At 41.4% G+C, this 57,671-nt stretch carries 61 protein-coding genes (2 of these 61 cut by a window edge); 57 read left to right on the forward strand and 4 right to left on the reverse strand.

Going from position 1 to position 57,671, the window contains the following annotated elements:
- The 6 genes from cyoE to ctaG form a co-directional block, all read left to right on the forward strand.
- Positions 1-656, forward strand: partial view of a heme o synthase gene (cyoE, locus tag AAZR19_RS02745; RefSeq protein ID WP_034281660.1) — the 3' portion only. 262 nt of this gene lie to the left of the window's left edge; 656 of the gene's 918 nt are visible here — the last part of the coding sequence; its start codon lies beyond the left edge, outside the window; the stop codon is at positions 654-656.
- A gap of 279 nt (positions 657-935) precedes the next feature.
- A complete protein-coding gene (gene coxB / locus AAZR19_RS02750; protein ID WP_041108876.1) occupies positions 936-2,003 on the forward strand; it encodes a cytochrome c oxidase subunit II in 1,068 nt (355 codons plus the stop codon).
- A gap of 175 nt (positions 2,004-2,178) precedes the next feature.
- Positions 2,179-4,050, forward strand: a complete 1,872-nt coding sequence (gene ctaD / locus AAZR19_RS02755; RefSeq protein ID WP_076839511.1) for a cytochrome c oxidase subunit I — start codon at positions 2,179-2,181, stop codon at positions 4,048-4,050.
- Positions 4,050-4,670: a cytochrome c oxidase subunit III gene (ctaE, locus tag AAZR19_RS02760; RefSeq protein WP_024424780.1), complete on the forward strand. Its 621-nt coding sequence runs from the start codon at positions 4,050-4,052 to the stop codon at positions 4,668-4,670. The genes ctaD and ctaE overlap by 1 nt, the downstream gene beginning before the upstream one ends.
- Before the next feature lie 2 nt (positions 4,671-4,672).
- Positions 4,673-5,002 (forward strand): cytochrome c oxidase subunit IVB, encoded by a 330-nt coding sequence (gene ctaF / locus AAZR19_RS02765; protein WP_024426910.1) that lies wholly within the window; start codon positions 4,673-4,675, stop codon positions 5,000-5,002.
- Positions 5,003-5,032: 30 nt separating this feature from the next.
- Positions 5,033-5,911 (forward strand): cytochrome c oxidase assembly factor CtaG, encoded by an 879-nt coding sequence (gene ctaG, locus AAZR19_RS02770; RefSeq protein WP_034281665.1) that lies wholly within the window; start codon positions 5,033-5,035, stop codon positions 5,909-5,911.
- A 73-nt stretch (positions 5,912-5,984) separates the two neighbouring features.
- Here the strand turns inward: ctaG and AAZR19_RS02775 are convergent, their stop codons facing one another.
- Entirely contained in the window at positions 5,985-6,350 is a 366-nt protein-coding gene (locus AAZR19_RS02775) for a YugN family protein (RefSeq protein WP_041108878.1), read from the reverse strand.
- 134 nt (positions 6,351-6,484) lie between these two features.
- Here AAZR19_RS02775 and AAZR19_RS02780 point away from each other — a divergent pair, with 134 nt between their 5' ends.
- The 9 genes from AAZR19_RS02780 to coaD all read left to right on the forward strand — a co-directional run bounded on the left by AAZR19_RS02780 (position 6,485) and on the right by coaD (position 11,570).
- On the forward strand, positions 6,485-6,934 hold the full coding sequence (locus AAZR19_RS02780) for a CBS domain-containing protein (RefSeq protein ID WP_024426912.1): 450 nt from the start codon (positions 6,485-6,487) through the stop codon (positions 6,932-6,934).
- Positions 6,935-7,056: 122 nt separating this feature from the next.
- The gene (locus tag AAZR19_RS02785) at positions 7,057-8,100 is read left to right on the forward strand and encodes a CAP domain-containing protein (protein ID WP_024424280.1); all 1,044 of its coding nucleotides are present in this window, start codon (positions 7,057-7,059) and stop codon (positions 8,098-8,100) included.
- Positions 8,101-8,210: 110 nt separating this feature from the next.
- A complete protein-coding gene (locus tag AAZR19_RS02790; RefSeq protein WP_041108880.1) occupies positions 8,211-8,624 on the forward strand; it encodes a YlbD family protein in 414 nt (137 codons plus the stop codon).
- Between the two features lie 19 nt (positions 8,625-8,643).
- Complete coding sequence (locus AAZR19_RS02795; RefSeq protein ID WP_024424278.1) at positions 8,644-8,892, forward strand: YlbE-like family protein; 249 nt, start codon at positions 8,644-8,646, stop codon at positions 8,890-8,892.
- Positions 8,893-8,965: 73 nt separating this feature from the next.
- Positions 8,966-9,373 (forward strand): hypothetical protein, encoded by a 408-nt coding sequence (locus AAZR19_RS02800; protein WP_041108882.1) that lies wholly within the window; start codon positions 8,966-8,968, stop codon positions 9,371-9,373.
- A 57-nt stretch (positions 9,374-9,430) separates the two neighbouring features.
- Positions 9,431-9,880, forward strand: a complete 450-nt coding sequence (locus AAZR19_RS02805) for a YlbF family regulator (RefSeq protein WP_007499807.1) — start codon at positions 9,431-9,433, stop codon at positions 9,878-9,880.
- 65 nt (positions 9,881-9,945) lie between these two features.
- Positions 9,946-10,218, forward strand: coding sequence for a YlbG family protein (locus AAZR19_RS02810; RefSeq protein ID WP_024424276.1), 273 nt, complete (start codon positions 9,946-9,948; stop codon positions 10,216-10,218).
- A gap of 310 nt (positions 10,219-10,528) precedes the next feature.
- The gene (gene rsmD / locus AAZR19_RS02815) at positions 10,529-11,086 is read left to right on the forward strand and encodes a 16S rRNA (guanine(966)-N(2))-methyltransferase RsmD (RefSeq protein ID WP_041108883.1); all 558 of its coding nucleotides are present in this window, start codon (positions 10,529-10,531) and stop codon (positions 11,084-11,086) included.
- 1 nt (position 11,087) lies between these two features.
- A complete protein-coding gene (gene coaD, locus AAZR19_RS02820) occupies positions 11,088-11,570 on the forward strand; it encodes a pantetheine-phosphate adenylyltransferase (protein ID WP_024426917.1) in 483 nt (160 codons plus the stop codon).
- Positions 11,571-11,583: 13 nt separating this feature from the next.
- Here coaD and ylbJ read toward each other — a convergent pair whose 3' ends face one another.
- Positions 11,584-12,792, reverse strand: coding sequence for a sporulation integral membrane protein YlbJ (ylbJ, locus tag AAZR19_RS02825; protein WP_041108885.1), 1,209 nt, complete (start codon positions 12,790-12,792; stop codon positions 11,584-11,586).
- 156 nt (positions 12,793-12,948) lie between these two features.
- Here ylbJ and AAZR19_RS02830 point away from each other — a divergent pair, with 156 nt between their 5' ends.
- Both AAZR19_RS02830 and AAZR19_RS02835 read left to right on the forward strand, forming a co-directional pair.
- The gene (locus tag AAZR19_RS02830; protein ID WP_041108887.1) at positions 12,949-13,728 is read left to right on the forward strand and encodes a patatin-like phospholipase family protein; all 780 of its coding nucleotides are present in this window, start codon (positions 12,949-12,951) and stop codon (positions 13,726-13,728) included.
- Positions 13,729-13,732: 4 nt separating this feature from the next.
- Positions 13,733-14,761: a SepM family pheromone-processing serine protease gene (locus AAZR19_RS02835; RefSeq protein ID WP_041108889.1), complete on the forward strand. Its 1,029-nt coding sequence runs from the start codon at positions 13,733-13,735 to the stop codon at positions 14,759-14,761.
- Positions 14,762-14,994: 233 nt separating this feature from the next.
- Here the strand turns inward: AAZR19_RS02835 and AAZR19_RS02840 are convergent, their stop codons facing one another.
- On the reverse strand, positions 14,995-16,242 hold the full coding sequence (locus AAZR19_RS02840; RefSeq protein WP_041109743.1) for a nucleotidyltransferase: 1,248 nt from the start codon (positions 16,240-16,242) through the stop codon (positions 14,995-14,997).
- Between the two features lie 206 nt (positions 16,243-16,448).
- Here AAZR19_RS02840 and AAZR19_RS02845 point away from each other — a divergent pair, with 206 nt between their 5' ends.
- The 3 genes from AAZR19_RS02845 to gerR all read left to right on the forward strand — a co-directional run bounded on the left by AAZR19_RS02845 (position 16,449) and on the right by gerR (position 17,840).
- On the forward strand, positions 16,449-16,967 hold the full coding sequence (locus AAZR19_RS02845; RefSeq protein ID WP_019743276.1) for a YceD family protein: 519 nt from the start codon (positions 16,449-16,451) through the stop codon (positions 16,965-16,967).
- 21 nt (positions 16,968-16,988) lie between these two features.
- Positions 16,989-17,162, forward strand: a complete 174-nt coding sequence (gene rpmF / locus AAZR19_RS02850; RefSeq protein ID WP_008354700.1) for a 50S ribosomal protein L32 — start codon at positions 16,989-16,991, stop codon at positions 17,160-17,162.
- 138 nt (positions 17,163-17,300) lie between these two features.
- Positions 17,301-17,840 (forward strand): sporulation-specific transcriptional regulator GerR, encoded by a 540-nt coding sequence (gene gerR / locus AAZR19_RS02855; protein ID WP_024424269.1) that lies wholly within the window; start codon positions 17,301-17,303, stop codon positions 17,838-17,840.
- A 45-nt stretch (positions 17,841-17,885) separates the two neighbouring features.
- Here the strand turns inward: gerR and AAZR19_RS02860 are convergent, their stop codons facing one another.
- Positions 17,886-18,365: an N-acetyltransferase gene (locus AAZR19_RS02860; RefSeq protein ID WP_041108891.1), complete on the reverse strand. Its 480-nt coding sequence runs from the start codon at positions 18,363-18,365 to the stop codon at positions 17,886-17,888.
- 210 nt (positions 18,366-18,575) lie between these two features.
- On the opposite strand from AAZR19_RS02860, the gene AAZR19_RS02865 reads away from it, so the two are divergent.
- The 37 genes from AAZR19_RS02865 to AAZR19_RS03045 all read left to right on the forward strand — a co-directional run.
- Positions 18,576-19,475, forward strand: a complete 900-nt coding sequence (locus tag AAZR19_RS02865) for a 2-dehydropantoate 2-reductase (protein ID WP_041108893.1) — start codon at positions 18,576-18,578, stop codon at positions 19,473-19,475.
- Between the two features lie 65 nt (positions 19,476-19,540).
- A complete protein-coding gene (gene bshC, locus AAZR19_RS02870; protein WP_087975480.1) occupies positions 19,541-21,160 on the forward strand; it encodes a bacillithiol biosynthesis cysteine-adding enzyme BshC in 1,620 nt (539 codons plus the stop codon).
- Between the two features lie 128 nt (positions 21,161-21,288).
- Entirely contained in the window at positions 21,289-21,720 is a 432-nt protein-coding gene (gene mraZ / locus AAZR19_RS02875; protein WP_003211163.1) for a division/cell wall cluster transcriptional repressor MraZ, read from the forward strand.
- A 66-nt stretch (positions 21,721-21,786) separates the two neighbouring features.
- Complete coding sequence (rsmH, locus tag AAZR19_RS02880) at positions 21,787-22,719, forward strand: 16S rRNA (cytosine(1402)-N(4))-methyltransferase RsmH (protein WP_024426925.1); 933 nt, start codon at positions 21,787-21,789, stop codon at positions 22,717-22,719.
- 37 nt (positions 22,720-22,756) lie between these two features.
- A complete protein-coding gene (ftsL, locus tag AAZR19_RS02885) occupies positions 22,757-23,104 on the forward strand; it encodes a cell division protein FtsL (protein ID WP_024424265.1) in 348 nt (115 codons plus the stop codon).
- Positions 23,105-23,111: 7 nt separating this feature from the next.
- On the forward strand, positions 23,112-25,262 hold the full coding sequence (locus AAZR19_RS02890) for a penicillin-binding protein (RefSeq protein WP_218677188.1): 2,151 nt from the start codon (positions 23,112-23,114) through the stop codon (positions 25,260-25,262).
- A 128-nt stretch (positions 25,263-25,390) separates the two neighbouring features.
- Complete coding sequence (locus tag AAZR19_RS02895) at positions 25,391-27,310, forward strand: stage V sporulation protein D (RefSeq protein WP_024424263.1); 1,920 nt, start codon at positions 25,391-25,393, stop codon at positions 27,308-27,310.
- Positions 27,311-27,521: 211 nt separating this feature from the next.
- Positions 27,522-28,997, forward strand: coding sequence for a UDP-N-acetylmuramoyl-L-alanyl-D-glutamate--2,6-diaminopimelate ligase (locus tag AAZR19_RS02900; RefSeq protein WP_024424262.1), 1,476 nt, complete (start codon positions 27,522-27,524; stop codon positions 28,995-28,997).
- 135 nt (positions 28,998-29,132) lie between these two features.
- The gene (gene mraY / locus AAZR19_RS02905) at positions 29,133-30,107 is read left to right on the forward strand and encodes a phospho-N-acetylmuramoyl-pentapeptide-transferase (protein ID WP_003211854.1); all 975 of its coding nucleotides are present in this window, start codon (positions 29,133-29,135) and stop codon (positions 30,105-30,107) included.
- Positions 30,108-30,116: 9 nt separating this feature from the next.
- The gene (murD, locus tag AAZR19_RS02910) at positions 30,117-31,463 is read left to right on the forward strand and encodes a UDP-N-acetylmuramoyl-L-alanine--D-glutamate ligase (RefSeq protein WP_076839835.1); all 1,347 of its coding nucleotides are present in this window, start codon (positions 30,117-30,119) and stop codon (positions 31,461-31,463) included.
- Between the two features lie 59 nt (positions 31,464-31,522).
- Positions 31,523-32,623 (forward strand): stage V sporulation protein E, encoded by a 1,101-nt coding sequence (spoVE, locus tag AAZR19_RS02915; RefSeq protein WP_003212197.1) that lies wholly within the window; start codon positions 31,523-31,525, stop codon positions 32,621-32,623.
- Between the two features lie 198 nt (positions 32,624-32,821).
- On the forward strand, positions 32,822-33,916 hold the full coding sequence (gene murG, locus AAZR19_RS02920) for an undecaprenyldiphospho-muramoylpentapeptide beta-N-acetylglucosaminyltransferase (protein WP_075622993.1): 1,095 nt from the start codon (positions 32,822-32,824) through the stop codon (positions 33,914-33,916).
- 31 nt (positions 33,917-33,947) lie between these two features.
- Positions 33,948-34,859: a UDP-N-acetylmuramate dehydrogenase gene (gene murB, locus AAZR19_RS02925; RefSeq protein ID WP_076839522.1), complete on the forward strand. Its 912-nt coding sequence runs from the start codon at positions 33,948-33,950 to the stop codon at positions 34,857-34,859.
- A gap of 125 nt (positions 34,860-34,984) precedes the next feature.
- Positions 34,985-35,764, forward strand: a complete 780-nt coding sequence (locus AAZR19_RS02930; RefSeq protein ID WP_076839523.1) for a cell division protein FtsQ/DivIB — start codon at positions 34,985-34,987, stop codon at positions 35,762-35,764.
- The gene (locus AAZR19_RS02935) at positions 35,761-36,450 is read left to right on the forward strand and encodes a DUF881 domain-containing protein (protein ID WP_076839525.1); all 690 of its coding nucleotides are present in this window, start codon (positions 35,761-35,763) and stop codon (positions 36,448-36,450) included. The genes AAZR19_RS02930 and AAZR19_RS02935 overlap by 4 nt, the downstream gene beginning before the upstream one ends.
- Positions 36,451-36,470: 20 nt before the next feature.
- Positions 36,471-37,196 carry a DUF881 domain-containing protein gene (locus AAZR19_RS02940; protein WP_076839526.1) on the forward strand — a complete coding sequence of 242 codons (726 nt, stop codon included), beginning with the start codon at positions 36,471-36,473 and terminating at the stop codon, positions 37,194-37,196.
- Positions 37,196-37,564, forward strand: coding sequence for a small basic family protein (locus AAZR19_RS02945; protein WP_003210988.1), 369 nt, complete (start codon positions 37,196-37,198; stop codon positions 37,562-37,564). The genes AAZR19_RS02940 and AAZR19_RS02945 overlap by 1 nt, the downstream gene beginning before the upstream one ends.
- 159 nt (positions 37,565-37,723) lie before the next feature.
- Positions 37,724-39,046 carry a cell division protein FtsA gene (ftsA, locus tag AAZR19_RS02950; RefSeq protein WP_041108908.1) on the forward strand — a complete coding sequence of 441 codons (1,323 nt, stop codon included), beginning with the start codon at positions 37,724-37,726 and terminating at the stop codon, positions 39,044-39,046.
- A 33-nt stretch (positions 39,047-39,079) separates the two neighbouring features.
- Positions 39,080-40,225 carry a cell division protein FtsZ gene (gene ftsZ / locus AAZR19_RS02955; RefSeq protein ID WP_024426931.1) on the forward strand — a complete coding sequence of 382 codons (1,146 nt, stop codon included), beginning with the start codon at positions 39,080-39,082 and terminating at the stop codon, positions 40,223-40,225.
- Between the two features lie 301 nt (positions 40,226-40,526).
- Positions 40,527-44,843: a S8 family serine peptidase gene (locus AAZR19_RS02960; RefSeq protein ID WP_434702261.1), complete on the forward strand. Its 4,317-nt coding sequence runs from the start codon at positions 40,527-40,529 to the stop codon at positions 44,841-44,843.
- 250 nt (positions 44,844-45,093) lie between these two features.
- Entirely contained in the window at positions 45,094-46,023 is a 930-nt protein-coding gene (gene spoIIGA / locus AAZR19_RS02965; RefSeq protein WP_262089392.1) for a sigma-E processing peptidase SpoIIGA, read from the forward strand.
- A gap of 58 nt (positions 46,024-46,081) precedes the next feature.
- Complete coding sequence (gene sigE, locus AAZR19_RS02970; RefSeq protein WP_007499746.1) at positions 46,082-46,801, forward strand: RNA polymerase sporulation sigma factor SigE; 720 nt, start codon at positions 46,082-46,084, stop codon at positions 46,799-46,801.
- 143 nt (positions 46,802-46,944) lie between these two features.
- A complete protein-coding gene (sigG, locus tag AAZR19_RS02975; protein ID WP_024424250.1) occupies positions 46,945-47,724 on the forward strand; it encodes an RNA polymerase sporulation sigma factor SigG in 780 nt (259 codons plus the stop codon).
- A gap of 150 nt (positions 47,725-47,874) precedes the next feature.
- A complete protein-coding gene (locus tag AAZR19_RS02980) occupies positions 47,875-48,813 on the forward strand; it encodes a sugar-binding transcriptional regulator (RefSeq protein ID WP_061109809.1) in 939 nt (312 codons plus the stop codon).
- A gap of 245 nt (positions 48,814-49,058) precedes the next feature.
- Entirely contained in the window at positions 49,059-50,303 is a 1,245-nt protein-coding gene (locus AAZR19_RS02985) for an NAD(P)H-dependent oxidoreductase (RefSeq protein ID WP_076839530.1), read from the forward strand.
- 12 nt (positions 50,304-50,315) lie between these two features.
- The gene (locus AAZR19_RS02990) at positions 50,316-50,747 is read left to right on the forward strand and encodes a transcriptional regulator GutM (protein WP_024424247.1); all 432 of its coding nucleotides are present in this window, start codon (positions 50,316-50,318) and stop codon (positions 50,745-50,747) included.
- Between the two features lie 18 nt (positions 50,748-50,765).
- Positions 50,766-51,296, forward strand: a complete 531-nt coding sequence (srlA, locus tag AAZR19_RS02995) for a PTS glucitol/sorbitol transporter subunit IIC (protein ID WP_024424246.1) — start codon at positions 50,766-50,768, stop codon at positions 51,294-51,296.
- A gap of 13 nt (positions 51,297-51,309) precedes the next feature.
- Positions 51,310-52,320 (forward strand): PTS glucitol/sorbitol transporter subunit IIB, encoded by a 1,011-nt coding sequence (gene srlE / locus AAZR19_RS03000; protein ID WP_041108918.1) that lies wholly within the window; start codon positions 51,310-51,312, stop codon positions 52,318-52,320.
- A 26-nt stretch (positions 52,321-52,346) separates the two neighbouring features.
- Complete coding sequence (locus AAZR19_RS03005; protein ID WP_007499733.1) at positions 52,347-52,703, forward strand: PTS glucitol/sorbitol transporter subunit IIA; 357 nt, start codon at positions 52,347-52,349, stop codon at positions 52,701-52,703.
- Positions 52,704-52,832: 129 nt separating this feature from the next.
- Positions 52,833-53,609: an ABC transporter ATP-binding protein gene (locus AAZR19_RS03010; protein ID WP_326148670.1), complete on the forward strand. Its 777-nt coding sequence runs from the start codon at positions 52,833-52,835 to the stop codon at positions 53,607-53,609.
- 79 nt (positions 53,610-53,688) lie between these two features.
- On the forward strand, positions 53,689-53,925 hold the full coding sequence (locus tag AAZR19_RS03015; protein WP_008344958.1) for a YlmC/YmxH family sporulation protein: 237 nt from the start codon (positions 53,689-53,691) through the stop codon (positions 53,923-53,925).
- Between the two features lie 235 nt (positions 53,926-54,160).
- A complete protein-coding gene (gene pgeF, locus AAZR19_RS03020) occupies positions 54,161-55,000 on the forward strand; it encodes a peptidoglycan editing factor PgeF (RefSeq protein ID WP_170871268.1) in 840 nt (279 codons plus the stop codon).
- 6 nt (positions 55,001-55,006) lie between these two features.
- Positions 55,007-55,696, forward strand: coding sequence for a YggS family pyridoxal phosphate-dependent enzyme (locus AAZR19_RS03025; protein ID WP_434702294.1), 690 nt, complete (start codon positions 55,007-55,009; stop codon positions 55,694-55,696).
- 1 nt (position 55,697) lies between these two features.
- Positions 55,698-56,156 carry a cell division protein SepF gene (gene sepF / locus AAZR19_RS03030; RefSeq protein WP_024424241.1) on the forward strand — a complete coding sequence of 153 codons (459 nt, stop codon included), beginning with the start codon at positions 55,698-55,700 and terminating at the stop codon, positions 56,154-56,156.
- A 6-nt stretch (positions 56,157-56,162) separates the two neighbouring features.
- Positions 56,163-56,444 (forward strand): YggT family protein, encoded by a 282-nt coding sequence (locus AAZR19_RS03035; RefSeq protein ID WP_024424240.1) that lies wholly within the window; start codon positions 56,163-56,165, stop codon positions 56,442-56,444.
- Between the two features lie 53 nt (positions 56,445-56,497).
- A complete protein-coding gene (locus tag AAZR19_RS03040; protein WP_434702267.1) occupies positions 56,498-57,274 on the forward strand; it encodes an RNA-binding protein in 777 nt (258 codons plus the stop codon).
- Positions 57,275-57,300: 26 nt separating this feature from the next.
- On the forward strand, positions 57,301-57,671 hold the 5' portion of the coding sequence (locus AAZR19_RS03045; protein WP_008344947.1) for a DivIVA domain-containing protein. It continues 124 nt past the right edge of the window; only the first 371 of its 495 coding nucleotides appear in the window; it begins with the start codon at positions 57,301-57,303; its stop codon lies off the right edge, out of view.

A 57,671-nucleotide genomic window follows, 5' to 3' on the forward strand; every position in this document is an offset into this window, starting at 1 on the left:
TTGATATATTAATGGAAAGAACAAAAACAAGACCGACGGTTACAGGTAAAATTCAGCCGGGGCAAGCGTATGCATTTGGCATTCTGCTTGTTGTATTAGGACTCATTATGCTTCTGATGACAACCATTACATCAGCAGTGATTGGATTTATTGGAGTCTTTACTTATGCGGTTCTTTACACCATGTGGTCTAAACGCCATTACACCATCAATACAGTTATCGGAAGTGTATCTGGCGCGGTTCCGCCATTAATCGGCTGGACAGCTGTCACAGGTACAATCGACACAACGGCTTGGGTTTTGTTTATGATTATGTTCATTTGGCAAATCCCGCACTTCCTGTCACTTGCGATTAAGAAAACGGAAGATTACCGTAAGGCGGGCATTCCAATGCTGCCAGTTGTTTATGGCTTTGAAGTCACAAAACGCCAGATCATCATTTGGACAGCATGTCTTCTTCCGCTTCCATTTTTCTTAGGTGGATTAGGATGGCCGATTGTCGCACTTGGTACATTGCTTAATATTGGATGGCTTGTTATTGGCCTTATGGGCTTTAAAATGAAAGACATCATGAAGTGGTCAACGCTCATGTTCGTTTATTCATTAAACTACTTAACCATCTTTTTCGTAGCGATGATTATTATTACACTATTCTAGAGTGAAATACACTTTGATCACATCAAAACAATGGCTATATCTTATAACACAACATTTTCTAACAACTATGAAAGCCGCCTGATATTCAGTTCTATTTAGGCGGCTTTCTGTTTATACATAGATGGTATTTTGAGTAAAAACATCATTTTTTTATGAAAAGAGGAAATGTAAGTGCTTTTATAAGAGGCGGGGGTTATGGATGAGTGAGAAGTGATTTTATAAATAAGAGGTAAAAAGCGAAAGGCAAAGGAGATCAAGCAAAAGGGGTTGGGACAAATTATGATAAGAAAATGGCGTGTTTATTCACTGTTTCTCTTACTGACGCTCGTTTTGGCGGGCTGTGGTGAACCATACTTATCAACACTCAAGCCTGTTGGGGAAGTAGCAGATAAACAGTTTTTCCTAACGGTACTGAGTACACTCATTATGGTTCTTGTCGTCATTGTTGTATCGATCATTTTCTTTTACGTCATCATTAAATTCAAACGTTCTAAAGTGGGAGAAGATACGATTCCAAAGCAGGTGGAAGGGAACCGCAACCTGGAAATCACATGGACAGCGATTCCGATTCTTCTACTCATTATTCTCGTTGTACCTGTTGTGGCATATACGCTTGAACTAGGGGATACAAGCGCTATGGATAAGAAAAAACGAGATCCTGAAAAGACACTTGTTGTCAATGTAAGAGCCAGCTTATATTGGTGGGAATTTGAATACCCTGATTATGGGATTGTCACAAGTCAGGAATTGATCGTGCCAACAGATCAAAAGGTATACTTTAAGCTGAAAGCGTCCGATGTCAAACACTCATTCTGGGTTCCATCGGCTGGCGGTAAAATTGATACAAACACAGATAATGACAACAAATTTTATTTAACCTTTGACTCGAAACGAACGAAAGATGCAGGGGAATATTTCTACGGGAAATGTGCGGAGCTGTGCGGGCCGTCACATGCTTTAATGGACTTTAAAGTTAAAACGCTTTCTCAAGATGAGTTTTTAGGATGGACGAAAAAAATGGCTGATTACAAGAAGCCTGAATCCACAAAGGATCTCGCTTTAGAGGGCGAAAAGCTATTTAAAGAGAAAAACTGCTTAAGCTGTCACGCAGTAGAGCCTGGTGACAAGCGGCCGGAAGCAGCAAGGACTGCACCAAACCTTGCGACCTTCGGAGAGCGGACGAAAGTAGCTGGAATTAAAGACATGAACAAAGAAAATGTGAAAGCATGGCTGAAAGATCCAGAAAGCTTTAAACCAGGTAATAAGATGACAGGAACGTACCCTAAATTAAATGACTCAGAAGCGGATGCACTTTACGAGTATTTAAAAGGTCTTAAAATCGAGTAACAACTAGAGCAGATATTCAAGAGGGTATGTGATCGATGTGAAGTTTTTGTTAAGAGCTCCCGAATATGTCTCTACAACCGAGAAGTCGTCATCTGTCAGACATAGTCTGCTTAAAGGATCGTGAAGAAAGACATCTATATGAAAAGGGGCAAATGGGAGATAAGAGGGGGATTTCATGGTGAGTACAATAGCTAAAAAGCGGGGGTTTGGCGCTGTCTTATGGGATTACTTGACAACGGTTGACCACAAAAAAATTGCCATATTATATTTAGTGGCAGGGGGATTTTTCTTTTTGGTTGGCGGGATAGAAGCGATGTTTATCCGTATTCAGCTAGCCATCCCTGAAAATGATTTTGTCAGTGCAGGGGTTTACAATGAAATCATGACGATGCATGGAACGACAATGATTTTCCTTGCAGCTATGCCGCTGTTATTTGCATTAATGAATGCGGTAGTACCAATTCAAATTGGTGCACGTGACGTAGCATTTCCGTTTGTGAATTCACTTGGTTTTTGGTTATTCTTTTTCGGAGGAATTTTCTTAAACCTTGGATGGTTTATGGGCGGAGCACCTGATGCAGGCTGGACTGCATACGCTTCGCTCACGCTGAATTCAGAAGGTCATGGAATGGATTTCTACATTTTAGGTTTACAGATCGCGGGTATTGGTACGCTGATTGCAGGAATTAACTTTCTTGCAACGATTATTAATATGAGAGCGCCTGGTATGACGTATATGAGAATGCCGCTCTTTACTTGGACGACATTTGTCGCCTCCGCACTTATTTTATTCGCATTCCCTCCGCTGACAGCAGGGCTTGCGATGCTGATGCTTGATAGAATGTTTGACACGAGCTTTTTCAATCCAGAGCTTGGAGGAAATACAATCATCTGGGAGCATTTGTTCTGGATTTTCGGACACCCGGAAGTATATATCTTGATCCTGCCGGCATTCGGAATCTTTTCTGAGATCATTCCGGTGTTTGCAAGAAAAAGATTGTTTGGTTACTCGTCCATGGTGTTCGCTACTGTATTGATTGGTTTCCTTGGATTCATGGTGTGGGCGCATCACATGTTCACTACGGGGCTTGGACCTATCGCCAATGCGATCTTTGCTGTAGCGACCATGGCAATTGCGGTGCCAACAGGAATTAAAGTATTCAACTGGCTGCTCACGATATGGGGCGGTAATGTGAAGTTTACAACGCCGATGCTTTATTCTGTTGCCTTTATTCCGTCGTTCTTACTTGGCGGGGTAACTGGGGTCATGCTTGCGGCAGCTGCAGCGGATTATCAGTTCCATGATACGTATTTTGTTGTGGCGCATTTCCATTACGTCATTATCGGCGGAGTTGTATTCGGTATTCTAGCAGGTGTGCATTACTGGTGGCCGAAGATGTTTGGAAAAATACTGAATGAGAAGCTTGGGAAAATTGGCTTTGTGCTGTTTTTCATCGGTTTCCATTTAACTTTCTTTATCCAGCATTTTCTCGGTCTATGGGGCATGCCGCGCCGGGTCTTTACATTCCTGCCAGGTCAGGGTCTCGAGCTTGGGAACTTAGTCAGTACGATTGGGGCACTGTTTATGTTTGTAGCTGTTGTGATCATGCTGATTAACATCATCTGGACAACAGCCAAAGGGGAGCGTGTATCGAGCGATCCTTGGGGAGATGGAAGAACACTTGAATGGGCAGTGTCTTCGCCTCCGCCAGAATACAACTTTAAACAGCTTCCGCTTGTCAGAGGACTAGATCCATTATGGATTGAAAAAATGGATGGTAAAAAAGGAATGACAGCATCTGAACCGCTCGATGATATTCACATGCCGAATAACTCCATCTTGCCTGTCATTATCTCATTCGGTCTATTTGTGTCAGCGTTTGGTTTCATGTATCGTCAAGAGCACAGCTGGGGGCTTCCGGTGATCTTCATTGGTCTTGGTATTACGTTTGCGACCATGCTCGTTAGGTCTCTGAAAGATGATCATGGATACCATATTCACAAAGAAGATTTGACCGACGACGATGATAAAGGGGTGAAAGCATAATGGAACCACAAAAAATGACGGCGGAAACCTTTCCAGCTTCTCCTGAGAAGGCCACGTTAGAAGGGAAGAATAAGTTTGTCGGGTTCTGGCTGTTTCTTGGAGGAGAAACCGTTCTGTTTGCATCGCTTTTCGCCACTTATTTGGCGCTGAAAAACTCAAATGCAGGCGGAGCAAAAACAACTGATATGTTTGACCTCACACTTGTCTTTATTGCCACAATGCTTCTATTAACGAGCAGTTTAACGAGTGTGTATGCCATGTATCATATGAAAAACTTTGCCTTTAAAAAGATGCAGCTTTGGCTTGGTATCACGGTCCTTTTAGGTGCTGGATTTTTAGGGGTTGAGATTTATGAGTTTTATCACTATGTGCATGCGTATGAATTTACGATTACCAGCTCTGCTCTTGGTTCTTCCTTCTATACACTTGTAGGAACTCACGGAGCTCACGTTGCCTTCGGACTTTGCTGGATTACCGCTCTTATGATTCGAAATATGAGACGCGGACTTGATTTATACAATGCGCCGAAATATTATGTGGCAAGTCTCTATTGGCACTTCATTGATGTTGTGTGGGTCTTCATCTTTACCGTTGTATATTTAATGGGAATGGTGGGATAAGAATGGGAAATAAAAACACAAATCAGTCCAAAGTCGATCTTGTATATCGTAAAAAGAAAAATGCCGAGGAAATGAAGCATCAGCTCATTTCCTTCGGCTTGATGATTGGATTAACATTTGTTGCGTTTTTAACGATCGCCTCAGAAGACGTTGGAAATTGGTTCGCAGTACCATTTATTTTACTGCTTGCAGGCATTCAGGTAGCTTTTCAGCTTTATTATTTTATGCACATGAACCAAAAAGGGCATGAAACACCCGCCTTGTTTCTATACTCAGGTGTGTTTGTTGCGTTTATTACCGTATTAGCCTTTTTGACCATTATATGGTGGTAAACCCGCTTTGCCCTTGAAGGAGGCGCAGCAATGGAGAACTTAGAAATATTCGGATTTCGGGCATTATGGAGCCCTTATTATTTGACTTGTATTGTGATAGCAGCTGCTCTTTATCTGCTTCTTGTGACAAAGGGAAAGCACCGTGCGACGGTGAAAGAGAAGACGTTATTTCTGACGGGGCTTGTTCTGTTATATGCTGTGAAAGGGAGCCCAATTGATTTAATGGGGCATATTATGTTTAGTGCACATATGGCGCAAATGGCGGTGCTATACTTAGTCATCCCGCCTCTCCTTATTACAGGATTGCCTCCAGCCATATGGGAGCGGATCATTCAAACACCAGGTATTCAAGCTGTTTTCCGTTTGTTTTCCAAACCTTTAATTGCACTGCTTGGATTTAACGGATTGTTTTCGCTGTATCACATTCCGCTTGTGTTTGATTTTGTGAAAACAGATCCGTTTTACCACGCATTGATGACGGTGGTTATTTTTATCGCTGCCTTTTTCATGTGGTGGCCGCTTGTCCATAAAGTCCAAAGTCAGCCGCAGATCACAGGCATTTTGAAGCTTGGATATATCATGGCAGACGGGATATTGATGACTCCGGCCTGTGCACTCATCATGTTTAGTGAAGCACCGATCTATGCAACCTATTCTGATGCCGGCGCATGGATACAAGCACTGCATTTATGTGTGCCAAGTGATATGCTTGCAGGCCTTGCTCTCACTGGCCCTGATATGTTCCACACCTTGCCGCTGCTAGAGGATCAGCAGCTAGGTGCGATTTTGATGAAAATTATTCAGGAGATTGTGTACGGCTCTATTCTTGCTGTTGTCTTCTTTGACTGGGCAAGAAAAGAAAGAGCGAAAGATGCCGTACCAGATGCGCTTATTCCGAAATATGAATAAAAAAAGCACAGCCAGATGGCTGTGCTTTCATCGTATGAGGAAAAGGGCTAAAAAATCATTTTAGCCCTTTGTTTTATGCTTCAGCCGTCATGGCTTCTAGTTTTTCCTTCAGCTGTGCAAGTGTTTTTTTGCTTGATTGAATGAGAGACTTAGGGAATTCTTCGCCTTCGCCGTATTCAACGCCATGTGGATAATAGTGTTTTCCAAGTAACGGTGTTAGAAGCTGAATGTGTGCCTTTTTGGAACCGACATCTCCTTCAGTAGCGTAGCCGGAAATCCGTAAATAAAAGGTTCCCTCTACCATGCTGTACTTTCTGTCGTATGTCACACGCTCATAATCCCATTGATCGGCTCGTACAAATCCTTCACTTTCCATAATGAAATCTAATTTATTTAAGTCAGCTGATACCTTTTCAATCCCCGTATCTTCAAACTTCACCCAAAACCCCTCCTTATAAAATTTCCCTTTACTGACAATCATAGTATGAAAGCGTTAAACTTTCAACTGTGAAAGGTATGTTCTTTTATAAGCTGGTTACAGTAATAAAGAAAATAACGGATGGAGGAATCAACATGAAAACGAAAAAAATCAAAGATATTATGACAAAAAAAGTAGTGACATGTCAGCAAGATGACAATACGTATGAAGCAGCAGTCAAAATGAGAGATGCTGATATCGGTGCCATTCCAGTGGTTGACGGAGATCAGCTCGTTGGGATAGTAACAGACCGTGACCTTGTGCTTAGAGGCATTGCAGAAAAAAAGCCAAACTCACAGGAAGTGGGCTCGCTGATGACAAAGGAAGTACTAACAGCTGAAGAAGATGCAACACTTGAAGAAATTGTCCGGCTCATGTCAGAGCATCAGCTCCGCCGCATTCCTGTTGTAAAAAACGGCGCATTAACAGGGATTGTCGCTCTAGGAGATTTATCAGTCGAAGATTTATCAAATGATCGCGCGGGAGAGGCACTGACAGAAATCTCTCAACAGGATCAAGATCATGGACAAGGATTTCTTCATTAAGAGGGGCATATTTTAAATTCGTGTTAAATAGGCTGTATTGTCGTTGATAAATGGAGCAAGTTTTGTTTAAATGACAGTAGAAGGTACTTTTTGTACCTTGCCAATTTAACGGAGGTGTTTATTTGAAAACTGTGCTCAAAACACTCCTCATCCTCCTGATTATATCTGGAACGTACGTTCTGTTTATTCAATATGGATCTTCACCAGAAAAAGAAAACAGCAATGAACCGAAGGTGTCTAATGAAGAAACATCTAGCGATAAGCCGATCAACATCCCCAAAAAGGGGCTCATGTCCTTTATGGGGAAATCTTCAAACGAAGTGCTTAAACAGCTGGGAGAACCAGATCGCATTGATCCTTCCGCATATGATTATGACTGGTGGATTTACAACCAATCGAAGAAGCACTATATTCAAGTAGGGGTAAAGGATAGTAAAGTGGTGACCTTGTTTGCAACAGGAGACGGTCTGAATGTAGAACCGTTTAAAATCGGTCAAGCCACGAGTGAAGTATTTAAGAAAACACAAATTGCACCTTACATTCATGTGGAGGATGAACAAAATTCATACCGCTTTGAATTCTCAGAAGATGATATGAATACAAGACCCACTGTGAAAGTGGGAGATGATGTGTATGTTCAGCTTTACATGGATAAGTTTGAAAGCACCCTTTCAAGTATCAGGGCCTTCAACGCAGATACATTTGTGAAACAAAAGCCGTATGAGGTGGTCTACCGAGGTCAATTGGTAGAACCTGAGGCGATATCAGGCGAAAAGTGGAAAGATATCGAAGCTTCCAGTCAAAAACAAATTTTTGATATGACCAATATTATCCGCCATAAGTACAACCTGCCGATCTTAAAGTGGGATGATGAAACCTCTGAAGTGGCCTTCATGCATAGTGAGGACATGAAAGAGAATCATTATTTCTCCCATGAATCTAAAAAATACGGTACGCTGAAAGACCGGTTAGAAAGAGGCGAGGTGGGCTTTCAGCTCGCAGGTGAAAATATTGCCTATAACTATGTCGATGGACCTGCAGCGGTAGAGGGCTGGCTCAATAGTGAAGGTCACAGGAAGGCGTTATTAAATAAAGATTACACGCATCTTGGCGTAGGGGTGAAAGAAAAATATTACACCCAAAATTTCATCAAGAAAACTTCTTAAACGAAAGCAGCTGCATGGTCGCAGCTGTTTTTTTGATGGTGAAAAAGAGGCTCACCAAAACAGATGCTGGTGTATATAGTATAGTAGGCATTTGTATGGGGGGTGAGGATATGACAAACAAGCAAAAACAAACATCCATTGATGAATTTAAACAATTCGTCAGACGCCATCCGAAGTTAATTCAAGAAGTGCAAACGCAAGAAAAAAGCTGGCAAAGTGTATACGAGAATTGGGTCATGTTTGGTGAGGAAGATGAGATGTGGTCACCTTACCGGCAATCGAAATCTGAAGATGCGAAAGAAGAAAGAGACTCTAAGCCAAGTGAAGCAGGAAAAGCAGATTTTATGTCTAAAATGGTTTCTGCTGTGAAAAAAATGGACGCTGATCAAATGAATGAACAAATTAACAAAATGAGCCAGTCTATTTCCTCTTTACAAAGCTTACTCGGCCAATTTTCATCCAACGGTTCAAAGAAAGGTTCATCTGGAGGCAGTCAGCACCCATTCTCCTTCAGGAAAGATTAAGTGAAAGGGGATGCTTCTGGTGCGAAAAGAAGTACAGGAATTTGTCATGGCCGAAGAGGAGCGAATCAAATTCATAAGGCAGCGTCCTATCTGGTACAGACAGCTGACGCGACATCCTGAAAATCTAACGTCCTTTGAATTAGATAAAATGAACTTTTACGAAAAAACCATTCCTCATCGTGTGAGTCAGTTGAGCAATAGCGTCCAAATGGCTGAAATGATGATTCAAATGTTCCAAGCAATGCGCAATCAAAATGGAGCCGGCTGAGGCTTTTTTTGAGTTGATTAAGATGTCTATTTCCTGAGCATCCTATAAACGTAGATGAAAGGAGAATCAGATGATGAAATGGATGCTGTCAATAGGCGCATTGCTTTTTCTTGTCACCGGGTGTCAAAGTCAACATGGAGAAGAGCAAGTGATTAAGCAAGACCCAGCAGTACCAGTCATGCAGCAAGCCCAAAGCGAAATGAAGCAGCAAGGCTTTTTGAAATACAAAGTGCAAGGGTCGTCTGTCTATATAGAAAGTACACTTCAAGATTTTCATCTTCAGCCAGAGCGTCTGAAAAAGAACGAGAAGGCGGGATATTTTACAGTGTATGTAGACGGGAAACGTGCAGGGAATGAGTATACCGCGGCATTTGTGGTCAAGCATCTTTCAAAAGGAAAGCATAAAATGACTGTTATGCTGAATTCCCGTCATCCAGAATATAAACAGAAAAGAGAAACATGGGATGTATTTGTCACGTAAAAGCATTTTCTGATCCATAGGTTTCGTGGTAAACTATGAATTGGAGGTGCAACATTTATGTATGCGACAATCGAATCTGTGGAGCTCCAAGAGGAAGCAAATCAATTGGCTGCCATGATTCTTCAGTCGGAGGAGGCTGAACATTACCGCAACTGCTTTAAGCGTCTCCAGCAAGACGAAGAAGCCCAACAAATTATTGCCCATTTTACAAAAGTAAAAGAGCAGTATGAGGATGTGCAGCGGTTTGGCAAATATCATCCGGACTATAGAACGATCTCAAAGGAAATGCGTGAGGTCAAAAGAAAGCTAGATCTTCACGATACAGTGGTTGATTTCAAAAAAGCAGAAACAGCGATTCAATCCATCTTAGATGAGATTAGTATTGAAATCGGTCAAGCTGTATCAGCATATATTAAAGTTCCAACAGGGAACCCATATTTTGATGGTCTATCATCATGCGGCGGTGGCTGTGGATCAGGTGGCAGCTGCGGCTGTAAAGTATCTTGACGAGACTTGAATGTCTCGTCTTTTACATAATGAATGAAAAGAATTGAAAAGCGGCAGGTGAAAAGATGGAAACCAAACGTCAAGGGATGGTCGTCTGGCTGCATTCGTTAAAGCAGTCAAAAGCGCTAAGAAAATTCGGAAATGTTCACTATATTTCAAGGAAAATGAAATATGCTGTGATTTATTGTGATATGGATGATCTTGAGCGCCATATGGCTAAACTCAGCTCGTTACCATTTGTGAAACGTGTTGAGCCTTCATATAAACCTTTTATTAAATTAGAGTACGAATCCAAATTGGACAAAGCAAAAGAGTATGATTATAAGGTGGGCTTTTAAAGACACAAAAAAATCCCCGCGGCATCACCCGCGGGGTCCTTCTATTCTTAATGATTCATTAAGGAGAAGGCAAAGGGAGAGGAGAAACCGGAGGAAGAACTTATGGGGAAACGTAAGTCTTCTCCGCGGTTGGCAACAGCACCACATCAGATGCTGTTATAAGTAGTATGACCCCGGATTTCTTGATCTATACATAGAAAATGAATGAATATCCGCGCATTGTTCCTTGAGGAGTGATGTGGTAAGATAATGTTGAATTTTTTGTCATAAACAATGACGAATAGAAGCAAGCAGAAAAAGTGGTGGAAAAATGAGAGTCATCTCTGGAACGAGAAAAGGCCGCACACTTAAAGCGGTTCCAGGTCAATCAACAAGACCGACGACAGATAAAGTAAAAGAATCAATATTTAATATGATCGGCCCGTATTTTGATGGTGGATGGGCTCTTGATTTATTTGCAGGAAGCGGTGGTTTAGGGATTGAAGCGCTTTCTAGAGGATTCGATCATTGCATATTTGTTGATCGAGATATAAAGGCGATTCAGACGATTAAAGGAAACCTGAATCAATTGTCGCTAATGGATCAAAGTGAAGTGTTTCGAAATGAAGCAAAGCGTGCACTCGCAGCTGTTGTGAAACGAGAGGAATCCTTTCAAGCCATTTTCCTTGATCCGCCCTATAAAGATCAACAGCTAAAAGCACTTCTTGAAATGATTGACGAGCACGCCTTGTTAACAGATGACGGCGTGATCGTGTGTGAGCATGATAAAGATGTGAAGCTGCCAGAAGAAGCAGGACAGCTTCAAATCACAAGACAGGAACTGTACGGATTGACTGGTATTACGATCTATAGAAAGCGGGGAAATTAGCATGGGGAACATAGCCGTTTGTCCGGGCAGCTTCGATCCAGTCACATTGGGGCATTTGGATATCATCAAAAGAGGTGCAAAGATTTTTGATGAAGTGTATGTATGTGTACTAAATAATTCATCTAAAAAACCGTTATTTACTGTTGAAGAACGGTGTGAGCTTATTCGCCAAGCAACGAAGGAGCTGCCAAATATCAAAGTTGAATCGTTTCACGGCCTGCTTGTTGATTACGCGAAGCAAAAAGAAGCCAAAGTCATTTTACGCGGACTAAGAGCTGTGACGGACTTTGAGTATGAGATGCAAGGCACCTCAATGAACAAAGTGTTAGACGATGAAATTGAAACGTTTTTTATGATGACCAACAATCAATATTCCTTCTTAAGCTCCAGTATTGTCAAAGAAGTAGCGAAATATCATGGGGCAGTCAAAGATCTTGTACCAAAAGAGGTAGAAGCAGCGCTGAAGGAAAAATTTAATGGATGAGTGCACCCAGCACTCATCCATTTTTTAATTTCCGATAGTATAGCGCGATATACACAATCAAGCTGCAAAGTGTGATCAAAGGACCAGCTGTCACAAGCTGATTCCAAAGCACGCTGCTGAACATGACGACCTGCTGGCCTGCATCAAAGGCACCCGCTGGGAGAGCCATGTCTGATCGAGAGACATAAAGAGGCTTGAATAATAAAAAGGCAAAAACAGCTGCATAAATCCCGTGAAGCAAGCGGGCAAAGAAAAACGGTTTAAAGCGGATATCGGTTGCCGCTAAAATGCCGGCGACTTGGGCTTGAACAGAGAACCCGCTGAATCCTAAAATAAAGCTGACGACAATGGTTTTAGCGAGAAGGGTGACTTCCTGTGACCCCGTCATCTGGCTTCCTAATGTGATTTCAAATAAACCGGCAATCATGGCAAGGTCTAATTCTGGCGGAAGATGCAGCGTTTGCAGCATATATCCGAGCCCTATAGATAAAAGGTCTGTCACATGGACAACTGACAGCATTTTGCTAAACACAGAAAATAAGATGATAAAGCCGCCAATCATAAAGAGTGTTTGGACTGATGACATGACTGCATCACTTAACATTTGGCCGAGCGGTCTTTTCTCTGCGAGTCTTGCTGTATGAAGAGCATTGAATGCCTCTTTAAACGGGGGGAATAAAAACTTCTTACGGCTTCTTAGGTGTGCATCATGGCGCGCTTTATATCCCCGCATCGTCACACCAACAGCGAGATTCCCTAAATAATGAGCGCTGGCCAATACAATGCCTAAAGCTGGATGATGAAAAAAACCAACAGCCACCGCACCGAAAATAAACAATGGATTCGATGAATTTGTAAAGGAAACGAGACGCTCTGCTTCGATCCGCGTCAGCTGCCTTTCCTGCCTCAGTCTTGTCGTTAATTTCGCACCAGAAGGAAACCCTGAAGCCATTCCCATAGCCAGTACAAATCCGCCTACACCCGGCACCCGGAAGATGGGGCGCATAAATGGCTCTAATAATACCCCGACAAATCTGACAATCCCGAAACTAATTAATAGCTCGGACAAAATAAAAAAAGGAAGCAATGATGGAAATACAACCTCCCACCACATTGCAAGTCCATTTTTCGATGCTTGCAAAGAGGCTTGTGGGTGTGTAATCACAGTGGCTGTTAAGAAAATAAAAAAAGCAGCGATGAACAGAGTGTTCCATTTTTTCATGGAGATTTCGCCCCTTGCCGTTATGATCTATTGGCGAGCTCGTGATTATAGAAAAAGAAACTAGCCGAGCCTGTCTTCTATTACTATACGAGCAGTAGGGGCATGTTTAGACCTATAGATTCGTATATATGCATAGAAAGAGGAGGGTGGATTTTCATGAAGCGACCGATCATCGGGCTTGCACTAGGCTCCGGGGGTGCGAGGGGAATGGCGCATATCGGGGTTTTGTCTAGTCTTGAGAAGCAAGGGATACAGGTAGATATGATCGCTGGAAGCAGTATTGGCGCACTTGTTGGGAGCTTTTATGCGGCAGGACAAGACGTAGAAAAAATGAAAAAACTTGCACTTGTCTTCAGAAGAAAGTATTATGCTGACTATACACTGCCAAAAATCGGTCTTTTAAAAGGAAATCGTATTTTGCAGCTGATTCACACGTTTACATATGGGAAAACATTCGAAGAATTAAGAATGCCCCTTGCGGTGGTTGCCTGTGACCTCGAGACAGGGGAAAAGGTTGTGTTTAAAGAAGGGTCTGTCTCACAAGCAGTCAGAGCAAGCATTAGCATTCCAGGCGTGTTTGTTCCTCACGAAATGGGCGGCAGACAGCTAGTGGATGGAGCGGTTGTTGACCGCATTCCTGTGTCCGTTTTAAAAGAAATGGGCGCAGACCTTATTATCGCCTCTGATGTATCAAGGGTGAAAAAAACAGAAAAGGCGACGAGATTATCGGATGTGATTATGCAAAGTTTGGACATCCTTCAAAATGAATTGGTCCGTCATCAAACCATTCATGCAGATCTCATGATCCGGCCGAGGCTTGAAACATTTAGCTCTAGTTCGTTCACACAGGTTCAGGAGATGATTGAAGCTGGTGAGTTCGCCGCAGATCAACTAGCAGGTAAACTGAAAGATGTCATTGATAAATGGGAGTGTTAATCGAATGAAAAAATTGAATATTCGCTGGCTTAGCTTTTTTGTCATTGTTCTTGTCTTATTTGGCTTAACTTTTGTTAAACTGCCGTATTATGTGACAAAGCCGGGTGATGCAACAGAGATTGCCCCTCACATTCAAGTGGACGGTGGATACGGCGAGAAGGGCAGCTTCTCTCTTATGACGATAAAAGTAGGCCCAGCCAATCCGTATACGTATTTGCTTGCGAAAATGAATAAATATGACGAGATCGTCCCAGAAGAAAATATTAAAGCGGACGGAGAGTCGGATGAAGATTATATGAAAAGACAGCTTCAGTTGATGAAAAGCTCTCAAGAAAATGCCATGATTGCAGCGTATACAAAAGCAGGCAAAAAAGTAGATTATACATTTAATGGGGTATATGCGAGCTACGTCATGAAAGGCATGCCTGCTTACGGCAAAATTGAAGTGGGCGACCGGATTAAAAGCGTTGATGGCCAGACGTATGATTCTGCTGATAAAATGGTGTCGTATATCAGCCGTCAAAAAGCTGGTACATCTGTCCGTTTTGTCCTTGAACGAAACGGCAAGGATATCACGCAGAAAGTGAAGTTGAAGCCTTTTAAAGAAGAGCCGAATCGAGTTGGAATTGGTGTATCATTATTTACAGACCGAAATGTGAAAGTCTCGCCTTCCATTAAGGTCGATATTGAAAATATCGGCGGCCCGTCGGCAGGTTTAATGATGTCACTTGAAATTTATAACCAGCTGACAAAAGAAGACGAAACACATGGCTATGCGATTGCAGGGACTGGAACGATTGACGCTGATGGTACGGTCGGGCCAATTGGCGGAATAGATCAAAAGGTTGTTGCAGCAGATAAAGCAGGAAAAGATATCTTCTTTGCACCAAACGATAAAGGTGATCCAAATTCAGACTACAAAAATGCAGTGAAAACAGCGAAAGATATTAAAAGTAATATGAAAATCGTTCCTGTGGACACAATGCAGGACGCATTGAACTATTTAAACAAGTTAAAAGAGAAAGCATCTTAAGTGAAAAAAGAGCAGCCTTCATCAAAGGCTGCTCTCAGCGTGTAGACAAACCCTCGCATTCGGTGTCAGGTCTCTGCGCCGGTACTCACGAATGTCAAATTCGCTCCGTTCCGGTGCTCGCCCTTCCTAGACTTCAAAGGTTTTCTATCACGCTGAAAAGAAGACAAAGGGATAAAATAAAGATCATTTTAGCCCTTTGTCAACAATCAGAGAGCAGCCTTAGGCTGCTTTTTTTATCGAGATTGGAAGAGACCAGTCTCTTCATCATAGCGGATCGGTGAGGTTTTAAATTCTGCTTCTGTTAACTTTGTTTGCATTGGTTCGCTGATGGGAAGGCTGAAGACGCGGGAAGCGCGAATGTCAAGATCAAGGGCAGGATGTGAAAAGGAAGACAGCTTGCTGACAAGCGGTACGTCCAATTCCTTTTTTACAAGAGATAAGTATTGCTGACCTTTCTTTGACATGCCAAGTAAACGAATGTATGGTGCTTGTTTCTCCTTTAGCAGCTCATGCATGACCGTTTTCTTCACCCTCATTAAAAGGTGCGTATTCATCCGCTGCAGCCTTGTCCACGTATATCGTTTTGTTTTCACAAGTGATAGATATTCCTCGTAGGTGGACGCATGTGTGATCGCCTTTTGCATGCGGTGTTCGATGCCTTCTTCAATTTCATAGATGCCCTCTAGTTCTGCTGTATCCATTGTGTGAAACACATGTTTTAAGAAGCTGAAATAGTCTTCTTGCGTATGTAAAAGATCATAAGAAGAATAATAGTCATGTAATTGCTTAAGCGAGGCTTCCGGGAGATAAGAGGCGACAGTTTCAAATGACCCATTCTCTTTTAAGGCTTTTCGGATGCTTGTAGCGCTTGCGATTTTCTGATGTTTAGGAAGCTCTTGATCATGATAACCGGATGCAATTCTTTGAGAGGTAAAGGGCTCTATGTGAGGAGATCTCTCTAAGATGGCTTTGACATAATGGAAGCCTAAAATGTTATTAGGCCTAGACAGATCCAGTAAGTGTTTAGGATCAATGACCTCTTGAAACGCAGCGGCAGCGGCTGCCGGATAACTAAGGCCTTCTTTGACCTTTGCTTTTGTGAAAAGGTCAATTTCTTCTTTTTTCTCATGCCAAGCGTGAGCTGTTCGCTCAAATGCTTTGATGTCTCCGTCCTCACTTCCGAAAAAAAGGGAGCGGCATTTTAAAGCATCTAGAATAGACACAGCGCCATTTGCAAAGGTTTCTGCCTTTTGCACTGCATAGATGTATGGAAGCTCACATACGATGTCTACACCGTTTTGCAATGCCATTTTTGTACGTGCCCATTTAGAGACGATGGCAGGCTCTCCGCGCTGGAGGAAGGAACCGCTCATGACGGCAATGGCTACATCTGAGGAGGTATGTGTTTTTGCCTGGCGAACATGATAGGCATGTCCATAATGAAATGGATTGTACTCGACAACGACTCCTGTTGCTTTCAATAGATGTTCCGCCTTTCTTGCTATGGTTAAATGGTCTATGCTACAGTAGCATAAGGGAAAAATGAAGCCCATTTTTTTCAGTGTAGGCATTCCGTGAACTGATGTCAAACAACGCTCTGACATCACAAAGGACTGTAAAGAAAAAATATTGACAAATAGCATGATGAAAGCTATAATCATGTTTGTTGCTCTTAGAGGTGATACAATTGAAATGGACAGTTTATCAGTTACATCAAAAAGCTAAAAACAGCTTCGATTTTCATGAGACGGTTGACTTAAATGAACTTACTAGCCTTCATTCAGATATACGTCGCATTTCACCAGTAGAGGTGAAAGGGACTGGAGTGATCGAATCAAAGCAAGTCGCATTTGATTTAACCATCACAGGTGAAATGACATTGCCTTGTTCAAGAACGCTTGTTGATGTAAATTATCCATTTGCGATTTCAACGAAAGAACTATTTGTACTTCATAAGACAGACGATATAGAAGATGAAGACGTATCTGTTGTAGAAGACGATATCATCGACTTAACGCCTATAGTCAAGGAAGAAATTCTTCTTGAAGTGCCGATGCAAATCTTTTGCGACCAAACAGACGTAAAAGGTGCTGCACCACAGGAAGGGAATGACTGGGCGGTCATTTCGGAAGATGCACATCAAAACCGAATTGATCCGCGTCTGGAAGGCTTGAAGAAGCTCTTAGAAGAAAATAATGAATCTTAACTCTTTAAGGAGGTGGGAATAATGGCTGTACCTTTTAGAAGAACTTCTAAAATGAAAAAAAGATTGCGTCGTACGCATTTCAAACTACAAGTACCTGGTATGGTAGCTTGCCCAGAATGCGGTGAAATGAAAATTTCTCATCGTGTCTGCAAATCTTGCGGAACATACAAAGGCAAAGACGTAAAAAGCAACTAATGCTTGATAAAAAAGCGTAAGGGAATCTTCCCTTGCGTTTTTTTATTTGTCTATTTTTTAGGTTTCTCTCCTGCAAATAGTCTATCTACTCTAGTAAGCGCATATGATGTGGTATTCAGATTCAGGGGGGATGATCAATTGACGATTACAAGGCAGGACGCATGGACGCAAGATGAAGATTTACTTTTAGCAGAAGTCGTCTTAAGACACATTCGAGATGGAGGAACGCAGCTTTCCGCATTTGAAGAAGTCGGAAAAGCGTTGTCAAGAACGGCTGCAGCATGTGGATTCAGGTGGAATTCATACGTCAGAAAACAATATCAGGCAGGCATTGAGCTGGCGAAAAAACAGCGGAAAGAACTGCGTAAAAAGATTGGGATTCATTCCTCGGGTTTACCACAGAATACGTTAACGATAGAAGAAAAGGCAACTTCAGATCAGGCTGAATTGACCTTGCGAGAAGTGATTCAGTTCTTAGAGCAGCTTGAAAAAGAACCTGCTGGCTCTGCTGATTTACGCGAAGAACTAGCGGACACGCAGCATCAACTGAAGTCGCTCACGGAAGAAAATGAACACTTGAAGCGGCAATTAAAAATGACAGAAGAAGATTACCGGGCACTCATTGGGATTGTTGAAAGAGTCAAACAGAATATCAACTTAAAAGAATATGCTAAATAAGAAAGCGCCCCTCACAGAGAAAGGAGGGGCGTTTTGCCATCAGTATTAAGCGGATTCACCTGTATTTTTTTGGATATGGGCAGGTTCCCAGATGAGTGGATTTTCACCTTTATCGCGTTCCATATCATATTTGACCGCTTCAAAGCCCATTTTATCCCAAAAACCGGCAGATTTGACGCGTGGATTGGTTCGGATAGGTAATCCGAAAGATTTGGCGAAATCAACAAGTGCCTCGCCGTACCCTTTACGCTGATACCCAGGAAGCACTTCCAGCTTCCACAGCTCTAAATAATCATGATTGTGGTCAAAATACTTTGTCGTCGAGCCGTCCACTTGATAAAGGCTCATACGTGCGACCAGCTTATCTCCAAAATAAATCCCGTAAAATGGAGAATTGCTGTCATTTTCAATCATATTACTTTCAAGGTCTTCAAGCATGGATAGTTCTTGTATACCATATTCCTTAAATTGTTTAAATTCCTCTAAAGTTTTGTAATTGATTAGAAGTCGTTTTACTTGTGTCATATGATCTTCCCCCTTACACACATAATGTCGACAGTGATGTCATTGAAGGCGTTTTCATCCCATCCGCCTTAAAAAGTTTTTACACTTATTATTATAGTTTTTAAATTAAAAAAATTCAATCGCGGTGCGCTATCTGCTTTTTGCATCGCGGCTTGAAACTGTTAAAATGGTTGATATGATGAAGTAAACAGAAAAAGGGAAGTGCGGCAGTTGAACATTGGAATCATTGGCGGCGGTGCGATTGGTCTGCTTTGTGCCAGTTATTTATCACAGCATCATGACATCACTGTTTTGACAAGAAGAAAAGAACAAGCAGAGGAGATTCGAACATCAGGAATTAAGCGAACGGTAAAGGGAGAGACATTCCGGGCGTCTGTCAAGGCACGGGTAGGGATTACAGGAGTATTTGATCTGCTGATTGTGACGGTGAAATATCACCATCTGCAAGAGGTGCTTGATGACCTATCAACATTACCTCGTCAACGAATCTTATTTTTACAAAATGGCATGGCCCACTTATTAGATTTAGAAAACTGGGACACGTCGCATTCGATATATATAGGTGTCGTAGAGCACGGTGCCATGAAGGTATCAGACCATGCAGTGAACCATACAGGGATCGGTGTCATCAAGTGGGGGGCTTTTCATCCTGAGGATACAGCTGATGTGAGAAATGCTTTGAATGAAACGCCGCCCCAATTTCAGATGATTTATACGGATGAATGGAAAAAAGTGCTGGAGGAAAAACTGCTGGTCAATGTCTGTATTAACCCGCTCACGGCTTTATTGCATGTGAAAAATGGGGAATTGATCGCAAATCCTGCATATGAATACATGATGAAATGTGCATTTGAAGAAGCATTGTCCATTTTAGGTCTGGCTGAAAAAGAGCGACTCTGGTCACACGTCGTTTCCATTTGTAAAAAAACGGCTGCCAATCAATCGTCAATGCTTCAAGATATCGTCAAAGGCCGTGAAACCGAAAGAAAAGCCATCGTTGGCTATCTTTTAAAAAAGGCTCAAGCTCAAGAGATTACGGCGCCACATCTTACTTTCTTTAATCGAAGCTTGGAAGTATTGGAAAAAAAGCAAACAAAATCTTTTGAGTGAGCTCATTTACATGCTATACTTTTTTCGGGAAACTAACTATTTATTGAAGAAAGGAAGTTCTAAACATGCAATTGACTGAACTTTCCATCCGAAGTCAGAATTTATTCATACGTGATTATATAGAAGAAAAAAAAGAGATGACTGCTTTTTTTGATTATGATATACATTCTGAGCACACATGGAAAAAAAGATACGACGATCTCATGGAAATGAGCTTCCCGCGCGAGGCTTTAGCGGATTATATGAGTGCATACCACGCAAAGTTTGAATCGGCAGCGATGCGTCAGAACATTGAAAAGATCCGTGATGAACGGAGTGTCATGGTGGTTGGAGGACAGCAGGCAGGCCTACTGGCAGGACCGCTTTATACCATACATAAAATCATATCCATTATTCAGTTCGCAAAAGAAAAAGAATCAGCGCTTGGCGTTCCTGTGATTCCAGTCTTTTGGGTAGCAGGTGAGGATCATGACGTAGATGAAATTAATTTTGTCTACACATCCGGCGAAAAAGGTCCAGTTAAGCAAAAGCTGCCATTACATAACGTCAAAAAAACTGCTGCCAAAAGAACACCTCTGCATCAAGAAAAAACAGAGAAATGGCTCCGCGATGTGTTTTCAACGTATGAGGAATCTGCATATACAAATGACTTGCTTGATCAGCTTCTTCGATGTTTACGCAAATCACAAACATTTACGGATTTCTTTGAATGGATTGTATGCGACCTTTTTGAAGAAGATGGACTGCTTCTATTTAATTCAGGAGACTTAGGTGTCAAACCACTTGAGCGTACGTTATTCAAGCATATTGTCGAGACAAATGATGCGGTCACAGCTCGTTTGAATGAAACGCAGGCTGCCATGAAACGAGCGGGATATCAGCCGATCATTGAAGCTGGCGACAATCAGGCGAACCTGTTTTACGAATATGATGAAGAGCGTTTCCTTATTGAAAAAGCAAACGGCCAGTTTTCTATATCAGAAGTGGGGCTTACGTGGACAAAAGAAGAGCTTTTGCAGGAAATTGAGGAGCACCCAGAACGGTTCAGCAACAATGTGGTGACGCGTCCCTTAATGCAGGAAACCCTTCTCCCAACACTTGCTTTTATGGCAGGACACGGTGAAGTCAATTATTGGGGAGAACTGAAAGGAATCTTTGAGCATTTTGAATTAAAGATGGCACCCGTTCTTCCAAGACTGCACGTGACCATTCTTGAAAGGCACATCGATAAGAAGCTGCCGGTCAGAGAGCTGTCGGTAGAAGAAGTGCTCACAAACGGAGTAAAAGAAAAGAAGGAGGCTCACTTTGAGCAAAGCCTTCCAGACAGTTTTGTTCAAGCCGTTGATCAGGCGAAACGTGAATTAGCGAATGTTCATGGTGTATTGAGGCAAGAAGCACTGAAGGTTGAACCAAACTTCGAGCAGCTGCTAGATAAAAATGCCAAATTTATCGAAGACCAGCTTCAATTTGTTTATCAAAAGGTGGCGCAGCGTGTGGAAGAGAAGGAAGAATATATCCTTCGAGATTTTGAACGGATTGAAAACAGCTTAAAACCATTAGATGCCCCGCAAGAAAGAATTTGGAATATCATGTACTTTTTAAACAAATATGGTCCAGAATTCTTCAAAACGTTCAAAAATCTGCCATTTTCATTTCAAAACAAGCAGCAAATTGTCAAACTTTGAAATAAAGTTTTAATGAACCCTGACTAGTTCAGGGTTTTTTTTTATGTAGAAACAGTGTAAAATAAGTTTTGTGGAGAGAAGTGGTGGATAGTGGAGAGTAAGGGTGAGAAAGTGGGGCTCTGATTATCATGTTCATGGGTGAATACCAACATACGATTGATACAAAAGGGCGCATGATCATCCCTGCTAAATTTAGAGACGGTCTCGGAGAACAGTTTGTGCTGACGAGAGGGCTTGATCAATGTTTATTTGGCTACCCTATGAGTGAGTGGAAACTAATCGAAGAGAAACTCAAAGCACTGCCCCTAACGAAAAAAGATGCACGTGCGTTTACCCGGTTCTTCTTCTCTGGCGCAGTCGAATGCGATCTGGACAAGCAGGGGCGCATTAACATCGCATCAAACCTACTCCAATATGCAAAACTCGAAAAAGAATGTGTGGTCATCGGCGTTTCAAATCGAATTGAGTTGTGGAGTAAGTCGATCTGGGAACAATATACAGAAGAGCAAGAAGATTCTTTTGCTGAAATTGCTGAAAACATGATTGGATTTGATATATAATAATCCCTTGTGCAGCAAGCTTTCTACACATTCATTTCTATTTGAAAAAGGTGGGACCATAACATCATGTTCCAACATGAGACAGTATTATTAAAAGAAACAGTTGACGGTTTAAACGTCAAAGAAGACGGTACATATGTAGACTGCACGCTGGGCGGAGCAGGTCATAGCTCATATTTACTATCTCAACTATCAGAAAAAGGTACATTGATTGGATTTGACCAAGACGATGCTGCACTGGATCATGCACGAGAGAAGCTCGCGGATTCTAAAGCGAACATTCTTTTCATAAAGAGCAACTTCCGATATTTAAAAGAACGTCTGAATGAACAAGGCATTACAAGCGTAGACGGTGTGATTTTTGACCTTGGGGTTTCATCTCCTCAGCTCGACACACCAGAGAGAGGCTTTAGTTATCACCATGATGCACCTCTTGACATGCGAATGGATCAAACAGCCGCATTGTCGGCAAAACAAGTGGTGAATGAATGGCCATTTGAAGATCTAGTTCGGATTTTCTACAAATATGGGGAAGAAAAATTCAGCAAGCAAATCGCACGCAAAATTGAAGAAGCTAGAAAAAAAGCACCAATTGAAACTACAGGTGAGCTTGTCGACATTATCAAAGAAGGAATTCCCGCACCTGCAAGACGAACTGGCGGACATCCAGCAAAAAGAGTGTTTCAAGCGATCCGAATTGCCGTAAATGATGAATTGAAAGTTTTTGAAGAAGCACTAGAACAAGCAATAGAGTTACTCAATCCGAAGGGGAGAATTTCTGTCATTACATTCCATTCACTTGAAGACCGGATTTGTAAAAGTACATTTAAAGAAATGTCTTCTCTTCCAGAACTTCCGCACGGACTACCAGTGATTCCAGAAGGACTTGAACCAAAGCTGAAGCTGATCACGAGAAAACCAATCGTTGCATCAGAACAAGAGCTGGAACATAACAACCGTGCCCGTTCAGCGAAGCTCCGAATTGCAGAAAAAAAGTAAAACGACACCATAGATGATGATAAAAAGGAGGTTTCTTATGAGTAATTTGGCTTACCAAAGAGAAGTAAAACAATATCAAACAGAGCAGCAAGGCCAATCGGTTGTTATTAAAAGAAGAGGTTCTATCACACTTGGTGAAAAAATCTTACTTGTCATGTTTGTCATGGCTCTTATGTGCAGCTCCATTCTCATCATTTCTAAAGCCTTTGCTGTCTATCACGCTAATATTGAAGTCCAGAAATTAGAACAGCAAGTATCTTTAGAATCGAAGAAGATCACTGAGCTTCAAAAAGAAAAAGACTTGCTGAGTGAACCCGAGAGAGTCATTGATACTGCGAAAAAAGCAGGCTTAAGCATTTCGAAAGATGTTAAGAAGGTCGATTAAGATGGCGATGCCTAAAAAGAATAAAATGATGAACAGAGGCGCGGCAATTGCGAGTATTTGCTTCGCCCTGTTTTTCTTTATCATCCTTGCACGTTTTATCTATATTCAGATTACAGGAACAGTCGATGGCCAAGTATTAGCCGTAAAGGCAAATGAACAATATCAATCGAAGAAAACACTTGAAGCCAAAAGAGGGTCTATTTTAGACCGAAATGGGAATGTGATTGCAGAGGATACGTCTGTCTATAAGCTCATTGCGATCATGAGCAAGAAAATGACGGTTGATCCCAAGCACCCAATGCATGTCGTCGACAAAGAAAAGACAGCAAAAGAGCTGTCGAAAGTCATTGATATGAGTGAAAGCGAAATTTTAAAGCGTCTGAATACTAAAGGTGCGTTCCAAGTTGAGTTTGGTAAAGCTGGAAAAGACATCAGTTTTTCAACAAAAGAAAAAATTGAAAAGCTAAAGCTTCCAGGGATCGCATTTGAAAAAGACACGAAGCGATATTATCCAAACGGCATGTTTGCGTCGAATCTGATCGGTTATGCAAGATTAGATGAGGCAACGAAGGACATGTCAGGCGCGATGGGACTTGAGAAGGCGCTGAACAAATTTTTAAAAGAAAAAGACGGCTATGTGACATATAACAGTGACAGAAGCGGATGGGCTCTTCCGAATAGTAAAGAAGACATTGTCGCTCCGAAGGATGGAAAAAATGTCACGCTGACCATCGATCAAAAAATCCAAGCGTTCCTTGAAGAAAGTATGACGCAGGTTGCCAAAAAATATAAACCGAAGAAAATCATTGCCACAGTCGTTGACCCAAAAACGGGAAAGGTGCTCGCGATGGGACAGCGGCCAAGCTTTAATTTAAATGAATTAGACATTACGAATTATAACAATGATGTCATTTCATATGCGTTTGAACCAGGTTCAACGATGAAAATCTTCACACTTGCTGCAGCAATCCAAGAAGGGGTCTACCAAGGCAATGACAAATATCAATCTGGTACTTATAAAGTAGGAGGCGGCCTTGTAAGAGACCACAACAATGGAAATGGCTGGGGAAAAATTGACTTTCATGAAGGGGTTCTCCGTTCGTCTAACGTAGCTTTTGCAAAGCTGGCAAAAGAAAAATTAGGCTTCACGCGCTACGAACAATATTTGCAGAAGTTCCATTTCTATGACAAAACAGGTATTGACTTACCGAACGAAGCGTCTAGTAAAATCAATTACAGATACGAATATGACAAAGCATCGACGGCTTACGGTCAAGCGTCTGCCATTACACCGATTCAACAAATCGAAGCAGCGACAGCGATAGCAAACGGCGGAACGATGATGAAGCCATATGTCATTGATCATATTACAGACCCAAACACAAACAAAACAATTTTACAGCACGAACCAACAGTAGCTGGAAAACCAATTTCCTCTGATACAGCAAAGCAAGTCCGTGACATTTTAGGTGAGGTGGTTTCCTCGAAGATTGGAACAGGTCAGCCTTACCAAATCAAAGGATTTGACGTTGCTGGGAAAACAGGAACAGGACAAATTGGCGGTGCCGGCGGTTATCTCAAAGGAAGAAACGATTACGTCTTTTCATTTATGGGAATGGCGCCAAAAGATGATCCGAAGCTACTCGTTTATGTAGCTGTACAGCAGCCGCAGCTGTCTGACACAGAAACTGGCTCTGCCCCAGTTGCACAAATCTTTAACCCAGTGATGAAAAATAGTCTGCTATATTTAAATATTGCACCAACCAAAACAGACGATAAAAAATCAGGCGAACAAAAAGTGAAGCAAGAAACAATGCCTTCATTCTTAGATTTAGAAGTGAAGCAGGCGGAAACAGAAGCCAAAAACAAAAACTTAACGCCTGTTGTCATCGGTGACGGCCTCTCCATTAAACGACAGTGGCCAAGTGCAGGCTCTGAATTCTCTGAAAGCCAGAAAGTTTTCTTGAAAACAGCAGGAAAAACGATAAAAATGCCTGATATGACAGGCTGGTCGAGACGGGAAGTCCTTCAATATGCATCCATTTCCGGTGTGCATATCGAAACAAAAGGACAAGGATATGCTGTCAAACAAAGTGTGAAAAGTGGAGCGGAGATTTCAGATAAAGTCGTCACTGTGACATTTAAAAGCCCGAATTAACTGTAAAACCTAGCAAACCACTTGCTAGGTTTTTTCTTTTGCCGAGCGGGATAGACGAGACGTTCTACATAAGGACGGGCCTGCATATGATGGAAACAAGCCATATGTATGTAAGGAGTGAACCGGGCGTGCGAGTATCAAGTGTAACAGTGAGAAAACGATTGCTTTTCGTGCTGCTGTTTGGGGTGATCATTTTTTTCATCATAGATACTAGATTAGGATATGTACAGTTTATTATGGGCGAGAAGCTCACAAGCTTAGCAAAAGATTCATGGAGCCGGAACCTCCCGTTCGAACCAGAAAGGGGAGATATTTTGGACCGAAATGGGGTAGAGCTTGCGACGAACAAAAGTGCCCCATCTATATTGGTCGTCCCGCGGCAAATTAAAGATCCGGCAGAAACAAGCAAGAAACTGGCGGCAGTACTGAATATGTCTGAAGAGAAAGCGTACAAGCACGTCACAAAGAAAACATCCATCGAACGAATTTCTCCAGAAGGCAGAAAAGTATCTCATGAAAAAGCAAAAGAAGTCAGAGAGCTTGATTTAGATGGCGTTTATGTTGCGGAAGACAGCATCAGACACTATCCGTTTGGCAGTTTTCTTTCTCATGTGCTGGGCTTCGCTGGAATTGATAATCAAGGGTTACTTGGACTGGAAGCCTATTATGACGATGACCTAAAAGGTGAAAAAGGCTCTGTCAAGTTCTATTCCGATGCAAAAGGGCAGAAAATGCCAGATGAAGCAGATGATTATACACCGCCTAAAGATGGTCTTGATATGAAGTTAACTGTCGATGCGAAGGTGCAAACCATTATAGAACGGGAATTAGACAATGCGCAGGCAAAATATAACCCAGATGGGATGATTGCAATTGCGATGAACCCGAAGAACGGTGAAGTGCTTGGGATGTCGAGCAGACCGGATTTTGATCCAGCGGATTATCAATCAGTTGACTCGAAGGTGTTTAACCGAAATCTACCGGTGTGGAGCACATATGAGCCAGGTTCGACGTTTAAAATTATTACGCTTGCAGCAGCACTAGAAGAGAAAAAAGTCAATTTAAAACGCGATCATTTTTTTGACAGCGGTTCTGTGACAGTTGATGGTGCAAGACTTAGGTGCTGGAAAAAAGGCGGCCACGGATCACAGTCATTTTTAGAAGTGGTTCAAAACTCCTGTAACCCCGGTTTTGTTGAACTAGGCGATCGTCTAGGAAAGGATAAATTATTTTCCTATATTAAAAATTTCGGATTTGGCCAAAAAACAGGAATCGATCTTCAGGGGGAAGGGCGAGGCATTTTGTTCCCGCTGGACCGGGTTGGCCCTGTAGAGCAGGCGACAACTGCCTTTGGTCAAGGTGTATCTGTTACGCCGATACAGCAAGTAGCTGCCGTAGCAGCTGCGGTAAATGGCGGAACACTTTACACGCCGTACATTGCAAAAGAATGGATAGATCCAATCACAAAAGAGGTAGTGAAAAAGCAATCGCCGATTGCCAAAAAGAAAGTGATTTCAGCAGAAACATCCAAAGAAATCAGATATGCGCTTGAAAGTGTAGTCGCTCAAGGAACTGGCCGAAATGCATTTGTTGAAGGATATCGAGTTGGCGGAAAAACAGGGACAGCCCAGAAGGTAAAAGACGGCAAGTACATGGAAAATAACCACATTGTGTCGTTTATCGGGTTTGCGCCTGCTGATGATCCGAGTATCGTTGTATATGTGGCTGTAGATAACCCGAAAGGCACTATTCAATTTGGCGGGACAGTTGCTGCACCAATTGTGGGTCATATTATGCGGGACAGCCTGCCTGAGATGGGTGTGAAAAAAAGAAAAGGACAAATTGAAAAGAAGTACCAGTGGCTGGACACAAAAACCATTGAAGTACCGAATCTTGTAGGGGGATCTGTTTCAGACCTTGAATCACTCTTGATTAACCTTAAGATCGATGCTTCTGGAACTGGCAGTAAAGTGGTGAAGCAATCGCCTGCTGCTGGGACAAAAGTCAAAGAAGGCTCCACCATCAGATTATACTTAAACGATGAATAATAAAGAATGAACAGAGGGTAGCCGCACTCATTCGGCTACCTCTTTTTGTTGAAAGAGAAGGCCTGTTTGAAAAAAAGAGCCTAAAGTGTGTTTTTTCCAAGAGAAACTTAAGGAATACGCTGGATGTATCCTTTTTTTTACGATAAAATATAGACTGTGTGTTTTTTTCACAAGACATGCACGTGAACGAATTTGAGAGGTTTGATATGAAATGAAATTACAAGAACTCCTTACATACTTTAAAAGTGAAAACAACGAATTAATAAACGAAAATCCTGATATCACTTCCATTGAAATGGATTCAAGAGAGGTGAAAAAAGGAAGCCTTTTTGTCTGTATAAAAGGCTATACAGTAGATGGACACGATTATGCTGAAAAAGCGGTGAAAAGCGGGGCTGCAGCGATTGTAGCAGAACACCCTCTTAACATATCAGATGTACCAGTCATTATTGTAAAACACTCTCAAAGAGCTCTTGCAAGAATAGCTGATGCGTTTTACGAGCAGCCAACTCATAAGCTGAATCTCATCGGGATCACAGGAACGAACGGAAAAACTTCGACAACACACATGATTGAACAAATGATGAGAAAAGCTGAAAAGAAAACAGGCTTAATCGGTACGATGTATATGAAGGTGAATGATGACATTCTCGATGTGAAAAACACCACACCTGAAAGTGTCACACTTCAGAAAACCTTTAAACAGATGCTTGACCAAGATGTAGACACAGCCATTATGGAAGTATCATCACATGCACTGCATCTTGGCAGGGTACATGGATGTGATTATGATATTGCCGTTTTCACAAACCTTTCGCAGGACCATCTTGATTACCACAACACAATGGAAGAATATAAACATGCGAAAAGCTTGCTATTCTCACAGCTTGGCAGTGCCTTTCATCACGATAAGCCGAAGCATGCGATTTTAAATGCAGATGATGACGCTTCGAGTTATTATGAAAAAGTGACAGCTGCTGAAGTCATGACATATGGCTTAGAGCAAAAAGCAGATGTGATGGCAAAGAATATTCAAATCAAACCGAAGGGAACTCAATTTGATTTGATCACTCCAATTGGCACAAAAAATGTGACAGTTGCCCTCATCGGTAAGTTTAATGTGTACAACATCCTAGCAGCTGTATCAGTAGGGATCGTATCTGGCTTAACATTTGAAACGATTGTAAGTGCTATTGAAGAGCTGGAGGGAGTCAAAGGCCGATTTGAACTTGTGAACTGTGATCAAGATTTCCCTGTTATCGTCGATTACGCCCATACACCTGACAGCTTAGAAAATGTCCTGACAACGTGTAGAGAATTAACAGAAGGCAAAATTTTCTGTGTGATAGGCTGCGGCGGCGACCGTGATAAAACAAAGCGTCCTCAAATGGCCCAAATCGCTGTGAAGTATGCAGATGAACCTGTATTTACATCAGACAACCCAAGAAGCGAAGATCCTTCAGCTATTTTAAAGGATATGGAAAATGGGGTGCCAGACGCATATTATCATAGTTTTGTGAATCGCAAACAAGCCATCTTTTTTGCAATTGCCAATGCGAAAAAAGGCGATACAGTCTTAATAGCGGGTAAAGGTCATGAGACTTATCAAATCGTTGGCGATCAAGTTTACGATTTTGATGATGCAAAGGTTGCTATGGACGCTATTTTAGATCTAAACAAATCTTAAAATGATGAAAAGAGTGTAATGAAATGAAGCATTTTGTACAAAAACAACATACGAAGAACGCGAATGAATACCTTAATAATGAATGTAATTTTCTGATGGAAAACGGTTTTGGAAATTCGGAAGGAGTAAAGAACGATGCTTGAACAGGTGATATTGTTTACAATCATAATGGGATTTTTAATCAGTGTTCTTTTATCCCCGATTTTTATTCCGTTTTTAAGAAGGCTTAAATTTGGTCAAAGTATTAGAGAAGAAGGACCACAGTCTCACCAAAAGAAATCAGGTACTCCGACAATGGGCGGAATTATGATTATCTTTTCTATTACCATTACAACGATTGTGATGATCAACAAATTTTCTGAGATTAGTCCAGAAATGTTTTTATTGTTATTTGTCACGCTTGGCTACGGTCTATTAGGATTTTTAGATGATTATATTAAAGTAGCGATGAAACGAAACCTAGGTTTAACATCGAAACAGAAATTAATTGGTCAAATTGTGATCGCAGTGATTTTTTATGCAGTCTTCCATTATTATCAGTTTGCAACGACGATTCGCATTCCAGGAACAGATGTGAGCTTCGATTTAGGATGGGCTTACTTTATCCTTGTCGTTTTCATGCTTGTCGGAGGTTCTAATGCCGTGAACTTAACGGATGGACTGGATGGTCTATTATCTGGAACCGCGGCTATTGCCTTTGGAGCCTTTGCTATACTGGCTTGGAATCAATCACAGTACGATGTAGCGATCTTTTCAGTAGCTGTTGCTGGAGCCGTTCTTGGGTTTCTTGTGTTTAACGCGCATCCTGCAAAAGTATTTATGGGTGATACAGGGTCGCTTGCTTTAGGCGGAGCGATTGTAGCAATTGCGATTTTAACAAAGCTTGAAATTTTACTTGTCATTATTGGAGGAGTATTTGTTGTCGAAACGTTATCCGTTATTCTTCAAGTGATCTCCTTTAAAACAACTGGAAAAAGAATCTTTAAGATGAGTCCGCTTCACCACCACTATGAGTTAGTTGGCTGGTCTGAGTGGAGAGTAGTTGTCACCTTCTGGACAGCTGGTTTATTACTTGCTGTTTTAGGAATTTACATCGAGGTGTGGTTATAATTGAATAAGATGCAAATGTTAAAAAACGAACATGTACTAGTATTAGGTCTTGCAAAAAGCGGATATGCGGCAGCTTCAATTCTTCATGAGCATGGCGTAAATGTTACAGTAAATGATCAAAAGCCGTTTGAAGAAAATGAACCTGCTCAGCTTCTATCCGAAAAGGGGATTGATGTCATTTGTGGCAGTCATCCTCTTCGAATATTCGATGATAAAGAAATTACAATTTTAATTAAAAATCCGGGAATTCCATATGAAAATGTGATGGTTCAAGAAGCGCTTCGCCGCCAAATTCCAGTTTGGACGGAAATAGAATTAGCTTATCATTTAACCTCAGCTCCTTTTATTGGGATTACTGGATCAAATGGAAAAACCACTACCACGACTTTGATTTATGACATGCTGAAACAAGACAGTCAAAAAACTTTAGTGGCAGGTAATATTGGCACAGTTGCCAGCGAAGTCGCTGCAAAGGCAGCTGGCGATGAGTGGATCGTAACTGAACTCTCTTCTTTTCAGTTAATGGGAACAGTTGATTTCAGACCTAAAATCAGCTTAATATTAAATATTTTTGATGCACATTTAGACTATCACCACACTCGTGATGAATATGAAAAAGCAAAGCAGAAAGTATACGCACATCAACTTGAAGATGACATAGCTGTTATTAACCTCGATGATCCATCAGTCGTAAAACTGGCTGAAGCTTCAAAAGCAAAAAAAGTGTTTTTCTCGGTGAAAGAGCAAGTAGAACATGGTGCATACATTAAAAATGGTGCGATCTACTACATGAATGAACATATTATCGATTTAAAGGATGTTGTTCTTCCTGGTGAGCATAATCAAGAAAATATTTTGGCAGCTATTTGTGTGGTGAAAAATGCAGGCTGTTCAAATGAAGCAATCGCACACGTTCTCACGACATTTAGTGGAGTGAAGCATCGTCTGCAGTTTGTAGATACAATTCAAAGCAGAAAATTCTATAACGATAGTAAAGCCACCAATATACTAGCAACAAGTAAAGCATTGTCAGCTTTTAATCAGCCGACCATTTTACTAGCTGGCGGGCTTGACCGCGGCAATGAATTTGATGAATTGAAACCTTTTATGAAAAATGTAAAAGGAATTATCACATTTGGTGAGACGGCACCTAAGTTTGTGAAGCTTGGTGAAGAACTGGGAATACATCACGTAAAACATGTCGATAATGTTGAACAAGCAGTACCTGCGGCGTTTAACATTTCTGAAGAAGAAGACGTGATTTTATTATCCCCGGCTTGTGCAAGCTGGGATCAACATAAAACATTTGAAGAACGTGGAGACATGTTTGTAAACGCCGTGCATATGCTTAAATAAGGGCTTGTCTCTCGTATGACTGACAGCCCAAATGAAATTATGCTTGGGGTGTCGGTCTCTTGACGAATAAGAAAACTTCTCCGGACTTTTTGCTTGTTGTCATTACGTTACTTTTATTGACGATTGGTTTAATTATGGTGTACAGCGCTAGTGCTGTGTGGGCATCGTATAAATTTGATGATTCGTTTTATTTTGCAAAAAGACAGCTTTTGTTTGCCGGAATCGGAGTTATCGCGATGTTTTTCATTATGCGAGTCGATTATTGGACGTGGCGGACTTGGTCAAAGATATTGATTGCTGTTTGTTTTCTCCTTTTGCTGCTTGTACTTATTCCTGGTATCGGTATGGAGAGAAATGGATCAAGAAGCTGGATCGGTGTCGGTGCGTTTAGTATTCAGCCCTCTGAATTTATGAAGCTTGCGATGATTGCGTTTCTTGCAAAATTCTTATCTGAAAAACAAAAAAATATCACATCCTTTCGTAAAGGTTTCGCACCAGCATTAGGCATTGTGTTTTCTGCATTTGCCATCATCATGCTGCAGCCAGATTTGGGAACAGGGACGGTAATGGTTGGAACCTGTATTATTATGATATTTGTTTCAGGTGCGAGAATTGCTCACTTTATATTTCTCGGTCTTATAGGGCTCAGCGGATTTGCTGCACTAGTCTTATCAGCGCCCTACCGCATAAAACGAATTACATCGTACTTAAATCCTTGGGAAGATCCACTAGGCAGTGGGTTTCAAATTATTCAATCCTTATACGCTGTTGGTCCAGGCGGTCTGTTCGGAATGGGTCTCGGTCAAAGTAGACAAAAATTCTTTTATTTACCTGAGCCTCAAACAGACTTCATCTTTGCAATATTGTCTGAAGAGCTTGGCTTTATTGGAGGATCACTCATTTTGCTGCTCTTTAGTGTTCTATTATGGAGAGGCATACGAATAGCACTTGGAGCCCCAGACTTATATGGAAGTTTCCTAGCAGTTGGTATTATTTCAATGGTTGCCATTCAAGTGATGATTAATATCGCAGTTGTTACTGGACTTATCCCTGTGACAGGTATCACGCTCCCATTCCTAAGTTATGGCGGCTCATCACTGACATTAATGCTGATGGCAATTGGGGTACTCTTGAATGTAAGCAGGTACGCTAGATATTAATGCTGCTCTAGTTCATGAAACCATGATGACATTTATTTTGCAAAAGTACAAAAAAATGATTTGAAGAGTAGAAATGACAGATTTTGTATTGGAAACATGTTTTTTGACTCTTCTTTACAGGTTTTAACGGAGCCCTGTTGTTTAAAACAGGGTTTATACTTTGTTCAGAGCAGAAAAAAATTGAGGGGAAATGGTATAATGCGTATAGTAATCAGTGGAGGCGGAACAGGCGGACATATTTATCCGGCCTTAGCTTTTATTAAAGAAGTGAAAAGACTGCATCCTGATGTAGAATTTTTATATATTGGTACTGAAAATGGACTTGAAAAGAAAATTGTAGAAAGAGAAAATATCCCTTTCAAGTCCATAGAAATTTCAGGTTTTAAAAGAAAGCTTTCCTTTGATAACGTAAAAACGGTGATGAGATTTCTAAAAGGCGTTCAAAAAAGCAAATCTTACTTAAAGGAATTTAAGCCAGATGCGGTCATTGGAACAGGTGGTTATGTGTGCGGCCCTGTCGTTTATGCAGCTTCTAAGCTGAAAATCCCGACCATTATTCACGAACAGAACAGCCTGCCTGGTATCACAAATAAGTTTCTAGCAAGATATGTTGATAAGGTAGCCATCTGCTTTGAAGAAGCAAAGGCACATTTTCCTTCTGAAAAGGTTGTATTTACGGGAAACCCTAGAGCCTCTGAAGTCGTCTCTATAAAAGAGGGGAAATCTCTGAAGGAGTTTGGGCTGGATGAAACGAAAAAAACGGTTCTTATTTTTGGCGGGAGCCGGGGGGCTGCGCCGATTAATAGAGCAGTCATTGACATGCAAGATGAATTAAAGGCTAAGAACTATCAGCTTTTATATATCACGGGTGAGGTTCATTATGAAAAAGTGCTGAACGAACTAAAAGAAAAAGGTGCAGCACCTAATATGATCACAAAGCCTTTCTTGCATCAAATGCCGGAGTACTTGAAATCGATTGATGTGATTGTTGCAAGAGCCGGTGCCACAACGATTGCTGAAGTGACAGCCCTTGGAATTCCAACTATTTTTATCCCAAGCCCATACGTGACGGCAAATCACCAGGAAATCAATGCAAGATCACTAGAAAAGCATGACGCTGCAATCGTTTTAAGAGAATCAGAGCTTTCTGGAGAAAGCCTCCTTCATGCCATTGATGAAATTGCTGGTCATGAAGAAAAATTAAACGAAATGAGCCGATTAACAAAAGAACTTGGAGTACCAGATGCGGCTGGACGTTTATATAATGTATTAAAAGAAATTACGACTACATGATGGAATGATATTAGGTAAGGCGGAGGGTAATATGGAGAACTTGAAGAATGAATTATTAGAAGCGCAAGTCGGTAAAGTGCTTGAAAATGAGCCGCTTGCAAATCATACGACAATGAAAATAGGCGGGCCGGCAGATCTATTGATCGTTCCTAAAGATATCGATTCAGTTAAAACGATCATGGATCAGATAAAAAAACACCACGCGGAGTGGACGGTTATTGGAAGAGGGTCAAATTTACTCGTACTTGATAAAGGAATACGTGGTGTTGTTCTGAAGTTAGGCGCTGGACTTGATCACTTAACTGTAAATGATGAAGAAATTACAGTTGGCGGCGGCTATTCTGTTGTAAGGCTTGCAACGTCTCTTAGTAAGCAGGGTCTTTCAGGGCTGGAATTTGCAGCTGGTATTCCAGGGTCTATTGGCGGCGCTGTTTATATGAACGCAGGTGCGCACGGATCTGATATCAGTAAGATTCTTGTGAAAGCAAGAATCTTATTTGAAGATGGAAGCATCGAGTGGCTAACAAATGAGCAGATGAACTTTAGCTACAGAACGTCTGTCCTTCAAAAGGAACGACCAGGCATTGTTCTCGAGGCCGTGTTTAAGCTCAAACAGGATGATCGAGAGAAAATCACAAAGAAAATGCAGCAAAATAAAGACTATCGTAAGGAAACACAGCCTTATAATCGACCATGTGCCGGAAGTATTTTTCGAAATCCGCTGCCTGAATATGCAGGACAGCTTGTAGAAAAAGCGAATTTAAAAGGGTACCAAATTGGCGGAGCAAGAATCTCTGATATGCATGGAAACTTTATTGTGAACGCTGGCGGGGCTACTGCTCAAGACGTGCTGGACTTAATTCAGTACATCCAAAAGAAAATTAAAGATGACTACAATGTAGATATGCATACAGAAGTAGAAATTATCGGTGAAGCAAAGTAAAAGCAAGTTTTATGAATGATGGCATCGCAGGAAAACAAACGGCATTCTTTCATGCCGTTTGTTTTCTCATCAAAAGATGACCCAAAGGTGTGGACAAGCAGCTTTGAATGGGGTGAAGAATATATATGCGGCCTGATCATGAAAATGAAAAGATCGTCAATATAGAAGAACGAATTCCTAAAATTAAAGAACAAAGGAAGCAGAAAGCGAATCGGAGACTAATCTCTTTTATTCTACTGTTTTTTATCATGGTTTTAATCATTATTTATTTGCAGACACCAATCAGTAAAATTTCTTCTTTAACTATTACGGGTAACGAGCATGTCCCTACAAAACAGCTTGTGAAACTTTCCCAGATTAAAGAAGGCGAAACAGAGTTTTGGAATTTAAATAAAGATTTAACAGCAGATCATATTAAACAAAACAAACTGATTAAAAGTGTCAGTATCAAAAAACATTTTCCAAATAAGGTTAGTATTGCTGTCAAAGAATATGCCAATATTGCTTATCTTCAAAAGGGAAATTTATACTATGAGCTTCTTGAAAATGGGACAGCATTACCAGAAGAAGTCACACCAAGTCATGCAGGACCTATTTTTGTTGATTGGGACAATAAAGAGAAGCTGAAGCAAACGGTTAGATCTTTAAATCAGCTGCCAGCCTCTATTCAGGAACTCATCTCAGAAATATATTATGTGCCAACAAGCTCAAACCAGTGGCTCGTTAAATTTTATATGAATGACGGGAACACCGTGATTGCATCAATTAAAACATTCGCTAATAAAATGAAAACCTATCCTGCCATTGTAAAAGAACTTTCGCCATCTGAAAAAGGCACAATCCATATGGAAGTCGCGACGTATTTTGAAGCGTTTAAATCTAAGAAAAAGGAAGATGAACGTTGAGAGGCAAAACAGTTATATTCTCAATTGTCATGCTTGTTCTTGGTTTTCTGATTTCTTTTTCATACCAATATACTAAGCAGCATCAGGCAGATGTCATTCGAACAGAGCAATGGAAAAAAGAATACTCCTTGAAAAGTCAGCTGACAAAGCAAGAAAAGGCGAATCAGAAACTTGAAAAAGAATTATACAGTCTTCAATCACAGGTTCAAGCCACTGAGTACAATTTGAAAAATGAAAAAGAGCAGTATTTTAATGTATTGGAAGATGTTGAGAAATACAGGATGTTTACAGGAGAGATCGGTGTAAAAGGAAAAGGGGTAAAAGTATCCCTTGAAGATGCATCTTATATCCCGAGTGGACAAAATGTCAATAATTACATTGTTCATGAGAGCCACATTTTTCATGTGATAAACGAACTGTTTATATCAGGGGCCTCTGCCGTATCTATTAATGGACAGAGAATTACACACCAATCATACATACATTGTAACGGCCCAGTTGTCACAGTTGACGGGGTTCAGCATCCAGCGCCATTTGTTATTTCTGCTATTGGTGATCCGGCTGTGTTAATACCTGCATTAAATATTGCAGGAGGAGTGGTCGATCAGCTGACAAGTGATCACATTTCGATGACGATTGAAAAAAAGGATATTCGTATGAATCCTCTTTTAAAACACAAAGATTAAAAGTGAAAAGGTGAGTGGTGTTGAGGAAAAAGAAGCCTTTACTTAGTTTGACAGCCTTAATGGTGATATTCGGCATCATGGTCTCCATCCAATTTAATTCATTGCAAAAGCCCAAAGTTCGTGATACTCGCGATGTGTGGGAGCTAAGAGAGGATTTATCTGCATCTAAAAGTAAAGAATTGGATTTGCTGAAAGAAATTGATAAATATGATGAAATGCTGAAAAAGTATGGTCATCAAGGAGATCAATCAAAAGAAGCTCAACTAACAAAAACATTAAAAGATTTAAAAGAAAAGGCTGGTTTTACAGAAGTGACAGGGGAGGGAATTGAGGTTGACATCTCTCAGCTTTTCTCCAAGGATCTGACCGGGGAAGAAGTGAAAAATATCCCGCCTGATCTTCTGAAAAAGCTAATCAACGAAGCCAATATGTATGGGGCAAAACATATTTCCATTAATGACCACCGTGTGATTAATACAAGTGTGATTCGAGATATTAATGGCACGACGAAAATGGATGGCTACAGCTTAGATGGTGATGAAGTGACCATCAAGATGATCAGCGACCAGGCCGACAAATTATACAGCCGTTTAAATGTATCAGATATTGGTGATTTATTTGCTCAGGAAAATTTCGGCTTAAGTATTAGCCAGCCGAAGCCGCAAATTCAATTAAAAGCATATGACGGTGCGATTCAGTTAAACGAGTTGAAGCCTCTTGACGATGTAAAGGAGGGAAAATCTTAATGTGGCTTCCTGTACTTGGCTTAATCATAGGAGTTGCGATCGGTTTCTTAACAAATTTTACGATACCGAATGAGTATTCTAATTATCTTTCCCTCGCTGTACTTGCTGCACTTGATACATTGATTGGTGGAATCAGGGCACATCTGCAAGGGGCATACGATGAACTAGTGTTTGTATCAGGCTTTTTCTTTAATATTATACTTGCAATAAGTTTAGCTTTTCTGGGCGTCCATCTTGGTGTAGACTTGTATTTAGTCGGAATGTTTGCTTTCGGCGTTAGATTGTTTCAAAATATAGCAGTTATTCGAAGAATTCTACTAACAAAATGGACAATTTCTAGAGAAAAAAAGAAAAAAAGTGAGTCATAAAAAAGGATATACATATGATGTAACGAATATTTTCAGTAATCCTAATAAAAAATGTTGATTTTTTAAGTTTTGTTACACACTTGTAAAAACACATTCATTGTATTGTTGTTCAGCAAATAATAGAATAGAAAGTATTGATATGTGAGGAGGTGCCATAGAATGAACAACAATGAAATTTACGTCAGCCTTGACATCGGTACATCCAATATTAAAGTCATCGTCGGAGAAATGGCGGATGATTCGCTTAACATTATAGGTGTTGGAAATGTCCCTTCAGAAGGGTTAAAAAAAGGATCGATTGTTGATATAGATGAGACAGTTCATTCTATTAGACAAGCATTTGAACAGGCTGAAAGAATGGTAGGTTTTCCATTACAAAAGGCGATTGTCGGAATTAACGGAAACCACATTCATGTTCAGAATACGAGCGGCGTGGTCGCAGTATCTAGTGAAAACAAAGAAATACATGCTGAAGATGTGAGACGTGTCTTAGATGCTGCACAGGTAGTATCTATTCCTCAAGAACATCTCGTCGTAGACGTCATCCCGAGACAATTTATCGTCGACGGAAGAGATGAGATCACTGATCCGAAAAAAATGCTTGGTGTTCGGCTAGAGGTGGATGGATCGTTAATTACAGGTTCTAAAACGATTCTACATAACTGGCTCCGATGTGTAGAGAGAGCTGGAATTGAAATTATGGATATTTGCTTGCAGCCGCTCGCATCGGGCTCGGCAGCATTATCGAAAGATGAAAAAAATCTAGGGGTAGCTCTCGTCGATATTGGCGGCGGATCTACAACGATTTCCGTATTTGAAAACGGGCATCTCTATTCTACTCACAGTATCCCTTTGGGCGGAGAGAACATTACAAAAGATTTGTCTATAGGACTTAGAACTTCTACTGAAGAAGCTGAACGAATCAAAAAACAATTTGGACATGCGTTTTATGATGAGGCATCGTCTGAGGAAACATTTGAAGTTTCTGTCATCGGTACCGACCAGAAACAGACGTATACACAGCTTGAAGCGGCTAATATCATCGAAGCTCGGCTGGAAGAAATCTTGCTCTTTGTGGCAGAGGAATTAAGAAATATGGGTGTCCATGATTTGCCTGGCGGATTCGTTCTAACAGGTGGACAGGCAGCTATACCAGGTATCCTTTCTCTTGCACAAACGGTCTTGCAAAACAATGTTAGAATTGCAAGTCCGAATTATATTGGGGTGAGAGAACCTCAGTATATGACAGGAGTGGGTCTGATCCACTTTGCTTATCGCAATGCAAAGATTCAGGGCAGACAAGTTGGATTCCAAATGCCGGATGAGGCGTTTCATGAAGTAGGCGCATCCATGGAGCCGGTTTCTTCTGCACCACAAGTGAAAGAAGCGCAGCCAAGACCGAAAGTAAAACAAAAAGCACAAGAAGAGACAAATAAAAAACCGGGCAAAATGAAAAAACTATTTAATATGTTCTGGGAATAGAATTAGATTTTCGACGGATTAGGAGGATTCAGCATGTTGGAGTTTGAAACAAATATAGACGGCCTAGCATCAATTAAAGTAATCGGAGTAGGTGGAGGCGGAAATAACGCTGTCAACCGAATGATCGAAAATGACGTACAAGGTGTCGATTTCATTGCAGTCAACACAGATGCACAGGCGTTAAATCTATCAAAAGCAGAAACGAAAATGCAAATCGGTGCTAAGCTGACAAGAGGGCTTGGAGCAGGTGCGAATCCTGAAGTCGGTAAAAAAGCTGCTGAGGAAAGCAAAGAACAGATTGAAGAAGTATTAAAAGGCGCAGACATGGTCTTTGTTACTGCCGGTATGGGCGGTGGAACTGGTACGGGTGCTGCACCTGTCATTGCAAAAATCGCAAAAGATTCTGGTGCATTGACAGTTGGAGTCGTGACTCGTCCTTTCACATTTGAAGGAAGAAAGCGTCAGCTTCAAGCAGTCGAAGGAATTGCTTCTATGAAGGAAGCAGTTGACACATTAATCGTCATTCCAAACGACCGCTTGCTTGAAATTGTTGATAAAAACACGCCAATGCTTGAAGCATTCCGTGCAGCAGATAACGTGCTACGACAAGGTGTTCAAGGGATCTCAGATCTTATTGCTACACCAGGTTTAATCAACCTTGACTTTGCTGACGTGAAAACGATCATGTCCAATAAAGGTTCTGCTCTTATGGGTATCGGTGTTGCGACTGGTGAAAATCGTGCCGCCGAAGCTGCGAAGAAAGCTATTTCTTCGCCACTTCTGGAAACGGCAATCGACGGTGCACAAGGTGTCATCATGAATATTACTGGTGGTACGAACCTAAGTCTTTATGAGGTACAAGAAGCAGCGGACATTGTGGCTTCTGCATCTGATGAAGATGTAAACATGATTTTCGGTTCTGTCATCAATGATAACTTGAAGGATGAAATTGTGGTAACCGTGATCGCAACTGGATTTATTGAGCAAGAGCCAGAGGTGTCAAAACCACAAAGAAATCCATTAGGGCAAGGATTAAAGCAAAATCAATCCATTCCTCAAAAACGTGAAGTAAAGCGTGAGGAACATCAGCAGTCATCATCTCAGCCGAGACAAAATACACAATCAAGCGATGATACGCTGGATATCCCAACGTTCTTGCGCAACCGTAATAAACGTTAATCGAGTATCACTCATCCCCTTCCACCGGAAGGGGATTTTTCATGTCTAATATATAAAGAAACCCGTATCACTACTAATCAAAAAGTCTTAAATCTGTCTTGGTTACTTTATCCAACATATGCATTTCGACTTAGAGTGATTAAGTAAAAAGAATCATTTTTAAATCCTATTACAAAAAGCGACAAAATGATGAACTTTATTTGACTACATTAAATAGAACACCATGAATCTTGTCATGAACAAAGGAAAGGGAGGAGTTAAACCCATACACTGTTTGACCATTTGAGGAGGAGGGATTTGATTGAAAGTGAAGTTACGCAAAACCGCCGGCTATCGTTTGATGAGTCTTTTGGTGATTGGTACTTTAACGATGACAAGCTTTGGGATCGTTCAAGCAAAATCGACTTCTACCTCATATCAAGAGGAAGCTGTTTCCTCCAAGAAAACAAAAGCAAAGATCTCATCTAGATTAATGAAACAGTTTCAACAAGAAGACAAGGTGACCTTTTTAGTCAAAATGAAGGAACAAACCAATGTCAAAAAAGTGGCGAAGGATGCTGTGTCAATGGCCAAAAAACAGAAGTTAACAGCTGCTAAAACGCAGTACACAAAAAGATCAGCTGTCGTATCAGAACTAAGAGCGACGTCTGAAGAGACGCAGGAAGCGCTGCTTGCTTATTTACAAAAGGCACAAAAGAAAAAGCAAGTGAAGGATATTCATTCGTACTATATTGTGAATGGTCTCGCTGTGACGGGAACGAAAGAAGTCATGGAAAAGGTGGCTTCCTTCCCAGAAGTAGATCAAGTGCTGCCAAATGAAATCCGTCAAATCCATCGTCCTGTTGATTTGAAGACTTCAAAGAAAAACAAACAAATCAAAGCAGCAGATGGAATCGAGTGGAACATTTCTCAAGTTCATGCCCCAGAAGCGTGGGCTTTAGGCTATGACGGAACTGGTACCGTTGTGGCAAGTATTGATACAGGTGTGGAATGGGATCATCCTGCATTAAAAGAAAAATACCGCGGATTTGACCCTGCACGTCCGAATGAACCCTCTCATGAATACAATTGGTACGATGCAACGACAGGTTCTAAAGCGCCATACGATGATTTAGAGCATGGTACACATGTAACGGGAACGATGGTTGGCTCTGAGCCAAATGGAGAGAATCAAATTGGAGTCGCACCAGGTGCAAAATGGATCGCGGTGAAAGCTTTCTCAGAAGATGGTGGATCAGATGCTGATCTGCTTGAGGCAGGTGAATGGATTTTAGCTCCAAAAGATGAAAACGGAACCCCTCATCCAGAAAAGGCGCCAGATGTGGTCAATAATTCTTGGGGCGGTGGGCCAGGTCTTGATGATTGGTATAAAGATGTGGTCAATGCTTGGAGAGCTGCGGACATCTTCCCAGAGTTTTCAGCTGGTAATACGGATTTATTTAACCCTGGCGGTGAGGGATCTATTGCAAATCCTGCGAACTATCCCGAAGCCTTTGCGACGGGTGCAACAGATCAAAACAACAAACTGGGTTCTTTCTCTTTGCAAGGTCCCTCTCCATATGGGGTCATGAAACCAGATATTGCGGCCCCAGGGGTAAATATTCGTTCTTCTATTCCTGGGAAAGGGTATGAGGATGGCTGGAATGGAACCTCGATGGCAGGTCCGCATGTTTCAGCTGTTGTGGCTCTTCTGCGCCAAGTACAGTCAGATCTGTCTGTTGAAGAGATCGAAGAAATTCTCATTGATACTGCAAAACCGCTGACAGATCAGCAATTCCCGGAATCCCCTAACAATGGCTATGGGGCAGGATTAGTTGATGCAAAAGAAGCCATCACAGCATTAACAGATGGAATTGGCAAGATTGAAGGACAGGTAACAAAAGAGGGAGAAGATACAGAACCACCTGTTTTTTCTCATAAAGGACCGAATGAAATTTTTGCCTCTACACCAACACCTCTAAGTATTACAGCAGAAGATGAAGTAGCGGTGACAAATGTCTCCTTGAGCTATCAAGTGGATCAAGGGAAAAGGGAGACGCTGCAAGCAAAACGAACGGATGGAAATCATTTAAAAGGGATATATGTTGTCCAGCTCCCAGAACTTGAGGGAGAAAACGTCACGTACCGATGGATTGTGAAAGATTTTGGAGAAAATGAAGCTGCATCAGAACCGTATACGCTTCCGATTAAAACATCCATCACGACTGGCTACTCGCAAGATTTTGAAGCTTGGCCAAGTGGATGGTTCAGTGGTGGAACAAAAGATCCTTGGCAGTGGGGGAAGCCGACCACAGGTCCGAAACAGGCCTTTACTGGAGATCATGTCTACGCCACAAACCTAGACAGTCCTTATGAAAATCAAACAGATGCTCATTTATCTATGCCGATGATTGCGGTACCTGAGTCAGGCTCCTCCTTTTTACAATATCAATACTGGCATGACCTTGAAGCAAATTATGACTATGTGCATATGCATGTGCAGCCTGATGGGGAAGATGCTGTCCAAGTGGCAGCCTACACAGGCAAAACAAGTGGATGGACAAAAGGAGAAGTTGATTTATCTGCTTACAAAGGTCAGAACGTGAGAGTTATTTTTCAGATAAGAACGGATGGCAGTGTGACAAAAGACGGTTTTTATTTAGATGATGTGAAAATAACAGATCAAGCCTTGCCTCAAAAGGCAAAGAAACAGCTTGGCGTCATCAAAAAAGAAAAGCCAGCACAGGAGCAGAAGAAACCTGTCGATCCGAAAAGTGCAAAGCCGGCTAAAATAAAAGAAAAACATGTCCAGATGAAAAAGGAAAAAAGCTTAGATGCTCCGTCTATCAAAGCTCTTCCGATGAAGGCAGAAATCAGTGTTCTTGAAAGCGGCAAGTCCACGTACACAGATGAAGCGACAGGGAGATATCAGCTTTCTCATGGTGCAGGGGAATTTACAGTGAAAGCTGAAGCATATGGCTTTGAATCACGCACACAAAAAGTCAATATTTCTGCAAATGATCAAGCAGAGGCAAATTTCTCCCTGCAGCCACTAGAAAAACGAACGATATCTGGCACAATTGTCAATGAAACAACGGGTGAAAAAGTAAAGGATGCTACGGTTTATCTTGTAGAGGATGCGAAAATTGAGCCGGTGAAAACAGATGAATCTGGCGAGTTTTCTCTAGAGGCATTGAGCGGTGTGTATACAGTCAAAGTATTTGCGAAAGGGTTTAAAGGATATTCGTTTACAGCCGATGTGACAGAAAAGCCGCTTGAAAAAGCAATCAAGCTGGAACCTTTCATCGGTTTTGCTGGCGAAATTGGCTACGATGACGGAACACCTGAAAATGCGCGGGCGTTCTATGATCCTGGTAATGGCTGGGCGGTGAAATTTTCATTAGAAAAAGGGAAGAAACTAGCGCAGGTCACAGGGGGGCTATTCCGTTTCTGGACAACAGAGTGGCCAGCCCCTGGCGGGAATGAATTTGCGGTTGAAGTGTATGATGCTTCTGGGAAGGACGGCGCTCCAGGTGAAAAAATTGCGGGACCTTTTAAAGCGAATGCGCTGCGTAATGGTGAATGGACAAAAGTAGATTTAGAAGATCAAGCCATTACGGTGGATGGAGATTTCTATCTTGTCTATATTCAAACGAAAAAGAATACGGAATCTCCAGGCCTTGCAACAGATGAAGATGGACCAAATGCTGAAAGAAGCTGGCAGCTGACAAGCGGTGCCTTTTCTCCTTCCCCAAAAGAAGAGGGAAATTATATGATTCGTGCGCTTGTCCAATATGAAGCAGATGTACCAGAAATAACATCTCCAAAGGCTGGAACGATCACGAACAAAGATGAACTGGAGATTGAAGGTAAAGCCTCTCCAGGGCTTGATGTAGCGATCTATCAAAACGATGAAGAGATTGCCAAAGTGAAAGCAGATCAGTCGGGTGCTTTCAAAGAGAAGGTTACAGTGTCAAGCGGAGAGCATGTATTCACGGCTGCTACTGTTACGGATAAAGGCGCAACGAAAAAATCCAAATCAGTCAAGGTGATCATTGATCAAGCAGCCCCAGTTTTAACGATAGATACACCAAAAAAAGGGGAAAAGTCTAATAAAGAATCACTCACTGTAGAAGGAAAGGTGACGGATGATCATCTTGATCAAGTCACTGTGAATGGAAAAAAAGCAGCAATAAAAGATGGGAAATATTCTGCAAGAATCCTGCTTGAAAACGGGAAAAATACGATCAAAGTAACAGCAAAAGATGCAGCAGGAAACAAAACGACTAAAAAAGTCGATATCGATGTTCAATACGAAGCGCCTGAGATTTCTAAGCTGACACCAGCAGAGAATGTCAATCTATCATCAGGTGAGTCTGTTAAAATTTCATTTAACAGCAGAGAAAAGCTAGACGCAACGTTTGTCATTCACATGCCGCTGACAAACGCGAGATCAAAGCTGCAAAATACAACAGAGCTGCCGCTTCGTGAGGTAGCCGGCGGAACATATGAAGGCTACTGGACAGCTACTTCTACCGCCAAAGCAAAAGGTGCAGTCATTGAAGTGATTGTGCGGGATGATTATGGAAATGTTACTCGACAAAAGGCTCCAGGCACATTAAATATCAATGAAAAATAATCCTTAAAAAAGGCACGACTCCTTGGAGCGTGTCTTTTTTCGTTTCGAATAATTGTTTGTAAGCTTGTCCGGAAGCACACTCTCTTGCTTTGTGCTCTCATTCCTCGACAAAAACAATAACAATCCACCAAAAGTTCTCTATCATCCCCAACAAGAATTGACAGACTTCCATCTCTTGGCTGTTTTATACTGGTACAAACAAGTGCAAGTACTGCTTTTGATTCTTTGTTTCAGATGAAAGGAGCAGAAGGTGGTCATTTATTTAGATGTGATTTGGCTGTTAAACTTTTGTTTTGATCTATTGCTTCTCTTACTCACTGCATTTATTCTCAAACGACAAGTAAAAAAACGGCGATATATGTTAGGAGCTCTGATTGGATCGAGCATTGTTCTCTTGCTCTTTACACCATTTGCAATGTTTGTGTCACACCCTTTAGGCAAACTGCTTTTTTCTGTCTTGATCGTGCTTGCCACTTTTGGATTTCAAAGATTTCGATCCTTTTTTCAAAACCTGTTTGCTTTTTACTTTGTCACATTTTTGATGGGAGGAGGCATGATCGGGGTTCATTCGTTTTTACAAACCAATACTGTTATTCAAGACGGGCTACTGATTTCACAAAATGATGGCTTTGGTGATCCTATTAGCTGGCTTTTTGTTTTAACCGGCTTTCCTGCGATTTGGCTGTTTTCAAAGAAACGATTAGGAGAGGTCGGTGCGAAAAAAAGACAGTTTGATGAACAAGTCCTTGTGGAGATACACATTCAAGGAGAGACCATCCGCTTAAAGGGACTCGTCGATTCTGGCAATCAGCTGTATGATCCTATGACGAAAACACCTGTGATGATCGTTCAAGCAGATGAGCTCATGTCCATTTGCGGAGAGCCATTTATAGAGCTTATGAAGCAGTCTCATCCTGTTGAAGTGATGCAAAAGCTCGATAATCAATTTCCGCTTCTTGATCGTTTAAGACTTGTTCCATATCGAGCGGTCGGTCATGATCACGGGTTTCTTCTATGCTTAAAACCAGATACGGTCATCATTTATTCAAAAACGCATATGATCCAGCCAGCCAAGTGTTTTGTAGGCATGAGTCTGAGCGGTTTATCAGCAGATCAGGAATTTCAATCCATCATTCATCCAGATATGTTAGACGGAAAAATCATCCAAGGGGTGTCTTAAGTTTTGGTGATGTCTTTTATCTTACGAGGTCAACTTGACATTTAGAAGGGAGAAGAAGATGAAAAAATTAAAATTTAAACTCACTTACTACTGGTATAAACTCCTCATGAAGCTAGGGCTTAAGAGTGATGAGATTTATTATATTGGTGGTAGTGAGGCGCTGCCGCCGCCATTATCAAAGGATGAAGAGCAGGAACTGCTTGTCAAATTACCAAAAGGTGATCAAACAGCAAGGGCTATCCTGATTGAAAGAAATTTGCGGTTGGTGGTCTACATCGCAAGAAAATTTGAAAACACAGGGATTAATATTGAGGATTTAATTAGTATTGGAACCATTGGTCTAATTAAGGCAGTCAATACATTTAACCCAGAAAAAAAGATCAAGCTTGCGACGTATGCTTCGAGATGTATTGAAAACGAGATTTTGATGTATTTGCGCCGAAATAATAAAATTCGTTCAGAAGTGTCGTTTGATGAGCCGCTCAACATTGATTGGGACGGAAATGAACTGCTTTTATCAGACGTACTTGGAACAGATGATGATATTATCACACGGGATATTGAAGCAAATGTAGATAAAAAACTTTTGAAAAAAGCGCTGGAGCAATTAAATGACCGTGAAAAACAGATCATGGAGCTCAGATTCGGCTTGGTTGGCGGTGAGGAAAAAACCCAAAAAGATGTCGCTGACATGCTAGGCATTTCCCAGTCGTATATTTCAAGGCTTGAAAAAAGAATTATTAAACGATTACAAAAAGAATTTAACAAAATGGTCTAAAAAAATTTTTTAAAAAGCTCTGTCCCTCTGCTGTCAAAGGAATCAACTTCTTTTCTCATGATTCTCGTCATCACTCGTGCATATTTTTCCATCCCAAGGAGATACTGAACTTTGTACAACAGCTCCTGTAGGGAGGGAAAAAAGTGTCCAGAAATAAAGTGGAAATCTGCGGAGTCGACACCTCCAAACTGCCTGTTCTGAAAAACGAAGAGATGAGAAAATTGTTCAGACAGCTGCAAGATGAGGGTGACGATACAGCAAGAGAAAAGCTAGTCAATGGCAATTTGCGGTTGGTTTTAAGTGTGATTCAGCGTTTTAACAACAGAGGCGAGTATGTGGATGATCTCTTCCAAGTAGGCTGTATCGGATTAATGAAATCAATTGATAATTTTGATTTAAGCCACAATGTCAGATTTTCAACTTATGCGGTCCCTATGATCATAGGAGAAATCCGTCGATACTTGCGTGATAACAACCCAATTCGGGTGTCTCGTTCACTAAGAGATATTGCCTACAAAGCGCTTCAGGTTCGTGAGAGGCTGATTAGTGAGACAAGCAAGGAGCCAACGGCAGAAGACATTGCCAAAGTGCTGGAAGTGCCTCATGAGGAAATTGTCTTTGCCCTAGATGCGATTCAAGATCCTGTTTCTTTGTTTGAACCGATCTATAATGACGGAGGAGATCCGATTTATGTGATGGATCAAATTAGTGATGATCGGAACAAAGACACACAATGGGTAGAGGAATTGGCCTTAAAAGAGGGAATGCGCCGACTGAATGATCGAGAAAAAATGATTCTTCGCAAACGCTTCTTCCAAGGAAAAACGCAAATGGAAGTCGCTGAAGAGATCGGGATTTCTCAAGCACAAGTCTCAAGACTTGAAAAAGCAGCCATCAAACAAATGAATAAAAACATCTTTTAAAGCCGCCGCTTCATGTGCGGCTTTTTTCATTCTTGGAAAGAGCACGTCTCTAGTATTGACTCTGTTATTTTTTTCATTTAATCTGTTTTTAACAAATGTTATTTAAGATATCATTTGTTAGGAAACACTTAAGCGGAAAGAAGGGTTATTATGACATTCCATGATGAAAGAAGGCTGCTCATTAAGGTTGCGCATATGTATTATGAAGAAGGCGCCACTCAATCTAAAATAGCAGAAGCGGTTGGGGTTAGCCGTTCGCTCATATCGAAATATTTGGCAAAAGCACGTGAAGCAGGAATCGTGGAAATCATTATTCATGATGAAATGAATCAACAATATGGATCTTTAGAAAGAAAAATAGAGCGGAAATACGGGCTGCGAGAAGTCGTCTGTGTGGAAACGCTCAGCCAAGAAACAACAAAAAGCCGAATCGGCGCTGCGGCGGCTGGTTTTTTATTAAAAGTCATGAAGGATGGACAAGTCATCGGTTTTTCCTCAGGAACCACTTTGCATGAAATGGCGAAAGCGCTTACGTCAGTTCAGCATTACCCATCTGTGACATTTGTTCCGCTTGTCGGGGGTGTGGGAAACGAAGATGTTGATATCCATGCCAATTATATTATTGCGAGATGCACAGAGGCACTCAAATCTAAATGTGAGTTTTTACATGTGCCTGTCATGCTTGATACGAAAGAAGCGAAGGATGTACTAATTCGGCAGCCGTCAATCAAAAAAGTGATTGAACTAGGAGAATCATCAAATATTGCGGTTGTCGGGATTGGCGGGGTTCCGCAGCATTCAACGATGGTGAAATCTTATATGACAAGCGGTGAGGAGGATATTCTTCAAGCGAAGGATGTAGCGGGTGACATTTGCTATAACTTTATTGATCACCAAGGGGAAGTGTATCCTCACCCATGGAACGACAGGGTAATGGGCATAAGCCCGCAAAAGCTGAAAGAAATCCCGCTTGTCATTGGTGTCGCTGGAGGAGAAGAAAAAGTTGAAGCGATCCGGGCAGCATTAGAAGGTGGATTAATACATGTATTAATTACGGATGAACGAACAGGAGATGCCTTATTAAAGTAAACTACCTAATATGATTAGGTAGTTTTTTTGAGTCTTTAGACTCAAAAAGATTGAAAATTTTATCGATTTTAGCTTGACACAAAGTTGACACATCATATAAACTAAGTTCATAACAAATGATAAATAAAATAACAAATGTTACAAGAAACAGATTTTTGTTAATTTTTATAACATTTGTTAAAAGTTTCAGATTATTTTTCTAGCAATCTACCCGAGAAGCAAGAAAACCTGAAAGGATGATTTAGATGTCAATCTATCAACAGTTGTTAGCTCGAGAACGCAGTGGAGATCCAATCAAAGTGGGAATTATTGGGGCAGGCCAAATGGGCTTTGGACTTATTTCACAAATTTCTAAAATTCCAGGCATGATTGTAGCAGGTGTTTGTGATATTCACCTTAGTGCAGCAGAGAAGGCAGCGAATTTTTACAAGCAGCATGCGAAGCCGCATCAAATGGTCGTCACAAATGATTATAGAGAAGTGATTCAATCAGATTTTGTGGAAGTTGTCGTAGATGCAACAGGAGTGCCAGAGGTCGGAGCAAACATTTCTTTGGAAGCGCTTAATTCAAAGAAACATCTCGTTCTTTTAAATGTAGAAGTTGATATTACCATCGGTTTGGTGATGCATAAATTATTCACAAATGCAGGACTTGTTTATTCTGGATCAGCTGGAGACGAACCGGCAGCAACACTAGAATTATATGAATTTGCAAAAACAATGGGACTTGAGGTGCTCGTTGCTGGGAAAGGCAAGAACAACCCATTCTTCCCAGAAGCAAATCCAGATACGTGTAAAGCAGAAGCAGATAGTAAACATATGAGTGCACATATGCTCGCTGCCTTCCAAGACGGAACAAAAACAATGGCAGAAATGAACTTATTAAGTAACGCGACAGGGCTTTTGCCAGATAAAGTCGGTATGCACGGAGTCGAAGCAAATTTAGAGAATGTAGCAGATAAATTGAATCAAAAACAACAAGGCGGCGTGCTCGATCACTTCGGAGTCGTTGAATATGTAAATGGACTTGCTCCAGGCGTATTCGTTATCGTCAAGAGTGATCTAGAGCCAGTAGATGAAGAGCTTCGTTACTTAAAAGTTGGAAAAGGTCCTCACTACACGCTTTACCGTCCTTTCCACTTAGCGAGTCTTGAAACACCTGTTACCATCGCAAAAGCGGTCTTACAGCATGATTCATCGATCCACCCGATTGGTGTACCAGTGTCAGAAACAGTCGCTGTTGCGAAAAGAGATATTAAAGCAGGGGAATCACTTGACGGAATTGGCGGATACTCCGTAAGAGGTGTACTTGAAACGCATCAAGACATGAAAACGAACGGTCACATTCCAATTGGCTTAATCAGCGGAAAAGTTGTAGCGAAAAAAGACATCAAATTAGGACAGTTCCTTACTCATGATGATGTAGAGCTTGATTCAAACACAACCGTCTGGAAGCTGCGTTCATTACAAGATCACTTATTTCAATCATAAGGACGTGAAGCTATGGAAAAATTAGCAATCGTACTTTGTATCATTCTCATAGTGCAGTATGGGTTATCTTTTATTCAAATCAAGTATTACCGCAAAAGCATGGACTCACTGATTGATGACTACAGAGGGAAACAAGGCTATCACTTATTTTCAGGAATGGAACGGCGCAAAGTTGGCCCTGGGGCCATTGCGCTCATCATTGTGGATGAATCGTATATCATTCAAAAATGTCATGTGCTTGGCGGCGTGTCGATCTTATCTAAATTTAAAGAAGTCCCTGCATATGAAGGCAAGCATGTAGGGGCTGTGCTGGACGAGCACCACATGATGAAGAAAACGTTGAAAAAGCGCAAAAAAGCGCCAGCTGTCATGCAAGCACTTTCCATGGCGGCTGAACAGGCACTTGTCTCGATTTCGAAAAAAAATATAACAAATGTGAACTAAAGAAAGGGGAGATGAAACATGGAATGGATTCAATGGTTTGGAGAGCACTTTATCGGCATGTTTGAAGCCGGCGGAAAGCAGTTCATGGGTCTGATTACAGGTATCGTTCCAACGCTTGTTGTGTTACTTACTTTCACTTATGCTGTCATGAAATTTATTGGAGAAGAGCGAGTGAATAGAGCCATTCAGTTTGCAGCGAAATATACCATTTTGCGCTACACGTTAATGCCGATCTTATCTGTTCTTATTTTGACAAACCCAATGGCTTATACGTTTGGCCGCTTCTTACCTGAAAAACAAAAACCAGCATTCTATGATTCAGCTGTTTCATTTGTTCATCCGGTGACATCACTGTTCCCGTATGCCAACGCAGGAGAACTATTTGTCTACTTAGGAATTGCGAACGGGATTAAAGAAGCTGGATATTCAATGTCAGAGCTTGCTGTTCGTTACTTCTTAGTCGGGATCGTCGTCATTTTACTACGCGGAATCATTACTGAATGGATTACAAAATATTTAGCAGGAAAAATGAAAGCGAATTCACAATAGGGGAGGGTTAGAGATGACAAACCACAAAGTATTTGTTGCAAAAGGTGCTGGCGGATGGGGAGAAGGCTTAGAGCTTGAACCAACTGGTAAAAGAAGAAAGGTTGTTTCCATTACAGGGGGAGGCATTCACCCGGTTGCACGTAAAATTGCAGAAATGACAGGGACAGAAGCATGTGACGGCTTTAAAAACTCTATACCAGAAGATGAAATGATGTGTGTTGTCATTGACTGCGGGGGAACGGCGCGAATCGGACTTTATCCAATGAAACGCATTCCAACTGTAGACGTTTTGGCATCCTCTCCTTCTGGGCCGCTTGCTAAACATATTACAGAAGATATCTTCGTATCAGGCGTAACAGAAAAAGATATTTCCTATGCAGAAGCATCTGATGGTGAGTCGAAAGCAGAAGGTCAGGAAAACAGTGAGTCGATTGACAAAGAGAATTTCAAAGAAACGTATGCAAAGCTGAAAGAGGAAAATATTGAGCGGCAGGAAAAAGGCAATTTCCTGATGAGATTCTCACGCGGAATCGGGAAAGTCACCGGTACGTTCTACCAGGCCGGCCGTGATTCTGTTGATATGCTTTTGAAAAACATTATTCCATTCATGGCATTTGTCAGTATGTTAATTGGAATTATCAATTATACAAAAATCGGTGATCTGATTGCCCATTTTCTATCACCTTTGGCAGGATCTCTTTGGGGGCTTTTACTGCTCGTTGTGGTCTGTACACTGCCGTTCCTATCACCTGTCTTAGGACCTGGTGCAGTCATTGCCCAAGTCATCGGTGTTCTGATTGGTAGTCAAATTGCACTAGGAAACATTCCGCCTCAATTTGCACTTCCTGCACTATTTGCCATCAACGGTCAAGTAGGGTGTGATTTTATTCCAGTGGGGCTGTCACTTGGTGAAGCGAAGCCGGAAACGGTACAATATGGGGTACCAGCTGTTTTGTATAGCCGTCTTATTACAGGGGTTCTATCTGTTGTGATCGCATACGTTGCCAGCTTCGGTATGTATTAAACGTATTAAAGGAGGAATCGAGATACATGGTAACACAATCTGTTGTAAAAGAAATTGGGATCTTAGTCCCGCAATTTAAAGAAGATAAGCTGATTGTTTTATTTGGACCCGCAGCGCCGCAGGAATTAAGAGATATGTCTGTCATTCATGAGTTCGAACATCTAGAAGAAGAGCCGCTGAAGCTAGGCGGAACCATTCAAGTGGGCGATCAAACGTACACGATCACAGCCCTCGGCAATAAAGCAAATGACAACTTTAAAGAGCTCGGCCATATTTCGATCTACTTCCAAGAGCCGTTTGATGATGTATTACCAGGAGCTGTTTTTGCATCCCCGCACACGTTTCCTGATATAAAAGAAGGCGTACGAATTGAAATTTCGTAACCTTGTAAAAAAGCTGTTCCTAAATTGGAGCAGCTTTTTTACATGAGGTTTACCAGAAAGAGCATTTACGATATGCTGTAAACATTCATTATTTGTATATTCAGAATTTTTACTCAGGAGGAAGTTATGGTGTCACTTGAATTGAAGAATGTTTCATTAAAAAGAAATGGGAAATGGCTGTTGCAGTCTGTTGACTGGCAGGTAAATAAGCAGGAACACTGGGCGCTTTACGGTTTAAATGGTGCGGGAAAAACCGCTTTATTAAATATGCTCTGCTCCTATTATTTCCCCACGTCAGGCGAGATGACAGTGCTGGGACATGTTTTTGGCAAGGAAGCTCTTGGTGAAAAGCTCAGGAGGAAAATTGGTCTCATCTCAGCGGGACTTGAAAAGAAATTGCACAGAGACGACAATGCATTTGAAATTGTTTTGAGCGGCGCATTTGCTTCTATCGGGCTTTATGAAACCCCGACAGATGAAATGAGAGAGAAAGCCATTGATCTATTAAAAGCGTTTGGTTCATTCAAATATGCCAACAGAACATATGAAACCCTCTCACAGGGAGAGAAGCAAAAAGTCTTGATTGCGAGAGCTTTAATGAATGATCCGCAGCTCTTGATTTTAGATGAACCTGTGACGGGTCTTGACTTTTTAGCAAGAGAGCAAGTGCTGGAGACCATCTCATTTATTGCAGCAAAGCCTGATGCGCCTACTTTGCTCTATACGACCCATCATGCAGAGGAGATTCTGCCTGTTTTTCAGCACACCTTATTATTAAAAGATGGATCTGTTTTTGATCAAGGAGAAACGAAAGAAATGATGACAAGCGGCTTGCTTTCTTCTTTTTTTGAATGTCCGGTAGATGTCATGTGGAGAAATGGCCGTCCGCATTTAAGCAAATTGTAGATAAAAGAAACTATTGGTCTGCGTCCCTGCTTTTCCATCATACATATTATAGTAGAAAACGAAAGGCGGGGAAGGACAGATGATCAGTATTTCTGAATTCCAAATCAAGGATGTCGTCGATGTATCCAGCGGGAAAAAACTAGGCACCATTGGGGACATTGATATTAATGTCACAAGCGGTAAAATCCAAGCGATTATTATTGGCGGCACAGGTAAAATGATGGGATTTTTCGGAAAAGAAGAGGAAATGATTGTCCCATGGCGAAATATAGTAAAAATTGGCGAAGATGTGATACTTGTCCGCTTGTCTTCTTAATTCGTATAATCCCTCAATGAATCATTCAATTTTTCCTTAAAACAAACTCTTCATTCTTAGCAAACAATGTCTTTTTCGGGTAAAAAGATTACGTTTTCATATCAATTTGTAAAAAAACCTGCAGAAAGGGCACATTTGAGTGTAATATTTAATGAATCCCACTAACTGTCTATGCATGTCTTGTGGTAAAATAGGAGCGAAATAAAGAGAGATGAATGAAAGGTGGGAGGCAGCTTTGACATACAAATATGACCCCTTTCAGCAGAAATCACCATATGCAATGACCATTCATGATTGGACGAACATGACATGTTCTGGTAAAGAGGTATTGGCCGGGTTTACAACAAAAAATGGCGGCTTCAGCCTACCTCCATATCAATCATTGAACACTGGACTCCATGTAGGAGATGATGCTTCTAGTGTTCAAAGGAATCGTCAAGTCATAGCAGATGCTGCTGCTGTGCCGCTCTCTGATTGGGTGTTTGCAGACCAAACACACGAGGATCGCATCCTGAAAGCCACCAAGGAGCAAAGAGGAAGAGGAAGTCTTCATTATCATGAGGCACTGCCTGGTACAGACGGTTTATATACGTCTGAGACGAACATGATGCTCGCTCTTTGTTTCGCTGATTGTGTTCCGCTTTATTTTCTAGCTCCGCAAAACGGATTAATTGGAACGGCTCATGCCGGCTGGAAAGGAACCGTCAAGCAAATTGGTGCAAAGATGGTTGATGTATGGGTCAGCCAAGAAGGTGCCAAGGCCGATCATATTCAAGTCGTCATTGGACCATCCATTGGCAGCTGCTGCTACATAGTCGATGACGCAGTCATGGATCAAGTGAAACAGCTTCCTTTTTCAACAGAGGATGTGTATTCCGAGATTTCACCAGGACAATATAAAATTGATTTGAAAACATTAAACAAAAACGTATTGCTTCATGCAGGAATAAAAGAAGAAAACATACATGTCAGTTCGATGTGCACAAGCTGCAATGATCAGCTTTTCTTCTCACACCGGCGTGATCAAGGGAAAACAGGACGTATGATGTCTTTTGTCGGGTTTAAGGAGGCATAAGTGCAATTGAATGTACGAGAGAATCTCAGACAAATAAATGAACAAATACACGAAGCATGTAAAAGAGCCGGTAGACAACCAGCAGATGTATCGGTCGTCGCTGTGACAAAGTATGTCTCCATTGAACGAGCACAAGAAGCCAAAGAAGCAGGAATTATGCACTTTGGTGAAAATCGTGACCAAGGGTTACTTGAAAAGCAGGCGGCCATAACCGATGAAAACATTAGCTGGCACTTCATCGGCAGTTTACAGACGCGAAAAGTGAAATCTGTCATTCAGACAATCGACTATTTACATTCGCTTGACAGAATGTCCCTTGCGAATGAAATTGAAAAAAGAGCGGATCATACGGTTCGCTGTTTTGTACAGGTGAACACATCACTTGAGGAGTCAAAACACGGCTTGCAAAGCGAAGACGTGTTTCCATTTGTGAAACAGCTGGCTGATTTCAAACACATTGAAGTGGCTGGGCTGATGACGATGGCTCCATTTACAGATGATCACACTGTGATTCGCAACTGTTTTAAAACATTAAAAAACCTTCAAGAAGAGGTAAAACTTCTTAACCAAGTAAATGCACCTTGTCAGCATTTATCGATGGGCATGTCAAATGATTTTGAAATCGCAATTGAAGAAGGTGCGACATTCGTTCGGATTGGCTCTTCACTTGTTGGAAATGAAACAGGAGGTGCGTGACATGAGCATAAAAAATAAGTTTAAAAGCTTTTTCACTCTCGACGATGAAGAGTATGAGTACGAATATATTGATGAAGAAAGAGAACCCGTTCAAGAAGAAAAAGGAACGAAGGACAAAGCAGCATTTCAAGATCGTCCGCAGACAGGAAAACAAAATGTCGTCAGCTTGCAAAGCGTGCAAAAATCCTCTAAAGTGGTGTTAAGTGAGCCGCGTGTTTATGCAGAGGCGCAGGAGATTGCAGACCATATTAAAAACAGACGTGCAGTCGTCGTGAATTTGCAGCGCATTCAGCATGATCAAGCAAAGCGAATCATTGACTTCTTAAGCGGAACCGTTTATGCAATCGGTGGAGACATCCAGCGTATTGGCTCGAATATATTCCTCTGCACACCTGATAATGTAGATGTATCTGGTACAATATCAGAGCTATTGACAGAGGAAGAACCTCAGAGGTGGTAAATCATAGTGATTCTAAATTTCATTTTTAATATTTTAGGAACGGTATTAACGATTTACTCATTCGCGATTATTATTTACATCTTTATGTCATGGGTGCCATCTGCAAGAGAAACTGTGTTTGGCCGTTTTCTGACAAATATTTGCGAACCGTATTTAGAACCATTTCGTAAAATTATTCCGCCAATCGGCATGATTGACATCTCGCCGATTGTGGCATTGCTTGTGATTCGTTTTGCATCATCATATGGACTAACTGGTCTTTACAATATGATTGTGCGCTTCATGTAAACAGGCTGCCGGGCTTGGCACTGCCAGGCTCTTTTACATAAGAGGGGAACAAAATGAGCGATATCTATCAGCATTTTAGAAAAGACGAACAGCCATTTGTTGACCAAGTGTTAGGCTGGAAAAAAATCGCACTCGACCAATATCGAATGAAATTAACAGATTTTCTTGATCCGCGTGAGCAATTTATTACTGAGTCCGTCATCCAGCATGGCGAAGAACTTGGGATCATGTTTTTTGGCGGGTATGAGGGAGCGGAGCGCAAAAGAGCTCTCATTTATCCTGATTATTTAGAACCTTCTATTCAAGATGTTGAGCTGTCATATTTTCAGGTGAACTATGCGAAAAAGTTTATTTCCTTAGAACACCCGAAGCTTCTCGGCTCATTGATTGGGACAGGCTTGAAGCGTCAAAAATTCGGAGATCTATTATTTTCAGAGGAAGATGTGCAGTTTATTTGTACAAGTGATGTCGCCGATTTTGTGCGGGCGCAGCTGACACATGTCGGCAGAGCCTCCGTTTCATTAGAGGAAATCACGCAGGCAGAAATAAAGCCAGTGATGACGAAGACTGATATCAAAGAAGATACCATTTCTTCACTTCGGCTTGATGCTGTATGTGCTGCTGTCAGCCGTCAGTCTCGGCAGAAAGCACAGCTTTTAGTCAAAAATGGGCTTGTCAAAGTCAATTGGAAAGTCACTGAGGACCCTTCCTTTACAGTCGGTGAAGGCGATCAGCTCTCTGTTCGGGGATTTGGCCGCTTTAGCCTCAAAACGATTGATGGGAAGACCAAAAAAGATAAATTCAAAGTAACATTTGAGCTTCTGACATAACGAACTTGAATCTGGAGGTGGCGAGGTTGCCATTAACACCTAATGATATTCATAATAAAACGTTCACAAAAAGCTTTCGCGGCTATGATGAAGATGAAGTAAACGAGTTTTTAAGCCAAGTACGTAAAGACTATGAAATCGTACTTCGTAAAAAGAATGAGCTTGAAGACAAAGTAAACGAGCTTGACGAAAGACTAGGTCATTTTGCAACGATTGAAGAGACATTAAACAAATCGATTCTTGTGGCGCAGGAAGCAGCAGAAGACGTAAAGCGTCATTCTGATAAAGAAGCAAAATTGATTATTCGTGAAGCAGAGAAAAATGCAGACCGTATTATCAACGAAGCGCTGTCAAAATCAAGAAAAATTGCGATGGAAATCGAAGAGCTGAAGAAACA

Origin of the sequence: Bacillus sp. Je.9.29.b (genome assembly GCF_051129925.1) — a bacterium.
GTDB lineage: Bacteria > Bacillota > Bacilli > Bacillales > Bacillaceae > Bacillus > Bacillus safensis.

Bases quoted from the DNA above. Each gene is read 5' to 3' on its own strand.
- coxB (WP_041108876.1), top strand. From the start codon at position 936: ATGATAAGAAAATGGCGTGTTTATTCACTGTTTCTCTTACTGACGCTC.
- ctaD (WP_076839511.1), top strand. From the start codon at position 2,179: ATGGTGAGTACAATAGCTAAAAAGCGGGGGTTTGGCGCTGTCTTATGG.
- ctaE (WP_024424780.1), top strand. From the start codon at position 4,050: ATGGAACCACAAAAAATGACGGCGGAAACCTTTCCAGCTTCTCCTGAG.
- ctaF (WP_024426910.1), top strand. From the start codon at position 4,673: ATGGGAAATAAAAACACAAATCAGTCCAAAGTCGATCTTGTATATCGT.
- ctaG (WP_034281665.1), top strand. From the start codon at position 5,033: ATGGAGAACTTAGAAATATTCGGATTTCGGGCATTATGGAGCCCTTAT.
- AAZR19_RS02780 (WP_024426912.1), top strand. From the start codon at position 6,485: ATGAAAACGAAAAAAATCAAAGATATTATGACAAAAAAAGTAGTGACA.
- AAZR19_RS02790 (WP_041108880.1), top strand. From the start codon at position 8,211: ATGACAAACAAGCAAAAACAAACATCCATTGATGAATTTAAACAATTC.
- AAZR19_RS02800 (WP_041108882.1), top strand. From the start codon at position 8,966: ATGAAATGGATGCTGTCAATAGGCGCATTGCTTTTTCTTGTCACCGGG.
- AAZR19_RS02805 (WP_007499807.1), top strand. From the start codon at position 9,431: ATGTATGCGACAATCGAATCTGTGGAGCTCCAAGAGGAAGCAAATCAA.
- AAZR19_RS02810 (WP_024424276.1), top strand. From the start codon at position 9,946: ATGGAAACCAAACGTCAAGGGATGGTCGTCTGGCTGCATTCGTTAAAG.
- rsmD (WP_041108883.1), top strand. From the start codon at position 10,529: ATGAGAGTCATCTCTGGAACGAGAAAAGGCCGCACACTTAAAGCGGTT.
- coaD (WP_024426917.1), top strand. From the start codon at position 11,088: ATGGGGAACATAGCCGTTTGTCCGGGCAGCTTCGATCCAGTCACATTG.
- ylbJ (WP_041108885.1), bottom strand. From the start codon at position 12,792: ATGAAAAAATGGAACACTCTGTTCATCGCTGCTTTTTTTATTTTCTTA.
- AAZR19_RS02830 (WP_041108887.1), top strand. From the start codon at position 12,949: ATGAAGCGACCGATCATCGGGCTTGCACTAGGCTCCGGGGGTGCGAGG.
- AAZR19_RS02835 (WP_041108889.1), top strand. From the start codon at position 13,733: ATGAAAAAATTGAATATTCGCTGGCTTAGCTTTTTTGTCATTGTTCTT.
- rpmF (WP_008354700.1), top strand. From the start codon at position 16,989: ATGGCTGTACCTTTTAGAAGAACTTCTAAAATGAAAAAAAGATTGCGT.
- AAZR19_RS02860 (WP_041108891.1), bottom strand. From the start codon at position 18,365: ATGACACAAGTAAAACGACTTCTAATCAATTACAAAACTTTAGAGGAA.
- bshC (WP_087975480.1), top strand. From the start codon at position 19,541: ATGCAATTGACTGAACTTTCCATCCGAAGTCAGAATTTATTCATACGT.
- mraZ (WP_003211163.1), top strand. From the start codon at position 21,289: ATGTTCATGGGTGAATACCAACATACGATTGATACAAAAGGGCGCATG.
- rsmH (WP_024426925.1), top strand. From the start codon at position 21,787: ATGTTCCAACATGAGACAGTATTATTAAAAGAAACAGTTGACGGTTTA.
- ftsL (WP_024424265.1), top strand. From the start codon at position 22,757: ATGAGTAATTTGGCTTACCAAAGAGAAGTAAAACAATATCAAACAGAG.
- AAZR19_RS02890 (WP_218677188.1), top strand. From the start codon at position 23,112: ATGCCTAAAAAGAATAAAATGATGAACAGAGGCGCGGCAATTGCGAGT.
- AAZR19_RS02900 (WP_024424262.1), top strand. From the start codon at position 27,522: ATGAAATTACAAGAACTCCTTACATACTTTAAAAGTGAAAACAACGAA.
- mraY (WP_003211854.1), top strand. From the start codon at position 29,133: ATGCTTGAACAGGTGATATTGTTTACAATCATAATGGGATTTTTAATC.
- murD (WP_076839835.1), top strand. From the start codon at position 30,117: ATGCAAATGTTAAAAAACGAACATGTACTAGTATTAGGTCTTGCAAAA.
- murG (WP_075622993.1), top strand. From the start codon at position 32,822: ATGCGTATAGTAATCAGTGGAGGCGGAACAGGCGGACATATTTATCCG.
- murB (WP_076839522.1), top strand. From the start codon at position 33,948: ATGGAGAACTTGAAGAATGAATTATTAGAAGCGCAAGTCGGTAAAGTG.
- AAZR19_RS02930 (WP_076839523.1), top strand. From the start codon at position 34,985: ATGCGGCCTGATCATGAAAATGAAAAGATCGTCAATATAGAAGAACGA.
- AAZR19_RS02945 (WP_003210988.1), top strand. From the start codon at position 37,196: ATGTGGCTTCCTGTACTTGGCTTAATCATAGGAGTTGCGATCGGTTTC.
- ftsA (WP_041108908.1), top strand. From the start codon at position 37,724: ATGAACAACAATGAAATTTACGTCAGCCTTGACATCGGTACATCCAAT.
- ftsZ (WP_024426931.1), top strand. From the start codon at position 39,080: ATGTTGGAGTTTGAAACAAATATAGACGGCCTAGCATCAATTAAAGTA.
- sigE (WP_007499746.1), top strand. From the start codon at position 46,082: ATGAAAAAATTAAAATTTAAACTCACTTACTACTGGTATAAACTCCTC.
- AAZR19_RS02980 (WP_061109809.1), top strand. From the start codon at position 47,875: ATGACATTCCATGATGAAAGAAGGCTGCTCATTAAGGTTGCGCATATG.
- AAZR19_RS02985 (WP_076839530.1), top strand. From the start codon at position 49,059: ATGTCAATCTATCAACAGTTGTTAGCTCGAGAACGCAGTGGAGATCCA.
- AAZR19_RS02990 (WP_024424247.1), top strand. From the start codon at position 50,316: ATGGAAAAATTAGCAATCGTACTTTGTATCATTCTCATAGTGCAGTAT.
- srlA (WP_024424246.1), top strand. From the start codon at position 50,766: ATGGAATGGATTCAATGGTTTGGAGAGCACTTTATCGGCATGTTTGAA.
- srlE (WP_041108918.1), top strand. From the start codon at position 51,310: ATGACAAACCACAAAGTATTTGTTGCAAAAGGTGCTGGCGGATGGGGA.
- AAZR19_RS03005 (WP_007499733.1), top strand. From the start codon at position 52,347: ATGGTAACACAATCTGTTGTAAAAGAAATTGGGATCTTAGTCCCGCAA.
- AAZR19_RS03015 (WP_008344958.1), top strand. From the start codon at position 53,689: ATGATCAGTATTTCTGAATTCCAAATCAAGGATGTCGTCGATGTATCC.
- sepF (WP_024424241.1), top strand. From the start codon at position 55,698: ATGAGCATAAAAAATAAGTTTAAAAGCTTTTTCACTCTCGACGATGAA.
- AAZR19_RS03040 (WP_434702267.1), top strand. From the start codon at position 56,498: ATGAGCGATATCTATCAGCATTTTAGAAAAGACGAACAGCCATTTGTT.